Raw genomic sequence first — 55,676 nt, forward strand, 5'->3', positions numbered from 1 at the left:
GCGCGGCGAGCCAGCATGCGCAGGAAAAAGCGGCGCTGACGGCAGCGCAGGATGACATGGTTCCGGGCACGCTGGCCGCGGCGCTCGGCGCGCTGTTGCTGGCCTGCGTCGCAGTCATCGGCTGGCTGCTATGGCGGCGCGCCGACGACCGCCGCCGCCAGGAGCAGGCGTTTTTCGCGATGGCGGAAATGCAGGAGCCGTCTCCCCTCCAGCCGCTGCATCATGAAACCCCGCCGCAGCCGGCAGCCGCGGTTGCCGGGGTTGCTGCGGTTGCCGGGATTGCCGGGGTTGCTCCCGTGTTTGCAGCGCCGGCCACGCCTACAATCGAAACCAGGACCGACCCGGAACCGGTGGATTTCGCGATGCCCATGGACGACTTCGCGCCGGAGCCAACGCCTTCCGTGCCGCCGCAGTCCTACGAATGGCCCAAGGAAGTCGCCATGCAAACCGTGTCCACGAGTCCGCCGCAATCGCTCCAGTTGCCCGAGTCTTGGCTGACGATCGAAAATCAGCTGGAAGAACTCCATCAGCAGGCGCCGCAGGCGGGAGCATCGCCGCTGCCGCCGATGCCGCCGATGCTTCCGGTGACCGACGACGATGCGCAGGCCCATGCGGCCGAAGTGGCCGGCATGTTGCTGGCTGCGGAAAGCTGGATGGCCGAACACAATCCGCTGCGCGCAGCCGAAGTGCTGCGGGACTATCTCGACCGCGAGGACATGCGTTCGCCGGCGCCAGGCCTGTACCTGCTGTCGCTCTATCGCACCATGGAAAACCAGGAGCAGATACTCGCCGTCCTGGCGCAGTTGCAGCGCGCGTTCCCGGCCGAAGCCGCCGGCTGGGGCAACGCTGCCCAGCCGCGCCGCAGCATCGCGGACTTCCCGCTGGTGCACTCGGCGGTCGACTCGCTGTCGAATAGCGACGAGCTGCTGCCTTACCTCAACAGCCTGCTGCTTGCGCCCGAGCCGTTCGACTTCTCGACCTACCGCGAGATCGTGCGCGCGATCGGGCTAGCGAATGAAATGAAGCAGGAAAATGACCTGAATTCGATGAGCTTTGACTTTCAGTAGTTATCGCATCAACCAATGTAATATACGGTTTCTTTTTATGTCGACCGGAATCGAACCCATGTTCTTAAAGCGCGTTTTCAAGCGGCCAAGCAATGCTTACCTTCTGTCCTGCGCTGCGCTGCTCCTGTGCGGCGCATTGTCCGCCGGGCCGGCTGCGGCTGCGGCGAGCGACGAAATCACCGAAATTTCCCGCCTGGTCCAGGGCGGCCAGCTGGCCGATGCGATGAAACGGGTCGATGCCGGGCTCGCCCAGAAGCCGGGCGACGCGCGGCTGCGCTTCAGCAAGGGCATCATCCTGGCGCAGCAGAACAAGCCGACCGAGGCCATCGCGGTGCTGCTGAAGCTCACCGAGGATTTCCCGGATCTTCCGGAACCGTATAACAACCTTGCCGTCCTCTACGCGGCCAACGGCCAGTATGAAAGCGCGCGCATCGCGCTGGACAAGGCGATCGCCAGCAATCCCGGCTACGGCATGGCATATGAAAACCTGGGCGACGTGTATGCCGAGCTGGCCAGCCAGGCTTACGACAAGGCGGCCCGCATCGACGGCAGCGCCGGCGCGAAAGCCAAGGTCGCAGCCATCCGCAACAATGTCCAGGGCGCGGCGCCCGGCATCGTCGCCAGGCAGCCGGCGACCCAGGGCGGGAAGACCGTGCTGGCCGCGACGGACACATCGTCCGCGCCACCGGCGGCGGCCGCCAAGGCCAATGCCGACAAGCCCGCCGCCGCCAGGGAACCGGCCGATGCCGCCAGCGCTGCCGAGCAGGCAGCGGTGCTGGCCGCCGTCAATGGCTGGGCCGGCGCCTGGAGCGCGCGCGACGTGAAGGCGTATCTCGACTATTACAGCGCCGACTTCGTCGTGCCGCGCGGCATGAGCCGCGAGAAGTGGATAGCCGAGCGCACCGACCGGATTACCGGCAAGCAGCGCATCAGCGTGAAAATCGAAGCGCCAAAAGTCCGGATGGACGGCGAGCGCGCCATCGTGCAGTTCCGCCAGGAGTTTTCCTCGGACAAGCTGAAGTCCACCGACCAGAAGACGCTGACGCTGGTCAAGCGCGACGGCGCATGGCGCATCCGCGAAGAACGGGTGAGCTGACAGCGGCTTGGGTCTTGAAGGCGCGGCTGGAAAATACAGGCAATTCGCGTTGGCGGTGACGCCGGACGCATGCCAATCCCGCGTCATCGCGCAGCGGATGAAATAGATGGTTCCAATTCGTAGGGTGTAATAAGCAACGCGCATTGCACCATTGGCCAATCAGCTACCGCCGCCTGTTTGCAGCGAATGGTGTAATGCGCTTCGCTTATTACACCCTACGGCGTTTCGTGGCGCCTTGTGAACGGGGATTGATAGCAGCCGTCGCATACACGCCCCCTCACCTGCCACGCGGCCTGCGAGGGCGCCTCCCAGCCGCGATGTCCTAGATCGAAATCGCGCGTATCTGTTCCCAGTCGGTATAGCCCTGCAGGATCTTGGCGATGCCGTCCTGCCGCAGTGTCGCCATGCCTTCCAGCATTGCCTGCTCGGTGATCTCGCTGACGTTCGCCCGCGCCATGATCTTGCGCTTGATCGACGGGGTGTTGATCAGCAGTTCATGCACGCCGAGGCGGCCCTTGTAGCCGCTGCCGTTGCATTCCTCGCATCCTTCGGCACGGTGCAGCGTGATGCTGCCGTCGGCGGCGGCATGCAGCCTGCGCCATTCGGCCCGGATGGATTCCGCCTTCAGCGGCGTGTCGACGCAGTACTCATAGGCCAGCATCGCCAGTTCTTCCTCCGAGGCCTGATGCGGCCGGCGGCAGGCGGCGCACAGCCGGCGCGCGAGCCGCTGCCCGACCACGCCCAGCAGCGCGTCGCCGAAGTTGAACGGGTCGAGGCCGAGGTCGAGCAGGCGGACGACGCTTTCGGCGGCGCTGTTCGTATGCATCGTCGAAAACACCAGGTGGCCGGTCAGCGAGGCTTCGATGACCGTGCGCGCCGTTTCCTGGTCGCGCGTTTCGCCGACCATGATGACGTCAGGGTCGGCCCGCAGGAAGCTGCGCAGCACCGCGGCAAAGGTCCAGTCGATGCGCGGCTGCACCTGCACCTGGCGCAGCCCGTCCTGGGTGATCTCCACCGGGTCCTCGACGGTCCAGATCTTGCGGTCCGGCGTGTTGATGTGGGACAGGATCGAATGCAGCGTGGTGGTCTTGCCCGAGCCGGTCGGGCCGCAGACGAACACCAGCCCGTGCGGGCTGGCGGCAAATTTCTTCAGCCCGGCCATGGCATAGGACGACAGGCCCAGCGTGTCCATCGACACCGCTTTCGGCGCCGCCAGGATGCGCATGACCACGTCTTCCAGGCCCTCGGTGGTGGGCATGGTCAGCACGCGCAGCTCGATGCGCGCCGGACCGAACTGGCTGAAATCCATCTTGCCGTCCTGCGAGCGGCGCTTCTCGGAAATATCCAGCCGGCTCATGATCTTCAGGCGCGACACCAGCGCATTGCGGAAGTTGGCCGGCACGTCGGAGTAATGCGACATCACGCCGTCCTTGCGGAAGCGCACGCGGGTCGGGCGGTTGCCCTTCATCGATTCGATGTGGATGTCGGACGCGCCTTCCTCGTACGCGTCCAGGATGATCTTGTTGACCAGGCGAACCAGGGTATTGTCGGATTCGGAAACGTCGTCGGCGATGCCGAGCGGATTGGCCGGCATCGCCGGCTCCGCGCCGCCCAGCTCGAACACCAGGTCTTCCATGCTTTCGCGGGAACCCTGGCTGCCGTAAAACTTCTTGATCGACATGCCCAGGTCCTCGACCGAGGCCATCACCGGGTCGATTTTCAGCTTGATGTAAAAGCCCAGCGCCTGCAGCCCTTCCAGCGCCAGCGGGTTTTCCATCGCCACCACCATGCGCGTGTCGGTCCGGTACAGCGGCATGATCTGGTGCTTGCGGACCAGGTCCGCCGGCACCGACTTGATCAGGTTCAGATCGAAGTCGAACTTGCGCAGGCTGACCAGCGGGATGCCCAGCTTCTGGGCCAGCACGCGGCGTATGGTCTCGCGCTTGATGACGTCCATCTCGACCAGGATCTCGCCGAGATGCGTCTTGCGGTCGCGCGACTGGAGTTCCAGCGCTTCCTCCAGCTGGGCGGTCGTGATCAGGCTTTCCTGCAGCAGCGCCTCGCCCAGCCGTATATGCGGCATTTCCTTCTGATGCTGCAGCGCCTTCTCCACCTGCGCCTGCGTCAGGATCTGCTGCTTCTGCAGGTAGTCGCCCAGCTTCTGCGAGCGCAGCACCTCCTGCTTCTTCAGGCCGAGATCGACCACGTCCTGCGTGACCAGTTTTTCCTCGACCAGCATCTGGCCGAGATGCTCGCCGATCTGGTAGCTCGCGATCGAACTGGCCGGGATGAACCAGCGCAGCACGTCGTCGCCATAACTGCACAGGAACAGGAAGAGGCCGAACTTGTGCTCGACATAGCCGATGGTCTCGGACATCAGGCTGTCGCCGTCGCGGAAGGTTACGACGCAACGCTGGCGCAGGCTGACGTCGGCCGAATCGAGCTTGCCGTCGGGGTCCAGCTCCAGCCGCTTCAGTGCAATCGGGCGGGTCAGGCGCAGGCTCTTGAAGTCCGAAAAGCCGACCTGCCCCGCCAGCGGCGACTTTTGCGGCATGAATTCGACCAGGCTGTTTTCAGGGTCCAGCCGGACCAGGGTGCCGTTTTCCCGTTTGCCGTCCGTACGGGCCAGCACCGCCGACTCCGGCCCGGCGGCGCCGGCGGACAGGTAGAAATGCGGCGGTATGGGCCATTCGAAGTCGGTGATCATGGATTTTCCTGGGGAACGGTCCGGCGCGCGGCAACGCGTGGATAGGGCTAGCCGGCTAACTTTACCTGAACTTTGTTGCTTCAGTGAAGCATAGCGAGGCGCTTTGATCGATAAACGCCCTTTACGTTGGCGATCAGCGGCCAAAACGTAACAAAAATAATATCCGGTCAACATCGTACCGGCTTCCGGCCTGTTGCCTCCCCGGATCTCTGTTCGATGGCGTACAGACCTCCGGCTGGCGAACCGTTACGCTGCGAGCACGATATCAGGAGGTTTTATGAAAACAAATCGCATTGTCATCGCCGGCATTCTCGCGGCATCCACCTTCATCGCCGGCTGCGCGGCGCCCGGCTATCCGCAGGCTTCGTCGCCCTATCCTGCCCCCGCGGGCCAGCAAGGCGCCTACGCGAGCTACGGCGTGGTGGACTCGATCCAGGTGGTCAACACCGGCGCGCCCGGCGGCATCGGCGCGGGCGCGGTCGTCGGCGGCCTGGTTGGCGGCTTGCTGGGCAACCAGGTCGGCGGCGGCACGGGCCGCGGCCTTGCGACCGCGGCTGGCGTGGTGGGCGGCGCGGTCGTCGGCAACCAGGTCGAGCAGCGCAGCCACCAGGGCGGCACCGCCTACCAGATCGGCGTCAGGCTGGATAACGGCGGCTATCAGACCTACACCCAGGAATCGGTCGGCGACCTGAACATCGGCAACCGCGTCCGCATCGACAACGGCCGCGTCTACCGCTACTGACAGGCCGGAACAGCCGGCGCGCCTATTCGGCGTCCGGCTGCCTGCCCGGCTCGGCCTGGATGAAGGCGTCGAGCCTGGCGCAGTTTTCCTCTATCCGCAACAGCGTCGGCATCGCCGACAGGTCGGTATCGAGGCGGCGCGCATTGGCAAGCTGCGGGATCAGGCAGCAGTCGGCCATGGTCGGCGTATCGCCCAGGCAGAACTTGCCGGCCCGCCCGTCTGCGCTGATGCGTTTTTCGATGGCCGCCAGGCCGTTCCCGCACCAGTGACGGTACCAGTCGTTCTTCGCCTCTTCGTTCGCTCCCATTTCACGCACCAGGTAACGCAGCACCCGCAGGTTGTTGAGCGGATGGATGTCGCAGGCGATCGACAGCGCGATGCCGCGCACGTAGGCGCGGTCCAGCGGCGCTGACGGCAGCAATGGCGGCTCCGGGTACATTTCATCCAGGTATTCCATGATCGCAAGCGATTGCGTCAGGACCTGCGTCCCCTCATCGTCATTCTCGTCGACCAGCGCCGGCACCAGCCCTTCCGGGTTGATGCTGCGGTAAGCCTCCTGCAACTGCTCGCCGCCCTGCCTGAGCAGGTGGACCGGCGCCATCTCGACGTCGAGCCCCTTCAGGTTGAGCGCAATGCGCACGCGGTAAGCGGCCGAACTGCGGAAATAGGTATAGAGCTTCAGGCTCATCAGACCACCTTCACCCGCAGCTCGGTCAGGCCCTCGACCGCGCCCTCGAGCAGGTCGCCCTTCTGCACCGCTGCGACGCCCTCCGGGGTGCCGGTGAAGATCAGGTCGCCAGGCTGCAGCTCGAAGTAGCGCGACAGGTGCTCGATGGTTTCCGCGACATTCCAGATCAGCTTGCCGATGTCGCTGTTCTGGCGCGGCGCGCCATTGACGTTCAGGCGGATATTTCCCTTGTCGATAAGGCCGGTCTCGCTGACCGGATGCAGCGGCGCGATCGGCGCGGACTGGTCGAAACCCTTGCCCGTGTCCCACGGACGGCCCAGCTTCTTGGATTCGCCCTGGAGGTCGCGCCGGGTCATGTCCAGGCCGACCGCATAGCCCCAGATATGCGCGCCGGCATCGGCCGCCGCGATGTCCCGTCCACCCTTGCCGATTGCAACCACCAGCTCGATTTCATGGTGCAGGTCGCTCGTCATGCCCGGATAAGCCATCTCGCCGGTGGCCCCGGCCGGCACGACCAGCAGCGCATCGTTCGGCTTCATGAAGAAGAACGGCGCTTCACGGCCGCTGTGGCCCATTTCCTTCGCATGCTCGACATAGTTGCGGCCGACGCAATAGACGCGGCGTACAGGGAAAAATTGATCGGTGCCGGCAACCGGCACGGCGACGGGCGCCTGCGGGGTGATTACGTACTCCATTTGGTCTCCTTTAGTGGTGCTGGAATTATGCCATTGGAAAATTTTATTCGCCCTGATGTTCGCTAATCGGATTAAATTAGCCCCATGGTCTCTTTAAACTGGCCGGTCGACCCCAGATAGGGTGCACGCTGCCGACCGGCCGCGGGTAATGCCAACGGGAGTTTCCACCATGTTCAGTCGTCTGCGCCGCCTTGCCAGGATCGCTGGCCGCGAAGTCACCATCCTCTGGTTTGCCTGCCGTAATCCGGCCACGCCGCTGGCGGTGAAGCTGGGCGCCGGGCTGCTCGCGGTCTACCTGCTCAGTCCTATCGACCTGGTGCCCGACGCATTGCCGGTGCTGGGATGGCTGGATGACGCCACGCTGCTGGCGTTCGGCATCCCGGCATTGCTGAAGCTGATGCCGGCGCATGCGCTGGCCGACGCGCGCGGCGCCAGCGAACGGTTCCTGTCCCGCTGGGCGTTCTGGCGGCGGGCCTGACGCACCGGGCGCGGCAGCCCGGCCGGGCGCGCGCCGTTCCCGCCGCGCAGTGCGGCGACAGGGATGGGCGCAGCGCCGGCTGCGGCCGCGCTACTCTTCGCCCAGGTAAGCCTGGCGCACCTTGGGATCGTCCAGCATCGCCTGCGCCGGGCCGGTCATCGTGATCAGGCCCGACTCCATCACGTAGCCGCGATGCGCGGCCTGCAAGGCCAGCCGCGCATTCTGCTCGACCAGCAATATCGTCACGCCCTGCGCCGCGACCGTGCGCACCACTTCGAAGATCCGCTCCACCATGATGGGCGACAGCCCCATCGACGGCTCGTCGAGCAGCAGCAGTTGCGGATGGCTCATCAGCGCACGCGCCATGGCCAGCATCTGCTGTTCGCCGCCAGACAGCGTGCCGGCAAGCTGGGCCGACCGTTCCTTCAGGCGCGGGAAGATGCCGTACCACTTGTCGACGTCGTCCGCGATGCCTGCCTTGTCGTCACGGGTGTATGCGCCCATCAGCAGGTTTTCGTGGATGGTCATGCGGGTGAACACGCCGCGCCCTTCCGGCACCATCGCCAGCTGCTGGCGCACCAGGTCGAACGAGGTCTTGCCCCTTATCGGCTGGCCCGCGTATTCGACATGGCCCTCGACCTTGCACTCCGGCAGCGTGCCGGTAATGGCCTTGAGCGTCGTGGTCTTGCCCGCGCCGTTGGCGCCGATCAGCGTGATCAGCTCGCCCTTGCGCACTTCCAGGTCGATGCCCTTGACCGCCTGGATGCCGCCATAGGCCACCTTCAGCCCCTCGACCTTCAGCATCACGTCCGTCACAGGTAGCGCGGCCATCAGTGCGACCCTCCCAGGTAAGCCTCGATCACGGCCGGGTTCCTTTGCACCTCGGCCGGCGTGCCCTCGGCGATCGGCTTGCCGTAATCGAGCACGGTGATCCGGTCGCACAGTCCCATCACCAGCTTGACGTCATGCTCGATGAGCAGGATGGTGCTGCCGCTGGCCTTGATCTTCAGCAGCAGTTCGCGCAGGCCCAGCTTCTCGGTCGCATTCATGCCGGCCGCCGGCTCGTCCAGGGCCAGCAGCAAGGGGTCGGTCGCGAGCGCGCGGGCAATCTCGAGCCGGCGCTGGTCGCCGTACGACAGGTGGCGGGCGGTGCGCCGCGCAAACCCGGCGATGCCGACGAAGTCGAGCAGCTCCAGCGCACGGGCGCGGATCGCCGCCTCCTCCTCGCGGGCCGCGCGGTAGCGCAGCACCGCGCCGAGCACGCCCTGCCTGGTGCGCACGTGGCGGCCCACCATCACGTTTTCCAGCGCGCTCATCTCGCCGAACAGCCGGATGTTCTGGAAGGTGCGGGCAATGCCCGCCTTCGCCACTTCATGCGGCGCCGACGGCGAATACGGCTTGCCGTCGAGTTCGAAGCTGCCGCCGTCCGGCTGGTACAGCCCGGTCAGCACATTGAAGAACGTGGTCTTGCCGGCGCCGTTCGGCCCGATCAGGCCATAGATCTGGCCCCTGGCAATGCGCATGTCGACGCCGGACAGGGCTTGCAGCCCGCCGAAGCGCTTGCTGGCGCCGGTGATATTGAGCAGATTGGCCTGCATGCAGCGGTTCTCCTATGTTCCTAGACGGGCGCCACGCCGGTGGCGGGAGCAGGCTTGTCGACGTCCGCGTCCGGACGGTCCTCGTGGCGCGGAGCCGGCCACAGGCCGGCGGGACGGATCAGCATGATGACCACCATGGCCAGGCCGTACAGCAGCTGGCGCAGGATCTCGGCATCGATCAGCACCTTGCCGAACAGCGCCTGCTGCACCGGCTCCACCGTGTGGCGCAGCACTTCCGGCAATGCGGCCAGGATGACGCCGCCGACGATGACGCCGGGTATGTGGCCCATGCCGCCCAGCACCACCATCGCCAGCACGGCGATCGACTCGGTCAGCGAGAACGACTCGGGCGACACGAAACCCTGGAACGAGGCGAACAGGCCGCCCGCGACGCCGCCGAACGAGGCGCCCATCGCGAAGGCGAGCAGCTTGATGTTGCGGGTGTTGATGCCCATCGCCTTGGCGGCGATCTCGTCTTCCCGGATCGCGACCCAGGCCCGGCCCAGCCGGGAATCCTGCAGCCGGTAGGAAATGAACACGATGATCAGGCACAGCGCCAGGAACAGGAAATAATAGGCGTTCACCGAGGGCATGGACCAGCTGCCTATGCGCACCATCGCGCCGGAACCGGCCTCGCCGCCCAGCGACACGCCGAAGATACGCACCGGGTCGATCAGGTTGATGCCTTGCGGGCCGTTGGTGATGTTGACCGGACCGTTCAGGTTGTTCATGAAGATGCGGATGATTTCGCCGAAGCCCAGCGTCACGATCGCAAGGTAGTCGCCGCGCAGCTTCAGGGTCGGCGCGCCCAGCAGCGCGCCGAACACGCCGGCCAGCAGCGCGGCCAGCGGCAGGATCACCCAGAGCGACAGGTGGATGCCCTGCTGCGCAACCTCGGGGCCGAAAAAGGCGATCACCGCCTCCCCCAGCGGCTGGTACTGGTTGACCAGCGACTCCAGCACCGTGGCGAATTGCGGCGACGCCAGCAGGCCGGTCAGGTAGGCGCCCAGCGCGTAGAACGCGATGTAACCCAGGTCCAGCAGGCCGGCGAAGCCGACCACGATGTTCAGGCCCAGCGCCAGCATGATGTAGAGCAGCGCCAGGTCCATGATGCGGACCCACGAATTACCGTAGTTCGACGCGATGAAGGGAAAGGCGATGACGGCCACGGCGAGCAGTATCAGTCCGGCGCGGCCGGCCCCGGTGGCCGTTGTCAGTTTGTAAGCCATGAGGATGTCCCTTGAAGTCAGGCGCGGTCGGCAACGCGCTCGCCCATCAGGCCCGAAGGCCGCAGCGTGAGCACGATGATCAACACGATGAACGCAAAAATATCCTGGTAATTACTGCCCAGGAAGCCGCCCGTCAGGTCGCCGATGTAACCCGCGCCCAGGCTCTCGATCAGCCCCAGCAGTATGCCGCCCAGCATGGCGCCGTAGATATTGCCGATGCCGCCCAGGACCGCGGCCGAAAATGCCTTCAGCCCGGGCACGAAGCCCATCGCGAACTGGGCCGACGAATAGTTCGCGCCCCACATCACGCCCGCCACTGCCGCCAGCGTCGCGCCGATGGCGAAGGTGAATACGATCACCCGGTTGGCGTCGACGCCCATCAGGCCGGCGATGCGCGGGTTCTCCGCGGTCGCCCGCATCGCCCGGCCCATCTTGGTTTTTTCGACCAGCAGCACGAGCGCGATCATGCAGACCGCGGCCAGCACCAGCAGCATCACCTGGGTCGGCGTGATCAGCGCGCCCATCAGGTTCAGCGACTCGGACGGCATCACCTGCGGAAAGGGCAGCGGGTTGCGGCCCCAGATCATCATCGCGATGGTCTGCAGCAGGATGGAGATGCCAATCGCGGTGATCAGCGGCGCCAGGCGCGGCGCGTTGCGCAGCCTGCGGTAGGCAATGCGCTCGATCAGGACGTTGACCAGCACGCAGACGGGTATCGCGCCGACGATGGCGATCAGCAGCTTGACGATGCCAGGCAGGTCGGGCGCCACGTTGTTGACCATCTTGAGAATGGTTAGTCCGGCCATCGCCCCGATCATCAGCACTTCGCCATGGGCGAAATTGATCAGGTTCAGGACACCGTACACCATGGTATAGCCCAGTGCGATCAGCGCATACATGCTGCCGAGAACCAGGCCGTTGATGATTTGCTGCAGGAAAATTTCCATGGTCCGCCAGGATGGAAGATAAAAATCGGGCGCGCAGCGGCTTCAGGCAGCCCCTGCGCGCGGCTTCGTGGGAAACAACGTTTTCAGCTGGCGGCAGCCGTGCCGCCGCCCAGGCCTTTCGGCAGCGGGAAGGTCACATTCTCTTCCACGCCTTCGAGTACCCGGACGCTCTCTGCGCCATGCATCTTGAGCTGGTCGATCACGGCGTCCACCAGCACCTGCGGCGCCGATGCGCCGGCGGTCACGCCGATGCGCCGCACGCCATTCAGCCATGCCGGATCGATCTGCGCCGCATTGTCCACCATAAAAGCCAGCGTGCCCATCTTTTGCGCGACTTCGCGCAGGCGGTTGGAATTGGAACTGTTCGGACTGCCGACCACGATCACCAGGTCGACCTGGGGCGCCATGAACTTGACGGCTTCCTGGCGGTTGGTGGTGGCGTAGCAGATGTCGCCCTTCTTGGGTTCGGCAATCTGCGGGAAGCGCTGCTTGAGCGCGTTGATGACGTCTGCCGTGTCATCGACCGACAGCGTGGTCTGCGACACATAGGCCAGCCTGTCGGGGCGCTTGACCTCCAGCCGCTGGACGTCGTCGACGGTCTCGACCAGGTACATGCCCTCGTCGGCCTGGCCCATCGTGCCCTCGACTTCCGGATGGCCGGCGTGGCCGATCATGATGATCTCGCGGCCCTCGCGCCGCATCTTGGCCACTTCCATATGCACCTTGGTGACCAGCGGGCAAGTCGCATCGAACACCTTGAGGCCGCGCTGGGAAGCCTCCTCGACGACCGAGCGGGGCACGCCGTGGGCGGAGAACACCAGCGTGTTTCCGGCTGGGACATCGGCCAGGTCCTCGATGAAGATGGCGCCCTTGCGGCGCAGGTCCTCGACGACATAGGCGTTATGCACGATCTCGTGCCTGACATAGATGGGCGCGCCGAACTGGGCAAGCGCCCTTTCGACGATCTCGATCGCCCGGTCGACGCCGGCGCAAAAACCGCGCGGCTGGGCCAGCAGGATTTCCTGTTTCATACTTTTCCTAGATGCTTTTAACGGCTGCCGCCTCAGAGTATGCCAATGATGCGCACGTCGAACTTCAGGGTCTGCCCGGACAACGGATGATTGAAGTCGAACAGCGCATCCTCATCGTTCATCTCCAGCAGCACACCGGCAAAACGCCCTCCCTTCGGCGCGGCAAACTCCACCACGTCGCCTACCTTGTACTCCTCGCCAAGCTGTGAATTTTCCGACAGCGTGTCGCGCGACACGCGTTGCACCAGGTCCGGATTGCGTTCGCCGAACGATTGTTCCGGCGTCAATGTGTAGCTGTGTTCGGCGCCTTCGGGCAAGCCGAGCAGGCATTGTTCGAGAAACGGCGCCAGTTGACCACTGCCGATCTGCAGCGTTGCCGGATTGCCGTTGAAGGTGGTCACGATATCGTTGCCATCCAGCGACGCCAGCCGGTAGTGCAAGGTCAGGTAGGCGCCCGGCGCTACCAGCGGCTGTGGTAAATTTTCCATGGGATTCTGCGGGACAAAATAATCCGCCATTTTAAGCGACGACGCGCTGGTCCGTGCTAATAACACCCGGCCTCCTGATTTTCCGCATTACCCGACGAAAGCACGGACATGGGAATCTCCGACTGGCCAGTCACCCTGCGGCCACGCGAAAGACTGATCAGTCAGGGTGCGCAAAGCCTGTCGGACGCCGAACTGCTCGCCATCTTCCTGCGCACCGGCCTGCCGGGCTGCTCCGCCGTCGAACTTGCGCAACGGCTGCTGCTGCATTTCGGCTCACTGGGCAAGCTGTGCAGCGCCGCGATACAGGACTTCTGCGCCTTTCCCGGCCTGGGTCCGGCCAAGTTCGCGCAGTTGCAGGCGGTGCTCGAACTGGCGCGCCGGTCGACCGAGGAAGAACTGGCCAATGGCGTAGCCCTGCGCAGTTCGGCCGCTGTCCGGAATTACCTGCACCTGCGGCTTGCGAACCTGCCGTACGAAAGCTTCACGGTGCTGTTCCTGGATGCGCGCCATCACCTGATCAGTTGCGAGGAACTGTTTCGCGGCACGCTGACCCGTGCCTATGTCTATCCGCGTGAAGTGGTGCGATCAGCGCTTCGGCACAATGCGGCTGCGGTGATCCTTGCGCATAACCACCCGTCCGGCGAACCGGCGCCCAGTTCGCAGGATCATGAACTGACTCAGCTGCTGTGCAGCGCGCTGGGGCTGATGGAGGTCAAGGTGCTCGACCACATGATCGTCGCCGGCCGCCGGTTTTATTCCTTTGCCGAGCATGGCGAACTGTGACGCCTAACTCCGTTTAAATGTTAAATATCGAGAATAAAACGAGAAACAATTGTTTTGCGCAAGTCGTTGAATAATTGAGATTTTTTCGATATACTCTCGTTTTTTCCAATTTCGGAAATCTTTGAAGGAGTGAAACATGGCACGTATTTGCCAAGTCACCGGGAAAAAGCCGATGGTCGGCAACAACGTTTCCCATGCGAACAACAAGACCAAGCGTCGCTTCCTGCCTAACCTGCAGCGGCGTCGTATCTTTGTCGAGTCGGAAAATCGCTGGGTTTCCCTGCGCCTGTCCAACGCCGGCCTGCGCACCATCGACAAGATCGGCATCGACGCCGTCCTGGCCGACATGCGCGCCCGCGGCGAAAAAGTCTAACTAGCACAGTAAAGGAATAATCATGGCTACCAAGGGCCGCGACAAAATCAAGCTGGAGTCGACTGCAGGCACGGGTCACTTCTACACCACGACCAAAAACAAGCGCACGATGCCGGGAAAAATGGAGATCATGAAGTTCGATCCCAAGGCCCGCAAGCATGTCGCTTACAAAGAAACCAAGATCAAGTAATCCAGGTCTTGCAAGCAAAAGCCCCGCAACCATTGCGGGGCTTTTTTTTGGCCGCGATTCCGGGTCTTGTACCGCCTCCAAGACATGGCGTACCGGCTGAAACCGATGCTTCCGATTCGTAGGGTGTAATAAGCGCAGCGCATTACACCACCGGCCAATCAACCACCACCCTCTGTTCCCAACCAATGGTGTAATGCGCTTGCGCTTATTACACCCTACGGCGTTTCATCGCGCCTCGTGAACCGGGGATGGCCTGAACCGGCAGCCGCGGCCATAAAAAAAGGCCCGGATAACCGGGCCTTTTCGGACTGCCATGCAGGCAGCGGGATCAGCAATCAGGCATAGCTGCGCAGGCGGAAGGAAAATTCCTGCAGCGAGCGGATGCCGGACGACTCCGCGCGGCGGCACCAGTCCTGCAACTGGTTCAGCAACTGGTCGCTGGTCGAGTGCGACCGCTCCCACAGCACGCTCAGTTCGACGCGCATGTCATGCATGGTCTGCAGCGCCTTGCTATGGGCGAGCACTTCGCTCAATTGCTGGCGCTGCGGCGCGGCCAGCTTCGCCGGCTCCTTCTGCATCAGCTTGCGGGACGAGCGCAGGGTGTGCGCGCCCAGCTGGGACTTCGTACGGATGTGGCCCACCTCTTCGCGCCAGGTGTGCTTGATCGACTTGGTGTACTTGGCCATCACGTCATAGCGGTTGGACACGATCGAATGCAGCGTCGCCAGGTCGGCGATACGCTTGCCGCTGTCGAACTTCGGCGCCGGCGCGATCTTCTTCACGGTCGCCAGGCCCATCATTTCCAGGATGCGGATGTACATCCAGCCGATGTCGAACTCGTACCACTTGGACGACAGCTTGGCCGAGGTGCCGAAGGTGTGATGATTGTTGTGCAGTTCCTCACCGCCGATCAGGATGCCGAACGGGATGATGTTGGTCGCCGCGTCGTTGCAATCGTAATTGCGATAGCCCCAGTAGTGGCCGATGCCATTGATGATGCCGGCTGCGGTAATCGGAATCCACAGCATCTGCACCGCCCAGACGGACAGGCCGATCACGCCGAAAAGGGCGAGGTCGATGAACAGCATGATGACGATGCCCATCGCGCTGTGCTTGGTGTACAGGTTGCGTTCGAGCCAGTCGTCAGGCGCGCCGTGGCCGTATTTTTCGATGGTTTGCTGATTCTTGGACTCGGCGCGGTACAGTTCGGCGCCTTCCAGCAGCACTTTCTTGATGCCGCGGGTCACCGGGCTGTGCGGATCTTCCTCGGTTTCGCATTTCGCATGATGCTTGCGGTGAATGGCGGCCCATTCACGGGTGACCATACCAGTGGTCAGCCACAGCCAGAAACGGAAGAAATGGCTCGGGATCGCGTGCAGGTCCAGCGCGCGGTGCGCCTGGCAGCGGTGCAGGTAGATCGTGACCCCGGCGATCGTGATATGCGTCACGACCAGCGTGAAGATCACGATTTCCCAGCCGCTCGCGCGGGTCAGGCCATTCGACAGAAAATCTAATACTGCATTCAGAATCATTCAGGCTCCAAAGTTGACGGGCGGGACGGACATTCTTCCCCTTTGCGGGCACGATCCGAAATCAGGATTAGCCGCATTTGTTGCAATTTGCCCGAGATTTTACGCGCTTTATTGACCGATCGTCGCACCTTGTCGGTCCAAAGCGGCTTCTTTCAAGCATCTTTTTGATCTGGCACCGGATCCTGGTGCCAAAAATATAAGTCTTCTTCGCTTAAAACGCGTCTAATTTACAACTACGACTCTCCGGGCCCAACCCTGTATATCGGGCCATATCGGGCAAACCCAAGGTGCAGCGGACGAAGCCCTGCAAATTCCGTCCCTTCCTGGCTACTTTTTCCGCTCCAGCACGGCCGCGAAGAATCCATCGGTCTGGTGCCTGTGTGGAACGAGCTTCAGGTAATCGTCCATCTCCAGCGGAATGCGCTGCTCTTCCAGCACCGTTTTCATCGGCACCAGCGAGAATGCGTCATTTGCTGCCAGGAACTGCGCCACGATGGCTTCATTCTCCTCGTCGAGGATGCTGCAGGTCGCATAGACCAGCCGGCCGCCGGCTTTCACCAGGCGGGCAGCGCCGTTCAATATGGACAGCTGCTTTACATTGAGTTCGGTGATCGATTCCGGCCTGACCCGCCATTTGACGTCCGGGTTGCGACGCAGCGTACCCAGGCCGCTGCAGGGCGCATCGACCAGCACACGGTCTATCTTCCCGGCCAGGCGCTTGATCTTGGCGTCGTTCTCATGGGCGATCAGGACCGGGTGGACATTGGACAGTCCGCTGCGCGCCAGCCTGGGCTTGAGCTTGGCCAGGCGTTTTTCCGCGATGTCGAACGCATACAGCCGCCCGGTATTGCGCATGATGGCGCCCAGCGCCAGCGTCTTGCCGCCCGCGCCGGCGCAGAAGTCGACCACCATCTCGCCGCGACGCGCGCCGACGATCTGCGCAAGGATCTGGCTGCCTTCGTCCTGCACCTCGACCGCGCCGGTCTTGAACACCGGCAGGTTCTGCAGCGCCGGTTTCTTCAGGATGCGCAGGGCCAGCGGCGCATACGGCGTTGGTTCGGCCGCGATCGGCGCGGCCAGCAGTTCGGCAATCACCTGCTCGCGGTTCGACTTGATGGTGTTGACACGCAGATCCAGCGGCGCCGGGGTGTTCAGCGTCTGCGCCAGCAGCAGCGTCTCTTCCTCGCCGAAGCGCTCGGCCAGCCGGGTATACAACCAGTGCGGCAGGTTCGAGCGCAGTTCGGCCGGCAGCATGTTCCTGTCGATCTGCATCACATGCGTGAGCCACCGGGTCTCGTCCTCGGACAAGCCGCCCAGCGCATCGACGCCGACCGCGTCGGCCAGTCCCAGCAATGTCAGCCGGCGCATGCTGGCGCCGCTGCCGGATTCCGCAAAACTGGTGTAGACCAGCTTGTTGCGCAGCAGCCCGTAGACGGCCTCCGCGACCACGCCGCGCTCGCGTCCGCCCAGCCGGGTATGCTCGTGGAAATAGCGTGACAGGGTGTTGTCGGCCGGAGCGGTAAAGCGCAGGATTTCGCGCAGGACTTCCTCGGTGTGGCTGATGATTGCGGGAGGAAGCCTCATGCGGATTCTTTCATGTTCATTGTGAGTAAAACCTTGTCTTTGATGCGCACGCAGCCGTTTTCGATCGACAGCCTGCCGTCGATGAAGCTGCGCACCGCGTCAACATACAGCGGATGTTCGATTTCCAGCACGCGTTCGGCCAGGCTGGCCTCGGTATCGTCCGGCCGCACGGCTATCGCCTGCTGCGCAATGATGGGACCGTGATCCAGCGTTGCCGTCACGAAATGGACGGTGGCGCCATGGACCTTGACCCCCGCCGCCAGCGCCTGCCGGTGCGTATGCATGCCGGGAAAGCTGGGCAGCAGGGATGGATGGATATTCATCATGCGCCCGGCATAGTGTTCGACGAAACCGGGGGTGAGGATGCGCATGAAACCTGCCAGTACGAGCAGGTCAGGCGAATAACGGTCGATTTCCTGCTGCAGCAAACGATCGAAAGCCGCCCTGTCGGTATGGCCGCCGCTCGGCACGACGACTGCCGGGATCTGTTGCTGCCTTGCAAATTCGAGGCCGGGCGCATCGGCCCGGTTGCTGATGACTGCTGCGATCCGCGTTTGCCAACCCTCCCGGCGAGCGGCCCGGACGACGGCCTCCATGTTGCTGCCCCGTCCGGAAATGAGGATGACGATACTTTTCATGGCGCGCATTGTACATTACCGCCCTTGCCCGGCCGCCTCCCCGCGGACGGTCCTGCCGACTGCGCGGATTACTGGAACGAGTAGAAAACCCGGAACGGCACCTTCTTTTCGGCCCAGAAATCGGCTGCATCGCGGAATACGTCGAGCAATGTCTCGCGCGCCTCGCGGTCGAATTTCTGGGTATGCGGAAGTTGCTCCAGCACGACGAGGAAGCCGAACTGCTGGCCGGATTTATAGACCAGGCTGGTCAGGCAGTCGGACAGCGCGTCGAAATTCTTGCCAAAATGGCGTGGAAAGTGAAAAGCCTCGGCGATCGTCGCCAGCACCTGCTGCTTGGTCGACGCTTCTCCGCAATAGGCATAAAGGAAATGTTGCCCCAGTTTCGCCGCTTCGGCCTGCAGTTCGGTGACCCGGAAAGCACGGATGGACTGGACCACGTTCGGTGGCACGGTCTGGAACAAGTTCGCTTCTGCTGGCGCTTCTGGCATCAACTGCGGACCTTTCTCCTGGACTATGAGGGTATAGATGTTCACTTATCACTCTTGGATGCGTCGGAATGACGCGTAATGATCGTCTGTATAGAAGTATTCCCTGGACGCGCCTTCTTCTCCGCCAGCGACGATCCTTCTGGCTCCCCGGTTACGCGCGCCGGGCGTTTTGACAGTGAACTCACGATAATACCCGCGCTTTTGCTTTGGCAAAAGTCTTTCATAGTTACCAAAAACGGCGCCATCCTTGCTATATGGAAACGGGCCACCCTGCTTGATCAGCTGCAGTGTGTGCCTGGCTTCCCGCGGCAATTCGCTGACCAGCACCACATTGCCGTCCGGCGCGGAGCGCGCCATCCCGCTTGCCGAAAATACGAGCGCGAGCACGAAAAACAGCGCACGAAGGAAGGATTTTCCAGGAAGGCTATGTTGCATGGGGAGCGAGGGTTGGTCAGGGTACCGTAGCGTAACGCTTGTATGATTGCCAGGCAACTGCGCTTCTTCCGCTGTTCTTGATCTTTTCGCGCTGCCTGGAGCGCCACGGGGATGCCGCTATCGTCCGGCAAGCTGGCCGCGGGCATGAAGGGGAAGGTCATGCAGCCGCCGGCGACATGACGCCGCTTCATCGACAGCAGCCATCGATGGTGGCCAGCGGTGCGCCTACCGCAGTTTCAGTCGCCCCGCGCCACGCCTTCCCGGCGCGGATCGGCGCCGCCGAACCACCAGTCCTGGCCATTCCTGCGTATACGCATGATGGCCTGCAGGCCCGAGGTCTGCTCGTCCATACGCACCTGGTGGCCTTTTTCGGTCAACCGGGCGGCGACCTGTTCGGAAACACGGCCGCGTTCGAGTTCCGTCGGGCCGTTGCGGCTGCCGAAATTCGGAAGGCTGATCGCCTGCTGCAGGTCCATGTTCCAGTCCAGCACGCCCACCAGCAGCTTGGCGACATAATTGATGATGAAGCCACCGCCGGGCGACCCCGCCAGCAGCACCAGCCGGGCGCTTTCCCCCTCGAAAACCATGGTCGGCGCCATCGTGCTGCGCGGCCGCTTTCCGCCCTCGACCCGGTTGGCGATGGGACCGTCTTCATCCCTGGACGCATATGAAAAATCGGTCAGCTGGTTGTTGAGCAGGAAGCCGTGGACCATCTGGCGCGAGCCGAATGCGCTTTCCACGGTGGTCGTCATGGCGACGGCGCCGCCGAAACGGTCGACGATCGATATGTGGGAAGTCGAAGGCAGTTCCGGCGACGCGTCGCCGCCCCAGGCGACTTGCAGGCCGGCCGGCCGTCCCGCCGTCGCGCGGGCCATCGCCCGCGACCCGATCAGTGCGGCGCGCTGGGCGAGATAGGTCTTGTCGAGCAGCGCGGCCAGTCCGCCGCCCGGGATGGGCACGAAGTCGGGGTCGGCGACATAGCGGCCGCGGTCGGCGTAGGCCAGCTTGCCCGCTTCCACGAAAAGATGCACCGCCTCCGGGTCCAGCCCATCCCGGCCCGGAGGCCGCGCCGCGATATCGGTATTTTCCAGTATGCCCAGCATCTGCGCGACCGCCAGCCCGCCGGAAGACGGCGGCGGCATGCCGCAGATGCGCCAGACGCGGTAGCTGGTACAAAGCGCATCCCGCTGTTTTGGCCGGTAATCGGCAAGGTCTGCGGTGCTCAGCAGGCCGGGATTGGTCGGATGCTGCCTGACCTTGTCGACGATTTCCTGTGCGATCGGGCCGCGGTAGAACGCGTCGGCGCCGCGTTCGGCGATCTGCCGCATCGCATCGGCCAGCGCCGGGTTCTTCAGCAGGTGGCCGACCGGCCAGGCCTGGCCGGCAGCGTCGTAGAAATAAGCCGCCGCGACCGGGTCCTTCTTCAGGAACCGGTCTTCCCGCAGCAGCCTGGCGAGCCGCGGACTGACCAGGTAGCCGTTTTCCGCCAGCCGGATGGCGGGCTCGAACAGGGTGCGCCACGGCAGCCTGCCGTGCTGCGCATGGGCCCGCTCCAGCGTGCGCAGCACGCCCGGGACGCCGACCGCGCGTCCGCCGACCAGGCCATCGAAGTAAGGCACCGGCTTGCCGGTCGCATCCTGGAACAGGGTTTCGGTGGCGGACGCCGGCGCGGTCTCGCGACCGTCGAAGGTGGTCAGCCGCGCGCCGTCGAAATGCAGGATCAGCGCGCCGCCGCCGAGGCCGGACGACTGCGGCTCGACCAGCCCCAGCACCATCTGGGTCGCGATCGCCGCATCGACCGCCGAGCCGCCCTGCTTCAGCATGTCGTAGCCGGCATCCACCGCCAGCGGGTTGGCGGCCGACACCATGAAGCTCTGCGCATACCAGCCGGGCTTCTCGGTATAGCCGGACGCGGCTTCCGGCGCGAGCAGCGCGGGATTGACGTCGGGCTGCGGCCCGGTGAGGACGACGCAGCCGCCCAGCAGCGTCGTCAGCAGGAACAGGCTGGACGCCGCGGCGCGGCGCAGGGGATGCATCTTTATTTCGGCTGCATCCGGATCGCGCCGTCCAGCCGGATGGTTTCGCCGTTGAGCATCACGTTTTCGATGATGGTCTTGGCCAGGTGCGCGTATTCATTCGGCTTGCCCAGGCGCGGCGGGAACGGCACCATGCGGCCCAGCGCGTCCTGCACTTCCTGCGGCATGCCCAGCAGCATCGGCGTCTCGAAGATGCCGGGCGCGATGGTCATCACGCGTATGCCGTTGCGGGACAGGTCGCGCGCCATCGGCAGCGTGAGCCCGGCGACCGCTGCCTTGGACGATGCGTAGGCAGCCTGGCCGATCTGGCCGTCGAATGCCGCGACCGACGCGGTGTTGATGATGACGCCGCGTTCGCCGTCGGCTGTGGCGTCGAGCCTGGACATCGCATCGGCCGCGAGGCGCGACATGTTGAAGGTGCCGACCAGGTTGATGTTGACGGTGCGCTGGAATATTTCGAGCGGATGCGGGCCGTCCTTGCCCACCGTCTTGACCGCAGGCGCGACGCCGGCGCAATTGACCAGGCCGCTCAGCTTGCCCATGGCCAGCGCCGCTTCCACCACCGCGCGGCCGTCAGCCTCGGAAGTGACGTCGCAGCGAACGAACTTGCCGCCCAATTCACCTGCCAGCTTCTCGCCGGCCTCGACCTGCACGTCCGCCAGCACGACCTTGCCGCCGTTCTCGACGATCATGCGCGCGGTTGCCGCGCCAAGTCCCGACGCGCCGCCGGTGATGATGAATACGTTCTCCTGAATCTGCATCTTGTCCTCTCTGGGGATGGGAAAATTGACCGGTTCCGCGATGCCGCGCATGCCGCGCCGCTTGCGTCGACCAGCAGCGATTGTAGCGATTTTTTCAACGGCGACGGGAAAACCTGCCCGCCCTGGAACCTGCGGCGGGATTGGGCACCAAGCCACCGGGGCGCGGCTGCCGACTCGACTCTATAATGCTGCGCTTCCGGGATGGCAAGCCTGCCGTCCGGCTCGGGGCGCCAGGGCTGATGGCGCGGCAGGAAAACGCATGGCAATCGCGATACAAGTCAACCTGACGACGCTGCTGAAGGTGATCGAAGTGCTGGGCATCGTGGCCTTCGCCTGTTCCGGCTTCATCGAGGCGCGCCGCCGGGACATGGACATGGTGGGCATATTCACGGTCGGCTTCATCACCGCTTTCGGCGGCGGCACGCTGCGCGACCTGCTGCTGGACCAGCGCCCGCTGTTCTGGGTCGAGCGCCAGGAGTATGTGCTGCTGATCTTCGTGCTGGCGCTGGTCATCACGCCCTTCACCCGTCACATCAGCTCGGGCCGCGCGGAAAAGGTGATCCTGCTGGCCGACGCGCTGGGCCTGGGCCTGTTCAGCGTGCTGGGCACGTCGATCGCGGAAGACGCGAAGATGCCGCTTTTCGTCTGCGTGATGATGGGCGTCATCACCGGCATTTTCGGGGGCGTGCTGCGCGACGTGCTGTGCAATGAAATCCCGCTGGTGCTGCGGCGCGGCCAGCTGTACGCGACCTGCGCATTCTTCGGCTGCTGGGTCTCGCTGCTGCTCGACAAGGCCGACGCGCCCGAAGGCATCACGCTGGGCGCCGGCATCGGCGTGACCTGCGTGATGCGCCTGCTCGCGGTGCGCTTCAACCTGAAGCTGCCCGCCTAGCGGGCGTCCCTAGCGCGGCGCCAGGGCCGGCTTCAGTACCGGCGTCGCGTCGGCCAGCGCCGGTGCGATCGCCGTCGCCTGCGCCCGCGGCGCCTTGTGCGGGGCGGCGCTGCCCTCGACCACCAGCGTCACCGGCAGCAGCGGCACGATCAGCAGCGCGACGATGTTGATGATCTTGATCAGCGGGTTGATCGCCGGGCCGGCCGTGTCCTTGTACGGGTCGCCCACCGTGTCGCCGGTCACCGCGGCCTTGTGCGCCTCGGAGCCCTTGCCGCCGTGATTGCCCTCCTCGATGTACTTCTTCGCATTGTCCCAGGCGCCGCCGCCGGTGGTCATCGAGATCGCGACGAAGATGCCGGTGACGATCGCGCCCATCAGCACGCCGCCCAGCGCGGCCGGCCCGAGCAGCATGCCGACCAGGATGGGCACGGCCACCGGCAGCAGCGACGGCAGCACCATTTCCTTGATCGCGGCCGAGGTCAGCATGTCGACCGCGCGGTCGTATTCCGGCTTGCCGCTACCGTCCATGATGCCCTTGATGTCGCGGAACTGCCGCCGTACTTCCACCACCACCGCGCCTGCCGCCCGGCCCACCGCCTCCATCGCCATCGCGCCGAACAGGTAGGGCACCAGGCCGCCGATGAACAGGCCGACGATCACCGCCGGGTCGGACAGGTCGAATGCGACCGAGATGCCGGCGCTGTCGAGCGCATGCGTGTAGTCGGCGAACAGCACCAGCGCCGCCAGCCCGGCCGAACCGATTGCGTAGCCCTTGGTCACGGCCTTGGTGGTATTGCCGACCGCGTCCAGCGGGTCGGTGATTGCGCGCACCTCCTCCGGCATGCCGGCCATTTCCGCGATGCCGCCGGCGTTGTCGGTGACCGGGCCGTAGGCGTCGAGCGCGACGATGATGCCGGCCATCGACAGCATGGACGTGGCGGCGATCGCGATGCCGTACAGGCCGCCCAGGCTATAGGACACGATGATGGCCAGGCAGACCGCCAGCACCGGGTAGGCGGTGGACTTCATCGACACGCCCAGGCCGGCGATGATGTTGGTGCCGTGGCCGGTAGTGGATGCCTGGGCGATATGCTGCACCGGCTTGTACTCGGTGCCGGTGTAGTACTCGGTGATATAGACCATCAGGCCGGTGAGCACGATGCCGACCACCGCGGAGCCCATCATCGGGATGCGCATTTCCGGCGGCATGATCAGCCAGGTGACGATGGCGAAGCCGACCAGCGACAGCACCGCGGCGATCCACAGGCCGACATACAGCGCCGACATGATCTTCTTGCCTGGCAGATACTTGACGCGGGCACAGCCGATAATGGACGCCAGGATGGACACCGCGCCCAGCAGCAGCGGATACACGGCCGCCTCGGTTTCCATGCCGGTCATCATCAGGGTGCCGAGCAGCATGGTGGCGATCAGCGTGACGACATAGGTTTCGAACAGGTCGGCGGCCATGCCGGCGCAGTCGCCGACATTGTCGCCGACGTTATCGGCGATCACGGCCGGGTTGCGCGGGTCGTCCTCCGGTATGCCGGCCTCGACCTTGCCGACGAGGTCGGCGCCGACGTCGGCGCCCTTGGTGAAGATGCCGCCGCCGAGCCGGGCGAAGATGGAAATCAGCGATGCGCCGAACGCCAGGCCGATCAGGGGCTTGATCACGTCATGCTGCGACAGCGTGAAGCCCGCGCCGTGTGGCGCCGTCATCACCAGCACCCAGTAGAACAGGGTCACGCCCAGCAGGCCGAGTCCGACCACCAGCATGCCGGTGATGGCGCCGCCCTTGAAGGCGACATTGAGCGCCTGCTGGATGCCGACCGTGGCGGCCTGGGCGGTGCGCACGTTGGCGCGGACCGACACATTCATGCCGATGAAGCCGCAGGCTCCCGACAGCACCGCGCCGATCAGAAAGCCGATGGCCGTGGTCAGGCCCAGCCCGGGGATGAAGGCGATCAGCAGAAAAAGGATCACGCCGACGATGGCAATGGTGCGGTACTGGCGCGCCAGGTAGGCGGCGGCGCCCTGCTGGATCGCCGCCGCTATTTCCTGCATCCGGGCGTTGCCGGCATCCTGCCGCAATATCCAGCTGCGCGACATCATTCCGTAAATTACCGCGATCAGGCCGCACAGAACGGCAAATCCCAGAGCTGCTGCCATGTTGACTCCTCCTTTTTATGTCACGACAAAGTTGCAAGGACTACAGCGCCGCCATGGGCGGACACCTGTTACCGAAACTTTTGCGCTGCCCTTTTATTCTTGAGTGCCTGGGCTGGCCGAGTCTTTTCAAAACCGGTGCGGCAGACGCCGCACAAAAAAAAAGCGGACACCCGTGTCCGCTGCTGATCTTTCCGACTAATTGCTATTCAGGGCCATGATGAAATCCACTGTGTGGTCCTCCCAATTCGGCACGTTTGTTCGCTCGAAATTATTTTGGCATAAGACCGGGCACATCATGCATTTTAAATAAGCTGCCTGTATGTCGACGCCCGACGCATCCCGACCCTGAAGCACACTATAAGTCATAACCGGACCGATTCCGGTTTGCTGTGCAGGCAGTTTGTAGTGATTTTGCCACTATGCGCACGATGGCGCGTGCGGGGCTGGCAGCTGAACGCCGGAAGCGCTGGCTGGATGTTGGATCAAGATGCCGACCAGTAATTTGTTAAATGATGAACTTTCATCAGTTCAATCTTTCCAAGCGGATCAATCGTCCACCCGGAGTCGTTCATGAATGGCAAATCGAAATTCCTTGTATCAGTCCTCAGCCTCTGCTGTGGCGCGGCAAACGCCGGCTTTATCACGACCGGCGGCATCGATGGCGGAGACGATGGCCAGCTTTCCACATTGAACGGCGCCTGCACCGTCAATTTCAACGGCGGAAACGCGCTTAATTCCTGCGGTGCGACCTATACCGGCAGCGCGCCGAGCAACTTCCCGACCGGCACCAGCACGACCCATGCGTCGCCGGCGGACGACTTCACGCCCTATTTCACCGTCGGCCCTTCGGATGGCGGGCCAGTCACGATCTCGCTCGGCCAGCAGGCCAATTACTTCGGTTTCTTCACCGGCTCGCTGGACAGCTATAACCTGGTGCAGTTTTACCTGAACAACATCATGGTCGATGCGTTCACCGGCACGCAGATCAACGAAGTCGCCTTCCCGGGCGCCGCGACCAATGGCGACCGGACCCGGTCGACCTATGTGAACTACTTCCCGACCGCGAACGGGAACCAGGTCTTTTTCGACCGGATCGTCTATTCCAGCGGCGCCAATGCGTTCGAGACCGACAACCACACCTTCGGCCAGTCGACGCCCGACCAGCTCGGCAGCGTGCCCGAGCCAGGTTCGCTGGCACTGCTGGGCATCGCCGGCCTGGGCCTGATCGCCAGCAGCCGCAAGCGGCGGCGCCAGGCGTAATAGGCGTAACAGGCGTTCCGGCATCGGCTCATTGCGCCGATGCGCCGCTGATTCCCTGAAACCCGCCTCGATGTCGATGGCGGGTTTTTTTATCGACGCCGCGAATGGGCAAAAAAAAGCCCGCTCACGAAGAGCAGGCTTAAATCCATCCTTTGGGAGGGTGGAGGAGACGGAGTAACTATAGTAGTTACGGGGAAATAAAGTAAATTTCGATTAACGATATCGGATATATGGTTTGTGAATATTGTCGGTTTCCCGTGGTTCGATGAGCGCTCAACGCCGCTTTCATCCCGGAACCGCATGCATGGCGGCCCGGCGGCATCGGGGCACTGCGCGGCTGCCCTGCCGTACCGCCGCACAGCAAAACGCCCCGGCATGCGGGGCGTTTTCATTATCTGGCCGGATGCGGTGCTTCCCGTCCGGCCCGGCTGCGCAGCTTCGATGAAGCTGCCGGTCGTTGTTACAGGCCGTAGACGAATTCGCCGGCTGCCTGGGTTTCGGCGCTGCTCTTCGACGCAAGCGCTTCACGCAGGTCGACCATGAACACGGCTGCAACGATCGCGGAAAGGATGGACGTCTTTTTTTCGGTATTCGGCAATGGGGCGTAGGAATGAGCTGCGGTGGTCATGGTCTGGCTCCTGAAGGTTGGTTATCCAATGACTCAAAGATAGGGCCAGACAGCAATCAATTCCAATTCCGATGTTTGATACAAGATATCAGGCCAGTGAATAATTAATCGCGCGGCCTGATGACCCGCCCCTCCGGGACGCCAGCATCATAAAAAAAGCGGACCGGTGGTCCGCTCCGATCATGCCTGTTTTCCCTATTGCTCCAGCGCGGCGAATGCCCTGTCCCGGATTTCCTCCACCGGGCCGACGCCTTCGATGCGGCGGTATTTCGGCGCGCCCGGCTCGCCGGAGGCTGCCCACTGGTTGTAGTAGCCGACCAACACTTCGGTCTGCTCGTGGTACACCGCAAGCCGCTTGCGCACGGTGTCCTCGTGGTCGTCGTCGCGCAGGATCAGTTCCTCGCCGGTGACATCGTCCCGGCCCTCGACCTTGGGCGGGTTGAATTTCAGGTGATAGGTGCGGCCCGACGCCGGATGCACGCGGCGCCCGCTCATCCGCTCGATGATCGCGGCGTCCGGCACGTCGATTTCCAGCACGTAGTCGATCGCCACGCCGGCGTCCTTCATCGCGTCGGCCTGCGGGATCGTGCGCGGGAAGCCGTCGAACAGGTAGCCGTTCTGGCAGTCCTGCTCTTTCAGCCGGTCTTTCACCAGCCCGATGATGATGTCGTCCGACACCAGCCCGCCTGCGTCCATGACCTTCTTGGCCGCCAGGCCCATGGGTGTGCCGGCCTTGACCGCGGCACGCAGCATGTCGCCGGTGGAAATCTGCGGAATATTGAATTTTTCTTTGATAAAGGTGGCCTGCGTGCCCTTTCCGGCACCAGGCGCTCCCAGCAAGATGAGGCGCATGAAATCGATCCTAGACGAGTTTTGAAATCTGTTGCGGCGGTCGACGCGAGCCGCCATGGTAGTCTCTTTTACCATTTGAACTTTGCACGAAACTTACCACAAAACCTTGCTTATCCGGCAGTATTCGCCGCGCCTGCGCTATGACGCAGCGCAGGCGCCGTCATAGTGGCGGCGCACCCGCTCCAGGTCTTCCGGCGTGTCGACGCCGGCGGCCGGCGCTTCGCCGGCAAGGTGGACCGCGATGGCGTAGCCATTCCACAGGACCCGCAGCTGTTCCAGCGCCTCGATCTGTTCCAGCGGCGAGACCGGCAGGCCGGGATAGGCCTGCAGGAAGGACTGCGAATAGGCGTACAGGCCGATATGGCGCAGCGGCTGCAGGCCGGCGGGCAGCACGGCGGTGGACTGCGCGAAACCGTCCCGATGCCAGGGCACGGCGGCGCGGGAGAAATACAGCGCGCGGCCCCTGGCGTCGAGCACGACCTTGACCACGTTCGGGTTGAACAGGTCGGCGGCGTCGGCGATCGGGTGCGCCGCGGTTGCCATCGGCACGTCGGCGCTGATCAGCGCAGCGGTCGCGGCGACCAGCGCCGGGTCGATCAGCGGTTCGTCGCCCTGCACGTTGACCACGACCGCATCGGGCAGCAGCCCGATGGCGGCAGCCACTTCGGCGATGCGGTCGGTGCCGGACGGATGGTCGGCGCGGGTCAGGTGCGCCGCGACGCCATGTTCGCGGCACGCGGCCAGGATGTCCGCATGGTCGGTAGCGACGATGACGCGCGCGGCGCCCGACAGCGCTGCCCGCTCGGCCACCCGCACCACCATGGGCTTGCCGCCGAGGTCGGCCAGCGGCTTGCCGGGCAGCCGGGTCGACGCCAGCCGCGCCGGGATGATGACGGTAAACGACATCGGCCGCTCAGCCTGCCAGGTTGCCGGGAGCCGGCGGCACCAGCGTCGCCGCATTCAGGTCGCGGGCTTCGTCCGGCCACATGATGGGTATGCCGTCGCGGATCGGATAGGCGAGCTTGTCGGGCTGGCAGATCAGTTCCTGCGCCTTCCGGTCATAGTCCAGCGGGCGTTTGCAAATCGGGCAAACCAGGATGTCTATCAGTCGGGAATCCACGTAATTTCTCCACAATGTAATCGGCCAGGGCGGCGTCGATGACAGCCTCGACCGGCACAAACCAGAGCCTTGCATCGTTCCTGAGGGCGTCAGAGTGGCGACATTTTACTGCATCCTTCTCCGTGATCAGGATGACATCGGCGCTGCTGCCGCCGAACGGGTTGTCGTCGAACGCATAGTGGTCCGGCAGCGGCATGCGCTCGAATCGCAGGCCCTGTCCTTCCAGCATCGCGAAGTAGCGCTCCGGGTTGCCGATGCCGGCGGCGGCGGCAATTTTCAGGGCCGGCGCGCGTGCGGCAAGTGCGGACAGGCGCATGCGCCCGTGCGGCGGCGCGAGCTGCACCGCCCATTCGCCGCGCAGCTCCATGCCGAACGCATCCGCCGGCATGCCGGGCGCGGCGCCGCCGTTGACCACGGTGACATCGCGCCGCCGCGACAGCGGTTCGCGCAGCGGGCCGGCCGGCAGCAGCCAGCCATTGCCGGCGCCGCGGCCGTCGAACAGGATGATTTCCAGGTCACGCGCGAGCGCATAGTGCTGCAGGCCGTCGTCCAGCAGCAGCAGGTCGACGTCGGGATGCGCGGCCAGCAGCGCGCGGCCGGCGGCGGCGCGCGCGGGCCCGACCGCCATCGGACAGCCGGCATGGCGCGCGATCAGCAGCGGCTCGTCGCCGACCTCGTCCGGGCTGGCGTCGGCGCTGACCAGGCGCGGCCCGTCCAGGCTGGCGCCGTAGCCGCGCGAAACCACGCCCGGATGGAAGCCCGCCGCGCGCAGGCGCTGGGCCAGCCAGATGGTCAGAGGGGTCTTGCCTGTGCCGCCGACGAAGATGTTGCCGACGACCAGCACTGGCACCGGGAGCCGTTCCGCGCGCAGCAGGCCGGCGCGGTACAGCCGGCGGCGCAGCCCTGTCAGCAGGCCGAACAGCAGCGAGACCGGCAGCAGCAGCCAGGCGGCGGGACCGCGCCGGCGCCAGATGCGGTGGAAGGCCGCGTGCAGGCCGGAGGGAGACGATGCCACGGGGCAGGCCCGGAGCGCTTACTTCGCGCCGCCCGACTGCGCGGCGAAGGTCAGTTGCGGCAGTCCGGCGATGCGGGCCGCTTCCATGATGTTGATCACGGTCTGGTGGGTCGCCAGCGCATCGGCATTGATGATCAGCACCGGGTCCTGCTTGTTCTGGGCGCCGGCGGCCGACGCGGCGCGGCGCAGGTCCTCGGCCAGGCCGGCGACGTCGCGGTAGGCGACCTGCACATTGTTGATCGCATAGCGGCCCTGCGCATCGACCAGCACGTGGATCTCGGGCGGACGCTGCTGCGCCTTCTCGGCCTCGGCCGTCGGCAGCGTGACCTGCAGGGCGGTGAAGCGGCTGTAGGTCGTGGTGACCATCAGGAAGATCAGGATCACCAGCAGCACGTCGATAAACGGAATCAGGTTGATTTCCGGCTCTTCGCGGGCCATGCCTCGGCGGAAGTTCATCGTGTGTCCTCGTGCGGCTTAATTGCGTGCGTCATGCACGATGTCGACGAACTTGACCGCCTGCTGCTCCATGTCGACGATGAAGCTGTCGACCAGCGCGCGGAAATGGCGGTAGAACACGACGGCAGGCATCGCGATCGCCAGGCCGAAGCCGGTGTTGTAGAGCGCCACCGAGATGCCGTGCGCCAGCTGCGCCGGGTTGGTCCCGGCCGCATCCTGCGCGCCGAAAATCTCGATCATGCCGACCACCGTGCCGAACAGGCCCATCAGCGGCGCCAGGCTGGCGATGGTGCCCAGCGTGGTCAGGAAGCGCTCCAGTTCATGCGCGGCCCCGCGGCCGGCTTCCTCGATCGACTCCTTCATCACCTCGCGCGGCGCATTGACGTTGCGCAGGCCGGCGGCGAGCACCCGGCCCAGCGGGGAATTGGCGGAAAGGTTGTCGATGACGTCACGGTTGATCTTGCCGCTCTGGTAGACCTTGATGACTTCCTGCAGCAGCGTCGGGGGCAGTATCCTGTTGCGCCGCAGGTACAATGTTCTCTCGACGATCAGGGTCAGCGCCAGCAACGAGGCGATAAGCAGAAACCAGATCGGCCAGCCGGCAGCTTGAATAATGGCGAACAAAAAACACTCCTTGTTGTATGGGGCAAATTACTGGATGCGGGAATGTAACCTGTTGGCCGGGCATGGGCAAGTTTCCCGGAAGACTGATGTCAATACGATCATAAGTCCGGCCACCAGCCAAAAAGTTTTGCACAGGCTCTGTGGATAACATTGTGAACAACCGTAGGATTGAACAGCAAAGTACTTGATTTATAAGACATTTCCCTGTGTGCTCAGGAAACACTCACACCTATAATTCCTTTAAAATCAACTACTTGCATAATACTTTGGAGCTTTTGCATGATTTATGACCGGGCGATGAATTATTTCCTTCACTGTGGAAAGCTGGGCGCATGAGTCAGGTTTTCGGAAGCGAGCCGGTTGCCGCGACGCCGCCGGTATTGACCGTATCCGCGCTGAACCAGGCGGTGGCGCGCATGCTGGAACGCAATTTTCCGCTGGCCTGGATCTCCGGCGAGATTTCCAACTTCACCAAGGCCGTGTCCGGCCACTGGTACTTCACGCTGAAGGACAGCGCTGCGCAGGTCAGGTCGGTGATGTTCCGCGGCCGCGCCCAATATGCCGACTTCATGCCGCGCGAGGGCGACAAGGTCGAGGTGCGGGCGCTGGTCACGCTGTATGCGCCCCGCGGCGAATACCAGCTGAGCGTGGAAGCGATACGCCGCGCCGGCGTCGGCAACCTGTATGAAGCGTTCCTGCAGCTGAAGGCCAGGCTGACCGAGGAAGGCTTGTTCGATGCATCCCGCAAGCGGCCGCTGCCGCTGTTCGCCCGCACCGTGGGCATCGTCACCAGCCTGCAGGCGGCTGCGCTGCGCGACGTGCTGACCACGCTGCGCCGGCGCTCGCCGCACCTGGCCGTGATCCTGTATCCGACGCCGGTGCAGGGCGAAGGCTCGGCGCAGAAGATTGCGCAGGCCATCGCCACCGCGTCGCTGCGGGCGGAATGCGACGTGCTGCTGGTGTGCCGCGGCGGCGGCAGCATCGAGGACCTGTGGTCGTTCAATCATGAAGCGGTGGCGCGGGCCATAGCCGGCTGCACGATGCCGGTCATTTCCGGCGTCGGGCATGAAACCGACTTCACCATCGCCGATTTCGCCGCCGACCTGCGGGCGCCGACGCCGACGGCCGCCGCCGAGATGGCGTCGGCGCCGCGCGCGCACTGGCTCGATACGCTGGAAAGCATGGCCGACGACCTGACGCGGGCGATGCGGCGGCGGCTATCCGAGTCCGCGCAAAACCTGGACTGGCTGTCGCGCCGCCTGGTCAGCCCGAGCGCCTATGCCGCGCACCAGCGGCTGAAGCTGCAGGCAATGCAGCTGCGGCTGGCGCATGCGACCCGCACGCCGCTCGGCCTGGCGCGTTACGCGGTCAACCAGCTCGACACGCGGCTGCGGGCGCAGCTGCCCGATATCGCCGCCGAGCGCCGCCGGCTGGCCGAGCAGGGCCGGCGGCTGCAGACGCAGGCGGTGGCCCAGCAGCGCCAGCGCCGGCAGGCGCTGATGGCGCTGGCGTCGCAGCTGGAACTGCTCAATCCGCAGCGCACGCTGGAGCGCGGCTACGCGATCATCACCGACGGCGCCGGCGCGGTGGTGCGCTCGCCGAGCCAGCTGCGGCCGAAGCAGGTGCTGTCGCTGCGGCTGGCCGACGGCGGCGCCGACGTCACGCTGGCCAGCGTGCAGCCGACGCTGGACGGCACGACTTGACCGGACAGGATGCGGCGATCGCCCATCCGTTTTACAATGCTTATTTGGCAAATTCACGTTCAACCCAAAAACCACAAGGACACAACATGGAACATACTCTGCCACCCCTGCCCTACCCGATGGACGCGCTGCAGCCGCACATGTCCAAGGAAACCCTGGAATACCACTACGGCAAGCATCACCAGGCCTATGTGACCAACCTCAACAACCTGATCAAGGGCACCGAGTTTGAAAACATGTCCCTGGAAGACATCATCAAGAAGTCTTCCGGCGGCGTCTTCAACAACTCGGCCCAGGTCTGGAACCACACCTTCTTCTGGAATTGCCTGTCCCCGCAGGGCGGCAATGCGCCGACCGGCAAGGTCGCCGACGCGATCAATGCCAAGTGGGGCTCGTTCGACAAGTTCAAGGAAGAATTCACCAAGTCCGCGGTCGGCAACTTCGGTTCCGGCTGGACCTGGCTGGTGTCCAAGGGCGACGGCTCGGTCGACATCGTCAACACGTCCAATGCCGCAACGCCGCTGACCACCGCGGACAAGCCTGTGCTGACCTGCGACGTCTGGGAGCATGCGTACTACATCGACTACCGCAATGCCCGTCCCAAGTTCCTGGAAAACTACTGGAACCTGGTCAACTGGGAATTCGCGAACAAGAACCTGGCGTAAGTGGTAACCAGCTGAACTTCAGCTGAACTTCAGCCGGACCTGAAATGAAAATCCCCGCGGCGCTGGCGCCGCGGGGATTTTTTTATGCTCCGGCGAAAAACCTACGGTTTCCGGCCCGCCGTGAATTCCTCCCTGGTCCAGGCGCCGGCCTGTTCGCTCAGGCTGATGCCAAGGCCAAGGCCGGCGTGGCCGTCCGCCGTCTCGATCTCGGCGAAAAGGATGGCGATCTCCGTCATCGGCTTTTGGCGGCCGGTCAGCACCTTGGCGTCGCTGATCGGCGTCTTCAGCGGCAGGTAGACCGACGAGATGCGGACCGAGGCGATCCGGTCCGCGGATGCCGGGACAGCAGCGGCAGCGGGATGGGCAGGCATGTTCACGATCATTCCTCGGGCTTAGAGGTGGATCCGGTTCAGTCGACCGTGATTTTTCCCACTTCGATCACCTTCTTCCAGCGCGCCAGTTCCTGCGCCTGGAATTTCGCGAATTCCTCGGGCGTGTTGCCGACCACTTCGAAGCCCTGCTCGGTCAGCCGGGCCTTGATTTCGGGGTCGTTCAACGCGCCGACGATGGCGCCGTGCAGCTTGGATTTCACGTCGGCCGGCAGGCCCTTGGGCGCGCCTATGCCCTGCCAGGAATAGACGTCGACTTCCTTCACGCCCGCTTCATCGAGCGTCGGCAGGTCGGGCAGCAGCGTGGAGCGCTTGGCGCCGGTAATGGCGAGCGCCTTCAGCTTGCCAGCCTTGATATAGGGGACCACGAGGTTGAGGTTCTGGAAAGATGCGTCGGCATGGCCGCCCATCAGGTCGGTCAGCACCGGCGCGCCGCCCTTGTACGGCACGTGCAGGCCGGTCGTGCCGGTCTTTTGCCAGAACAGCGCGGTGGTCAGGTGGTCCGAGCTGCCGGCGCCGGACGTGCCGAAGCTGGTCTTGTCCGGGTTCTTCTTCAGGTAGGCGATCAGTTCGGCGACCGACTTGACCGGCAGGTTGGGATTGACCACCAGCACATTCGGCGCCTGCACCGCGACGGTCAGGAAGTCGAAATCCTTGGACGGGTCGTACGGCAGCTTCTTCTGCAGGTGCGGATTGACCACCCAGACGCCGATGGACGCCACGATCAGCGTATAGCCGTCCGGCGGCGCGTTTTTCACAAAGGCCGAGCCGATGGCGCCGGTGGCGCCGGCCTTGTTTTCCACCACGAACGGCTGGCCCAGCAGCTGGCCGACCTTCGGCCCGATCGCCCGCGCGATCATGTCGGTGGAGCCGCCTGCCGGGAAGGTCACCACCGCGGTGACCGGCTTTTCGGGATAGCCCGCGGCCTGGGCCGATGCGCACAGCGCGCTGCCGAGCAACAGGGCGGAAAGGATACGTCTTGCGTTCATGCTGTCTCCAGGAGTGGAAGTGGATAACGCCGTTTCAGGGCTTGTTTTGAGAAATATCTAAAGAATGAAAGCGCTGCTGGTCAGGACTCAGGTCTCAGGTGACCGGGGCCGGGTTGAACAGCGTCAGCGCGTTGTGCAGCTTCCAGTGTTCGGCCCAGGTTTTCCTGCCGCTGGCGACGTCCAGCATCAGGCGGAACAATTCCCAGCCGACGTCGGCGATGCTGGCTTCGCCGGTGGCGATGGCGCCGGCGTTGACGTCCATCAGGTCATGCCAGCGCCGCGCCAGGTCGTCCCGCGTCGCCACCTTGATCACCGGCACCGCGGCCAGGCCGTAGGGCGTGCCGCGGCCGGTCGTGAAGATGTGCAGGTTCATGCCGGCGGCCAGCTGCAGCGTGCCGCAGATGAAGTCGCTGGCCGGCGTGGCGGCATAGATCAGCCCCTTCTGCCTCACCTTGTCGCCCGGCGACACCACGCCCGAAATGACGCTGCTGCCCGACTTGACGATGGAGCCCATCGCCTTCTCGGTGATATTCGCCAGCCCGCCCTTCTTGTTGCCGGGCGTGGTGTTGGCGCTGCGGTCGACGCCGCCCTTTTTCAGGTAATCGTCGTACCAGGCCATCTCGCGGATCATCGCCTGCGCCACTTCCTCGTTGGCGGCGCGCGCGGTGAGCTGGTCGATGCCGTCGCGCACCTCGGTGGTCTCGGAAAACATCACGGTCGCGCCGGCGCGCACCAGCAGGTCGGCCGCATAGCCGACCGCCGGGTTGGCGGTCACGCCGGAAAAGGCGTCGCTGCCGCCGCACTGGACGCCGACGACCAGGTCGGCCGCGCTGCAGGTCTCGCGCTGGCGCAGGTTCAGCGCGGCCAGCCGCAGCCTGGCCATGTCCATGATGGACGCGATCATCGATTCGAAGCCGACATGCCTGTCGTCCTGCAGCGTCACGATGTACGGGCCGTTCTGGATCGGGATCGATCCTTCCGGCAGCAGCCGCGCGGGCTGCAGCTTTTCGCAGCCCAGGCTGACCACCATGGCCTGGCCGCCGAAGTTCGGGTTCAGGCTGATGTTGCGCAGCGTGCGTATCGGGATGTCCGCGTTGGGCGCATCGATCGCCACGCCGCAGCCATAGGTGTGCTCGAGGCCGATCACGTCGTCGACATTCGGGTAGTCGGGCAGCAGCTCGGCCCGGATGCGCTGGACCGCGTGCTCGACCACGCCGGCCACGCACTGCACGGTGGTGGTGATGGCCAGGATGTTGCGCGTGGCGACGCTGCCGTCGGCATTGCGGTAGCCCTCGAAGGTATAGCCTTCCAGCGGCTCGGCCGGCGGCGCCCTGCGGGTCGCCAGCGGCAGGTTCGCCAGGTCGCGCGCCGGCGGCATGCGCACCAGCGACTCGTCGATCCAGCTACCCCTGGGAATGTCGCGCGCCGCGTGGCCGATCACGACGTCGTAGCGGCGGATCGCATCGCCCTCGGCGAGGTCGGCCAGCGCGATCTTGTGGCCCTGCGGCACCCGGTCCCGCAGCACGAATTCCCCGGGAAACTCGGCCCCGGCCGGCAGGCCGCCCTCGTTGACGACAATGGCGACGTTGTCGTTGTCATGCATGCGGATATACAGCGGCTTGCCTGCTGCGCGGATCGGTGCGGTGGCCTCGCCCATACTGGTCTCCTCGTTCATGTGCGGAATCCGCGTGTGCGGCCTTCGCGTCTTGCCGGTTTGGTGCAATCCGGTCGCCGGGATTGCCCGGACGCCAGGCGGCCCGTGTCCTTCGGTCTCCCGCCTCGCTGCCCGGCCTGTTTGCCGGTCATGCAGCCGTCTCCCGGCATCCGGTTATCAGTCATCAGACAACGTACGATGGAGTATAATCACGACATTCTCAAATAGCAACCAGCGCGCCGTACTGAATTTCGTCGCCAGGAGCCACCGCCCATGAACATACTTTCCGCGCCATCCGCGCCACCGAGGAAGCACCGAAACCTGGCCCAGGGCGTGGTGGCCTTTATTTCCGATGCGATCCGGGACGGCAGCATCAGCCCCGGCGACAAGCTGCCTACCGAGTCGGAGATCATGCGCATCCAGGGCGTGAGCCGCACCGTGGTGCGTGAAGCCATTTCACACATGCAGGCGGCCGGCATGGTGGAGACCCGGCACGGCATCGGCACCTTCGTGCTCGAGCCCGCGGCCCGCCCTGCGCTGGGGCTCGACCCGGCCACCGTGGTCACGATGCGGGACGTGCTGGCCATACTGGAGCTGCGCATCAGCCTGGAAACCGAGGCGGCCGGCCTGGCGGCGGCCCGCCGCACCGAAAGCCAGCTGCAGCAATTGCGCGCCGCGCTCGACGGCTTCCAGAATGCCGCCCGGAACGGCGAGGAAACCGTCGCATGGGACATGCAGTTCCACCTGACGATCGCGCAGGCGTCGGCCAACCGCTACTTCCACGACATCCTGAGCCATCTCGGCACCAACATCATTCCCCGCTCCCGGATCAACTCGGCGCGCCTGGCGCAGGACGATCCGGCGAACTACATGGAACGGGTGGGCCGCGAGCACGAGGACATCTTCAATGCGATCTCGCGCCAGGATGCCGACTCGGCCCGCGCCGCGATGCGCACCCATCTCGGCAACAGCCGCGAGCGGCTGCGCCGGGCGCAGGAACTGATCGAGGCCGGCCAGGCCTAGCGGAATGAAGCGGCACGGCGGGACGGGCCAGTCGTACGACCCGGCCCGGACACTGGCTGGACCCTAGTCCGCCAGCCCCATCCCGTCCGACTTTTCGGGCGGCGTCGCGCCGATCTCGAAGTTGGCCATCATTTCCAGCGCCTTCACCAGCGCCGAATGGTCCCAGGCCTTGCCGCCATGCGCGGCGCAGCTGTTGAAAAGCTCCTGCGCGGTCGCGGTGTTGGGCAGCGAGACGCCGATCTGGCGGGCGCTGCTCAGCGCCAGGTTCAGGTCCTTCTGGTGCAGTTCGATGCGGAAGCCCGGATCGAACGTGCGCTTGATCATCCGCTCGCCGTGGACTTCGAGGATGCGCGACGCGGCGAAGCCGCCCATCAGCGCCTGCCTGACCTTGGCCGGGTCGGCGCCCATCCGCGACGCAAACAGCAGCGCCTCGCCGACCGCCTCGATGTTGAGCGCGACGATGATCTGGTTGGCGACCTTGGTGGTCTGGCCGTCGCCGTTGCCGCCGACCAGCGTGATGTTCTTGCCCATCAGCTCGAACAGCGGCTTGACCTTCTCGAAGGCCGCCTCGGTCCCGCCCACCATGATGGTCAGGCTGGCCGCCTTGGCGCCGACCTCGCCGCCGGACACCGGCGCATCGAGGTATTCGCAGCCCAGCTGGTTGATGCGCCCGGCGAACTGCTTGGTCTCCAGCGGCGAGATCGAGCTCATGTCGACCACGATCTTGCCGGCCGCCAGCCCCTCGGCCACGCCGCCCTCGCCGAACAGCACCGACGCCACCTGCGGCGTGTCGGGAACCATGGTGATGATGACGTCCGCCTTCTGCGCGACTTCCGCGAACGACGCGCAGCTGGTCGCGCCGGCCAGGTCCGCCGGCAGCGGCCTGGAGCTGTGCACGAACAGCGCGTGCCCGCCCTTGAGCAGGTTGGCCGCCATCGGCGCGCCCATGATGCCCAGTCCTATGAATCCCACGTTGCTCATCTGATGCTCCTTGATGCTGGTTAGCGGCCGGCCTGGCGGGCCGACTCGTATCGGGCGGCGAGGCTTTCCGCGCCGCGTCCCAGTATGCCGACGTCGCTGCCGACCGCGGTGAACATGCAGCCGAGTTCGATATAGCGGCGCGCCAGCGCCTCGTCGCCGGTCAGGATGCCCGCGGCGACGCCGCACGCGCGTATGCGCAGGATCGCGTCCTCGATCGCGGCCAGCACGTCGGGATGCTTGGGGTTGCCCACATGGCCCATCGACGCCGACAGGTCGCCGGGGCCGATGAAGATGCCGTCCACGCCTTCCACCGCCGCGATCGCCTCGATATTGCTCAGCGCGAGCGGGGTTTCGATCTGCACCAGCACGCACAGTTCCTCCTCGCAGCGCAGCGGGTAATCCTTCACCCGGCCGTAGTCCGACGCCCGCGCCGCGGCAGCGTAGCCGCGTATGCCGCGCGGCGCATAACGGGTCGAGGCCACCGCGCTGCGGGCTTCCTCCGCGTTCTGCACGAAGGGAATCAGCAGCGTCTGCGCGCCGATGTCGAGATAGCGCTTGATGGTCACCGGGTCGTTCCAGGGCGGGCGCACGATCGGATGCGCACGGCCGTTGGCCATGGCCTGGAGCTGCGACAGCACCATCGGCAGTTCATTGGGCGAATGCTCGGTGTCGAGCACCAGCCAGTCGAAGCCGGAATTGGCCAGCAGTTCCACGCTGACATGGTTGGCCAGGCCGGTCCAGAGGCCGAGCTGCAGGCGGTCGGCCTTGATGGCGCGCTTGAATTTATTGACAGGTATTTCCATGATGCCCCTTTTCAGGTTGGACAGCGCATACGAAAAGGCCGCGCCGGGTGCGATGCCGCCCCGGCAGGACCTGAAGGTTGATGCTTGAAACTAACGCACAAAGCTGGGCTTCTTGTTGTCGAACTTCCAGCCCGGGAAGAAAAACTGCATCGCCACCGCGTCGTCGCGCGCGCCCAGCCCCATGCCGAGGTAGAGCCGGTGGGCGGCGTCGATGGCGTCCATGTCAAGCTCAACGCCGAGGCCGGGCGCGGTCGGCACGGCAATCGCGCCGCCGACGATCTGCAGCGGCGCTTTCGTCAGCCGCTGGCCGTCCTGCCAGATCCAGTGGGTGTCGATGGCGGTGATGCGCCCCGGCGCCGCGGCGGCGACCTGCGTGAACATGGCCAGCGAAATATCGAAATGGTTGTTCGAGTGCGAACCCCAGGTCAGGCCCCAGTCGTTGCACATCTGCGCGACCCGCACCGATCCCGCCATGGTCCAGAAATGCGGGTCGGCCAGCGGGATGTCGACCGATTGCAGCTGGATCGCATGGCCCATCTCGCGCCAGTCGGTGGCGACCATGTTGGTCGCGGTCGGCAGCCCGGTGGCGCGGCGGAACTCGGCCATCACCTCGCGGCCGGAATAACCGTTCTCGGCGCCGCACGGGTCCTCGGCGTAGGCCAGCACGTCATGCTGGTCGCGGCACAGCCGCACCGCGTCCTTCAGCAGCCACGCGCCGTTCGGGTCCAGCGTGATGCGGGCGTCGGGGAAACGCCCGGCCAGCGCGGTGACCGCGGCGATTTCCTCCTCGCCGGCCAGCACGCCGCCCTTGAGCTTGAAGTCGCGGAAGCCGTAGCGAGCATAGGCCGCCTCGGCCAGGCGCACCACGGACTCGGCCGTCATCGCCTTTTCGTGGCGCAGGCGGAACCAGTCATCCTCCGCGCCGGGGTCGGCAGCGTACGGCAGGTCGGTCGCCCCGCGGTCGCCGATATAGAACAGGTAGCCCAGCACGTCGACGCTGGCGCGCTGCTGGCCTTCGCCAAGCAGCGCGCAGACCGGCACGCCGAGGAACTGGCCGAGCAGGTCGAGCAGCGCCGCTTCCAGCGCGGTGACCGCGTGGACGGCGATGCGCAGGTCGAAGGTCTGCTGGCCGCGCCCGCCCGCATCGCGGTCGCCGAAGGTTTCCCGGACCTTCTTCAGCACCGCCAGGTGATTGCCGACGGACTGGCCGACGACGAGCTGGGCGGCGTCTTCCAGCGTCTTGCGTATCGCCTCGCCGCCGGGCACCTCGCCTGCCCCGGTATTGCCGGCGCTGTCGGTCAGGATCACGATATTGCGCGTGAAGTACGGCCCGTGCGCGCCGCTCAGGTTGAGCAGCATGCTGTCGCGGCCGGCGACGGGGATCACGCGCATCGCGGTGACGACGGGTGCGGCGGACGGCGAAGACAGGGTTGGACTAGCGGGCATGACGGCCTTTCGGTATCCACGAAGAGATGACTGGAACAGGAATGGACGCCGGCCTGCCTCACAGGCCGCGTTCGATCCCCTGATTGACTGCTTGATGTCGGTCATCGTACAACATGAAAGCGCGATTGACCAGCCGTTTTTGCATGCCCTGCCCGGTTTCACCGCGGCAGGTGCCGGCCGCAGTCATTGCGACGTCTGCCGGCCCAAAAAAAAGGGCCGCCCCGACGGGCAGCCCCTTTCATCCGACGCCCGGAACGCTTACTTCGGAATCGAACCCTCGACGCCCTTGACGTAGAAGTTCATGCCCTTGAGCATGCCGATTTCGGCTTCCTTGCCGGCCGCGACCACTTCCTTGCCCGACTGGTCGACGATAGGACCGGTGAACACGATGGCCTTGCCTTCGGCAAGCTGCGCCTTCTTCTCTTCCATCGCCTTCTTCGCCTCTTCAGGCACCGACGCATTCACGTTGGCCAGGTCGATCGACTTTTCCTTCACGCCCCACCAGGTCTCGCCATTCTTCCAGGTGCCGTCCAGCGCCGATTGCACGGCCTGCTTGTAGTACGGCGCCCAGTTGATGACCGCCGAGCCGACGTGCGCTTTCGGACCGTAGGCGGACATGTCGGAATCCCATCCGAACGCGTTGACGCCCTTCTCTTCGGCAGCCTGCAGCGTCGCCGGCGAGTCGGTGTTCTGGATCAGCACGTCGACGCCCTGGCCGATCATGGTCATCGCCGCGTCGCGTTCCTTCGCGGGATCGAACCATGACGAGACCCAGACCGCGCGGGTGGTCACGGCCGGGTTGACCGACTGCGCGCCCAGCGTGAACGCGTTGATGTTGCGGATCACCTCGGGAATCGGGAAGGAAGCCACCACGCCCAGCTTGTTGGTCTTGGTGGTCTTGCCGGCCAGCACGCCGGCCAGGTAGGCGCCTTCGAAGGTCTTGGTCTCATAGACCGCCATGTTGGGCGCGGTCTTGTAGCCGGTCGCATGCTCGAACTTCACGTCCGGAAAGTCTTTCGCGACTTTCAGCATCGGCTCCATGTAGCCGAAGGTGGTGCCGAAGATCAGCTTGTTGCCCTGGCTGGCGAGGTCGCGGAAGACACGTTCTGCGTCCGAGCTTTCAGGCACCTTTTCGACGAAGGTGGTCTGCACCTTGTCGCCGAATGCCGCTTCGACCGCCTTGCGGCCCTGGTCGTGCGCAAACGTCCAGCCGCCGTCGCCGACCGGGCCGACGTAGACGAAGGCCACCTTCAGCGGACCGCTGGCAGGCGCGGCCGCGGCGGGGGCTGCCGCTGGCGTGGCTGCCGGCGTGACGGCCGTCTTGGTTTCGGTCTTGTCGCCGCAGGCGGTCAGCATCATGGACGACGCGACGACCAGCAAGCCGGCTTTGAGCGTGCTGCGTTTTTTCAGGTCAGGCATAAATTCCTCAAGGTGTAGATCGGTGGTCAAATAAATTCAAAACACTTTCCGGTAGCAAATTTTACGCCAGATGCTACCGGGAAATCACGCGGAATTCGGGTTGAAGTTCTTCCCCAGCGACGCCGGGATGTTCAGCCTGATCCAGTCCGGGTTGCGCGAGATCAGCGCCAGCACCACGATGGTGGCGACATAGGGCAGCATCGCCATGATCTGCGACGGCACCGCCACGCCCAGCCCCTGCAGGTTCAGCTGCAGGATGGTGACGCCGCCGAACAGCAGCGCGCCGGCCACCACGCGCCACGGCTTCCAGCAGGCGAAGGTGGTCAGCGCCAGCGCGATCCAGCCCTTGCCGGCGGTCATGCCCTCCTGCCACAGCGGCGTGTAGACCAGCGCCAGGTAGGCGCCGGCCAGGCCGCAGCAGGCGCCGCCGAACAGGATGGCGGCCAGCCGTATCATCCGCACGTTATACCCCAGCGCATGGGCCGACTCCGGCGACTCGCCGGCAGCCCTGAGCACCAATCCAGTGCGGCTGTGGTTCAGGAACCATGCAAGCGTCGCACAAAGAACGAGCGCGATATAGACCATAGGATGATGGTTGAACAGCACCGGCCCGACGAAGGGGATCTTGGACAGCACCGGGATCGCCATGCTGGTCGACTTCAGGCTGATGCCGGTGTACGGGATGCCGACGAAGGCCGACAGGCCGGCGCCGAAGATCGACAGCGCCAGGCCGGTCGCATACTGGTTGGTGTTGAGCCACAGCACCATGACCGCGAAGAAGGCGGCGGCGGCCATGCCGCCCAGCGCGCCGGCGATGAAGCCCAGCGTCGCGCTGCCGGTGCCCACCGTGACGGCGAAACCGGAAATGGCGGCCAGCAGCATCATGCCTTCGGCGCCGAGGTTCAGCACGCCGGCCTTTTCATTGACCAGCAGGCCGAACGCGGCCAGCATCAGCGGCGTGCCGGCATTGATGGTGGCGGCCAGCGCGGGGGCCAGCAACAGCAGAAAGGTATCCATCCTATTTACTCCAGCGTATGCGGTAGGCGATCAGCACGTCTGCGCCCAGCAGGAAGAACAGCAGCATGCCCTGGAACACGCCGGTAATCGCGTTCGGCAGGCCCAGCCGCGACTGCGCCAGCTCGCCGCCGATGTAGAACAGCGCCATGATGAAGCTGGAGAACAGGATGCCGATCGGGTGCAGCCGGCCGACATAGGCGACGATGATGGCGGCGAAGCCGTAGCCGGGCGACATCGACAGCACCAACTGCCCGACCGGGCCGATGGTCTCGATGACGCCGGCCAGGCCGGCGGCGGCGCCGCTGATCAGCAGCGTGGTCCACAGCGCCTTGCGCTGCGAGAAGCCGGCGTAGCGCGCCGCCAGCGGCGCCATGCCGCCGACCTGCAGCCGGAAGCCGGCGAAGCTGCGCGACAGGAACACCCAGCCCAGCAGCGCGGCGAGCACGGCGAACACGAAACCCAGGTTCAGCCGCGTGGTCGGCACCAGCGTGGGCAGCAGGAAGCCGCTGGAAAACATCTTGGACTGCGGGAAGTTGAAGCCCATCGGGTCGCGCCAGGGACCTGTGATCAGGTAGCCCAGCAAGAGCTGCGCGACATAGACCAGCATCAGCGACACCAGGATTTCATTGGTGTTGAAGCGGTCCTTGAGCAGCGCGGTGATGCTGGCCCAGGCCATGCCGGCCAGCATGCCGGCCACGATCACCAGCGCGATCGCGCCGGCGCCGCCATTGTTGCCATGGTCCAGCGCCAGCGCCATGCCGCCGCCGCCGATCGCGCCGGCCACCAGCATGCCTTCGGCGCCGATCGACATGATCGACGAGCGGTAGCAGATCGCGTAGCCGATCGCGCACAGGATCAGCGGCGTGCACTTGACGCCGATCTCGGTCCAGCCGCGCACGTTGCGGATGGGTTCCCAGAAAAACACCGACAGCCCGGCCAGCGGGTTCTTGCCCAGCAGCGCGAACAGCAGCGCGCCGCACAGCGTGGTCAGCAGCACCGCCAGCACCGGCGACAGGTAGGACATCAGCTGCGACGGCGCGGCGCGCGGTTCAAGCTTCAGCATGCTGCGCCTCCCCTGCTGCGCCGGCATGGTCGATGCCGCTCATCCACAAGCCGATCTGCTCGCGGCTCACGCTGCGCGCCGGCACAGGCGCGCGTAGCCGGCCCTTGGCGATCACCATGATCCGGTCCGATATTTCAAACAGTTCATCCAGTTCTTCCGAAATCACCAGCACCGCGCATCCTGCGTCGCGCAGGGCGACCAGTTCACCGCGGATCTGGGCGGCCGCGCCGACGTCCACGCCCCAGGTCGGCTGGGCAATCACCAGCACCTTGGGCTGGCGCAGCATTTCACGGCCAACGATAAATTTCTGCAGGTTGCCGCCCGACAGGCTGCGGGCCGCCGCCTGCGGACCGCCGGCCTTGACGCCGAAGCGGCTGATGATGGACGCCGCCATCGCATTGATCGCGCCGAAGCGCACCATGCCCATGCCCACCGTGGCCGGTCCCTGGTGCGACAGCAGCACATTGTTGGCCAGCGACATCTCCGGCACCGCGCCGCGCCCCAGCCTTTCCTCCGGCACGAAGCCCAGGCCGAGGTCGCGCCGGCGGGCCGCATTGAAGCGCCCGACCGGCCGGCCGTCGAGCCTGATCGCATCGTGCGCGGCGCGCGGGTCCTCGCCGGACAGGGCCGCCAGCAGTTCCTGCTGGCCGTTGCCGGACACGCCGGCCACGCCCAGCACTTCGCCGGCATGCAGCTCGAAGCCGATGTCATGCAGCTCCGTGGCGAACGGATGGCTTTTCGCCAGCGACAGGCCCTCGACCACCAGCCGCGCCGGGCCCGGCGTGTGGCTGCGGGTCTCGATATGCGGCAGGTCCGCGCCGATCATCATCCGCGACAGGCTGGCCGCGGTTTCCTGGCGCGGGTCGCAGACGCCGGTGACGCGGCCACCGCGCATGACGGTGCAGGTGTGGCACAGCGCCCGGATCTCGTCGAGCTTGTGGCTGATATAGAGGATGCTGCAGCCTTCCGAGGCCAGCTGGCGCAGCGTGCCGAAGAGCTTTTCCACCGCCTGCGGCGTCAGCACCGAGGTCGGCTCGTCGAGGATCAGCAGCTGCGGCTTGGTCAGCAGCGCCCGCACGATCTCGACCCGCTGCCGTTCGCCGACCGACAGCGTATGCACGTGCCGCTGCGGCTCCAGCGCCAGGCCGTACTGGCCGGCGGTCTCGGTGATGCGCGCGGCCAGCGTGTCGAGCCGGGTGTCCGGCGGCAGGCCCAGCGCGATGTTCTCGGTGACGGTCAGCGTGTCGAACAGCGAAAAGTGCTGGAACACCATCGCGATGCCCAGCTGGCGGGCGGCGGCCGGGTTGGCGATGCGCACTTCGCTGCCGTTCCACAGCACCTGCCCGGCGTCGGGCTTGACCGCGCCATAGATGATCTTCATCAGGGTGGACTTGCCGGCGCCGTTCTCGCCCAGCACGGCATGGATTTCGCCCGGCTGCACGGTCAGGCTGACGCCGTCGTTGGCCACCACGGAGGGATATTTCTTGGTAATGCCGGTGAGCGTTAGACGCGCATTCATCATTTGCTTCTGTCGTGGTGTTGCTGAAAATTACAGTAAATTTGCCTCGCTGCCTAGAAGCAAGATGCGCACCAGGCGCACGAAATGACCGGGACATTCATGGTGGGCGGCAGATTGTAGCGCGGCTATCGGCTGCTGCGATACTATGGCGCTCCCTTTCAATGCCACCGATGACGCGGCACGCTGGAGCGCGACAATTGACCACCCCCGATTTCTGGCCCGACTGCGGCTTCCACCTGGCCGGGCGCGACGCCGAGGGCCGCTTGCTGGCCAGCGCCGACTTTCTGCGCGCCTGGTGGCAGCGCCCCGAAGTCGCGCCGGTGCCCGAGTCGCTGCCGGCCGAGCGCGCGCTGCATGCGGCGCTGCTGGATGACCCGCTGCGGCCGGTGACCGAGGCCGAACTGGCGGCGCTGCAGGACCCGGACGCGGTCGACAACTACCGCGTCGTGCTCGACTGGCGCACCCGCCTGCTGGCCGCGCCGACGCTGGAAGCAGCCTACCTGGCGCTGTTCCGCAGCACGGTGACCCTGCCCCCGCTCTTCATCAACCAGCTGGTGCAGACCATCCTGCGCGGCATGCTGGACGGCGCCGGCGACCCGCTGCGCGCCCGCGCCGCCGAGCTGTTCTTCCGGCCGCAGAAAGTGTCCCTGCACAATGGCGGCATCCTGCTGGCCGACGCCGCGACCGTCGCGCTGCATGAGACCGGCGGCAATTTCGGCGACCTCGGCCGCCTGATGGCGCAGGCCAGGATCCGGCCGCGCCAGCTCGACCTCGACGTGCTCGACCGCGGCAACGCGCAGCGTTACTGGCCGCGCAGCGAACGTTTCGACACCGTGCTGGACTTCCGCTTCGGCGGCGACGGGCTGGACGCGTTCTGCCGGCTGGTGGAACAGTGGCTGCACCATTTCTACCGGCTGCAGGCGACGCTCACCCCGGTGCGGGCCATCGAGGACGCGGACTGGGCATGGCACATCGGGCTGGATGCGCAGGCGACGGCCATGCTCAACGACCTGTACCAGGGCCGCCCGCTGGATGCGGCCCGGCAGCACAGGATACTGTCGCTGTTCCGCATGGATTTCGCCGACAGCACCCTGCTGCAGGCGCACCTGGCCGGGCGGCCCGTCTACCTGGCGGCCGCGATGGACGAAGACCAGGTTCTGCGCATCAAGCCGCAGAACCTGCTGCTGAATTTGCCGCTGGCGGAAAACTAGGACCGGCGCGTCATGATTGCGGAACCGGCCTCAATCGCCGCCCGTATTCGATTCGTCCGCGCCATCCGTCCCCGCTGCGCCCAGCGGCCCGGCCGCAACCAAGAAATGCATTGCCTCCCGCCGGCGATTATCGGCAGCCGCCTGCGCTGCGAAAGCGGCAATCCGATAGCCGACTTCGGGTGGGATCGGCACTTGCGCTTCCGGTAACTGCGACAGTTCGGATAGCGCCAGGCCAGCGCCTTCGATCAGCGCATTGGCCTGTACCTTTTCACTGATCTGGCTGGCAATGACTGCATTCGCTTCGCTGTGCCTGTAATACCAATCCCAATCCATAACGTGCCGGATGAAATCGATGGATTTTTTCGTCTGGCAAGGCGCAGGAGGAGTGAATAGCAGGCTATTCACGACGAGTGCAACGCGGCCAGGCGGAAAAAGACGCGATTTCATGGCGCGTTTATGGGTTGGGATTGGTATAAGCCCCCAGCCCCAGTTCGAACTCCCTGAGGGTCGTATTGACCGCCACCGCAGCAGCCAGTCGCCTTGCCCCGGCCTCCGGCATCGAAGCGACGAAGAGCAGCAGGGTTGTCAGCGACCGGTTGACAAGCAGCGCGCCGGCCAGCGCGTAAGGCAGGTGCACGCATTCCTCGTCATCCTTCCCGAAAAGCTTGAGCGATCTCAGACAGGTATTGATGGCCAGCGCGTCGGCGAGATAGCTTAGGCCCACGTCGGAAAGCTGGGAGAATCGGACCGAAAGCCGGAGCAGCGTCCGGTTCCTGCCGAGCGCGCTTGCCAGCGTCGCCGCACCCTGATCGTCGAACCGGTTGCCGTCCAGGACCAGGACCGCTAGCGCCGGATGAGTGTCGAGAGCGCCGGCGATTGCCTCGACGCCGGAATTGTTGATGCTAGTGTGGCAAAGCGCCAGCGACTGCAGGCTGGTATTGCCGTGCAATGCCGCCCCGAGCGCCTGCGCGCCCTTGTCGTCCAGCGGGTTGTTGCCGAGGTCGAGGTGGGCGATGGTGTCTGCAGACAGCGCGCCGGCAAGCAGCGCCGCGCCATTTCCGTCGATGTGGTTGCCGGACAGGTCGAGCCGGACTGGAAACGGGACGTTCCTTGCCCAATCAGCGACCATTGCCAATTGCGCCGCACCGAGGCCGCAGCGATTCAAATTGAGTCTTCCGGCGCCGGACTGAAGCACGAGCCACGACAGCGCATCTGGAAGTCTGTTGTTCAACAAAAACAGGGCGAGCGCCTGGAACCCGGCATCCCCGTGCGGGCACTGGCCATCGTTCATGAAGGCCAGCACCGCTTCTCGCGTTGTCTTCAGCGATGCGACATGATGTTCGTGCCACGCCTCCGCCTCGTCGTCATCGGCGCCGGGGCCGCGGTAAGTGCGCAGGAATTCAAGTCGCATGTCGAGCTCGGCAATGCGCGCATTCTTTTCCTCTGCGCGAAGGGCCGGGATCTCGAAGTCAGGATGGTTTGCCGGAGGAATACGCAGATTGCGCAATCGCTGGAGATCCAGCGCCTGCCCGGCGCAGGCTGGCGGCTGCTGCGCAGGCGTGGAACTCGACGCACTGCCGCCCGGTGCAGGCGTACCAGGCCGGGATGAAACCCTATTTATGTCAGTCATGATTGTGTCCGGTGGACGATGGAGTCGTATGGTGTGGGGATTTTTAGTGCTGACAACTCCCCTTTTGTTCGCCAAAAGAACCAGCCGTTAAAGAAGGACGCATGACAGGCATTGGTGACTCCGGCAATCGCGCGGCAACATCCGCGTCGGGGCACAGCCGGTCGATGGCCCAGCAGCAACGGATTATGGCGCTGCCAGGACGGATGCCGGCGTGCAGGAAATCCAGCCATACCGGCCCGCAAATTGCTTACGCTTCCTGTTCACCGCACTCTCTCTCTATTTCTGGATAAGTCAGGCCGTATATCGCACATTCATCCAGGGATATATCCGTGCTCCAAGCCAGTGCTACCCTGTCCACATAAAAATTACTTCCGGCGACCATGTCACAACCCATCCGATTCCACTACCGCGGCGCGGTCCATTCCGTCACCGACGCCTCCCCTACCCGCACCGTGCTGCAGCACCTGCGTGAAGACCTGCACTGCACGGGCACCAAGGAAGGCTGCGCCGAGGGCGACTGCGGCGCCTGCACCGTCGTCATCGGCGAACTGCAGGACGACACGCTGTCGCTGAAGGCCGTGAATTCCTGCATCCAGTTCCTGCCCACGCTCGACGGCCGCGCGCTGTTCACGGTGGAAGACCTGAAGCAGCCGGACGATGCGTTGCACCCGGTGCAGCAGGCAATGGTCGAATGCCACGGCTCGCAATGCGGTTTCTGCACGCCCGGCTTCGTGATGTCGCTGTGGGGCCTGTACCTGAAGCGCGAGGACAGCGGCCAGCAGGGCGCGCCGTGCCGCAAGGAGATCGACGACACGCTGTCGGGCAACCTGTGCCGCTGCACCGGCTACCGTCCCATCATCGAGGCCGCGCAGCGGATGACCGAGCTGCCGCCGGTGACGATGGCGCGTGAACCGGTGACGGATGCGTTGCGTACGTTGCGCCGGGATGCGCCGCTTCATTATGAATTCGACGGCCGCCGCTTCGACGCGCCGAGCACGCTGGCGCAGCTGGCCGAACTGCGCGCGGAATTTCCCGACGCAACGTTGCTGGCCGGCTCCACCGACGTCGGCCTGTGGGTCACCAAGCAGCTGCGCGAGCTGAAGCACATCATCTACCTCGGCCAGGTCGCCGATCTGCAGCAGGTGGCGGAAAAGGATGGCATGCTGGAGATCGGCGCCGGCGTCACGCTGGAAACCGCCTATGCGGCGATCTGCGGCCATTACCCGCAACTGAATGAAATGCGCCAGCGCTTCGCCTCGCTGCCGATCCGCAATGCCGGCACGCTGGGCGGCAATGTTGCCAACGGCTCGCCGATCGGCGACTCGATGCCATGGCTGATCGCGCTCGGCGCCGAAGTCGTGCTGCAGTCCATCACCGGCCAGCGCACGCTGCCGCTGGACCAGTTCTATCTCGGTTACCAGAAGAAGGACCTGCAGCCGGGTGAAGTGGTGGCCGCGGTACGCGTTCCGCTGCCCCGCCCGGAAGTGCAGTTCCGTACCTACAAGCTTTCCAAGCGCTTCGACCAGGATATCTCCGCGGTCTGTGCAGCCTTTGCGCTGACGCTGGACGGCGAACGCGTGGCAGACGTGCGCATCGCCTTCGGCGGCATGGCGGCGACGCCGGCGCGTGCGCTGTCGGCCGAAGGGACGCTGCGCGGCCAGGTCTGGGATGAAGCCACGTTGGAGGCGGCCATTACCGCGATGGAACAGGATTACGCGCCGCTGTCGGACATGCGGGCCTCGGCCAGCTACCGGATGCGCACCGCGAAAAACCTGCTGCGCCGCTTCTGGCTCGAAACGCGGACCCAGGCGCCGCTGGCCAATGCCGACGTCAATGCCTACGCCGCCCTGCAAACGGAGACACAAGCATGAATATTCAGACCGAATCCTTTCTCGCCGACCCGGACAAAAGCGTGGACCTGAACGCATCGCCAGACTGGGCCGCGGTCGGCAAGCCGAGCCCGCATGAGTCGGCCGTGCTGCATGTCAGCGGCGAGGCCAACTACACCGACGACCTGCCCGAACTGCAGGGCACGCTGCACGCGGCGCTGGGTTTGTCGCAGAAGGCGCATGCCAACGTGCGCGCCATGGACCTCGACCGCGTGCGCAGCGCGCCGGGCGTGGTCGCGGTGCTGACCGCAAAGGACATTCCCGGCCTCAACGACTGCGGCCCCATCATTCACGACGACCCGATCCTCGCCGACGGCCTGGTCCAGTACGTCGGCCAGCCGCTGTTCATGGTGGTGGCCGACAGCCATGACAATGCCCGCCGCGCGGTGCGCGCCGCGCAGGTCGACTACGAAGAACTGCCGGCCATCCTGACGCCGGAAGCCGCGCGCGACGCCCAGTCCTTCGTGCTGCCGCCGATGCAGCTCAGGCGCGGCGACGCGCAGGCTGCGCTGGCCGCGGCGCCGCATGTGCTGCGTGGCACGCTGAACGTCGGCGGCCAGGAACAGTTCTACCTCGAAGGCCAGGTCGCGTACGCGATCCCGCAGGAAGACCGCGGCATGCTGGTGCAGTGCTCGACCCAGCATCCGTCCGAGATGCTGCATGTCGTCGCGCATGCGCTGGGCTGGTCGTCGCACCAGGTGCGGGTCGAATGCCGGCGCATGGGCGGCGGCTTCGGCGGCAAGGAGTCGCAGTCGGCGCTGTGGGCGGCGGCGGCGGCCATCGCCGCGGCGCGGCTGAAGCGCCCGGTCAAGCTGCGCGCCGACCGCGACGACGACATGATCGTCACCGGCAAGCGCCACTGCTTCTTCTACGAATACGAACTCGGCTACGACGACGACGGCCGCATCCTCGGCGCGAAGATCGAGATGGTCAGCCGCGCCGGCTATTCGGCCGACCTGTCCGGCCCGGTCGCGACCCGCGCGGTCTGCCATTTCGACAATGCCTATTACCTGTCCGACGTCGATATCCGCGCGCTGTGCGGCAAGACCAACACCCAGTCCAATACCGCCTTCCGCGGCTTCGGCGGCCCGCAGGGCGCGATCGCCATCGAGTACCTGATCGACGACATCGCCCGCGAACTCGGGCGCGACCCGCTCGACATCCGCAAGGCCAACTTCTATGGCCGCAACGACGCCGAGGGCCGCAACGTCACACCCTACGGCCAGAAGGTCGAGGACAACGTGATCCACGAACTGGTGGCCGAGCTGGAGAGCAGCAGCGCCTACCGCGAACGGCGCCAGGCGACCCGCGCGTTCAACGCCGCCAGCCCGGTGCTGAAGAAAGGCATCGCCATCACGCCGGTCAAGTTCGGCATTGCCTTCAACGTCAGCCACCTGAACCAGGCCGGCGCGCTGGTCCATGTCTATGTCGACGGCTCGGTGCTGGTCAACCACGGCGGCACCGAGATGGGCCAGGGCTTGAACACCAAGGTGATGCAGGTGGTCGCGCATGAACTCGGGGTTTCGCTCGACCGCGTGCGCGCCACCGCCACCGACACCAGCAAGATCGCCAACACCTCGGCCACGGCGGCGTCGACCGGCGCCGACCTCAACGGCAAGGCCGCGCAGAACGCGGCGCGCCAGGTGCGCGAGCGGCTGGCGCTGTATGCCAGCACCCGCTACGGCGGCGCGCCGGAAGACGTGCGCTTCGCCGGCGACCGCGTGCATGTGAACGGCGAGGTCCATCCCTTCGTCGAGATCGTCGCGCAGGCCTACCTGGCGCGGGTGCAGCTGTGGTCGGACGGCTTCTATGCGACGCCCGACCTGCACTGGGACAGCAAGACCATGACCGGCCACCCGTTCTCCTACTATGCGTATGGCGCGGCCGTGGCCGAGGTGCTGGTCGACACGCTGACCGGCGAATGGAAGCTGCTGCAGGCCGACGGCCTGTACGACGCCGGCAATTCGCTGAACCCGGCGATCGACATCGGCCAGGTCGAGGGCGCGTTCATCCAGGGCATGGGCTGGCTGACCACCGAGGAACTCTGGTGGAACAGCGCCGGCAAGCTGATGACGCATGCGCCGTCGACCTACAAGATCCCGGCCGTGTCCGACTGCCCGGAAGCGTTCTCGATGAAGCTGTTCAAGAACAGCAATGTCACCGACAGCATCCACCGCTCCAAGGCCACCGGCGAGCCGCCGCTGCTGCTGCCGTTCTCGGTGTTCTTCGCGATCCGCGACGCCGTCGCCAGCGTGGCGGACTACCGGGTCAACCCGGCGCTGCGCGCGCCGGCCACCGGCGAAGCCATCCTCGATGCGGTCGATGCGGTGCGCGCCGCGTTCGGGGGCTAAAGCCATGCACGCCTGGCTCAACGCCCTGCTGGAACAGCGCTCGCCCGCGATCCTGGTGACGGTTGCGCGCGCCGAAGGCTCGGTGCCGCGCGAGGCCGGCGCAAAGATGCTGGTGACGGCGGACCGCCTTGCCGACACCATCGGCGGCGGCCATCTCGAATTCGTCGCCACCGCGGTCGCCCGCGAGATGCTGGCGCAGCCGGCGCAGGAACTGCTCGCCCAGCGGAGGCTGCAAAGGCTGCCGCTCGGGCCGACGCTGGGCCAGTGCTGCGGCGGCGTCGCCTTCCTCGCATTCGAACGCGTCGAGGCCGACGGCCACGCGCACTTTGCCGCGATCAGGGACAGCCTGGCGCGCAATGAAGACGTCCTGCGCCAGCTGCCGCTGGACAGCGCTGCGCCGCCGTCGCTGGCAGGCGGCGCGGACGCTACGCATGACGAGCACGATGAGCACGATGAGCGCGACACCCGCCTGTGGCAGGACGCGCACGGCGCGCGCTGGCTGGCCGACGCCTGCCGCCCGCCCGCAGCCCGGCTCTACCTGTTCGGCGCCGGCCATGTCGGCGCCGCCATCGTCCATGCAATGTCGGCGCTGCCCTGCCATATCACCTGGATAGACGAGCGCGAGGACATGTTCCCGGCGTCCCTGCCGGCCAATGTCAGGGTCGAGGCCACCGACACGCCGGAAGCGGTGGTGGCGGCCGCGCCCGACGACGCAAGCTACCTGGTCATGACGCACAGCCATCCGCTGGACCAGGCCCTGTCCGAAGCCATCCTGCGGCGCGAACGGGTCGGCTGGTTCGGCCTGATCGGCTCGGCCACCAAGCGGGTGCAGTTCGAACGCAGGCTGCGGCAGCGCGGCATCCCCGACTCGCGGCTGGCCGACATGGTCTGCCCGATCGGCATACAACACATCGCCGGCAAGGAGCCGGCGGTCATCGCAATCGCGGTCGCGGCGCAGCTGTTGCAGGTCTGGCAGGCCATGCAGGCAAGCCGGCAGACAGGCGGCCAGACCAACGGCGCCACGGCCACGCACAGAAAGAAGCAACAGGCATGAACAGTTCAGTCCAGGCATACCGCGGCGGCGTGCTGCATTTCAATGACGATCCCGCCTTCGCAGGCGACGCCTATCACTGGCACGAGGATGGCCTGCTGGTCGTCGACGACGGCCGCGTCATCGCCGCCGGCGACCATGCGCAGCTGGCGGCCAGCCTGCCCGAAGGCGCAACGGTGCACGACCTGCGCGGCAAGCTGATCATGCCGGGCTTCATCGACACCCATATCCACTACCCGCAGAGCGACATGATCGCGTCGCCAGCGCCAGGCCTGCTGCCGTGGCTGGAAACCTATACCTTCCCGACCGAGCGCAAGTTCCAGGACCCGGAGCATGCCGGCGATGTCGCCCGCTTCTTTCTCGACGAGCTGGCGCGCAACGGCACCACCACGGCCATGGTCTACTGCACCGTGCACCCGGAGTCGGTCGACGCCTTCTTCACCGAAAGCAGCGCGCGCAACGTGCGCATGGTGGCCGGCAAGGTCATGATGGACCGCAATTGCCCGGCCTACCTGGCCGACACCGCCGAGAGCGGCGCGCGCGACAGCGAGGCGCTGATACAGCGCTGGCACAACAAGGGCCGGCAGGCCTACGCGCTGACGCCGCGCTTCGCGCCGACCTCGACCGAGGCGCAGCTGGCCCTGACCGGCGAGCTGGCGCGGGCCTACCCGGACACCTATATCCAGAGCCATGTGGCCGAGAACACCGACGAGATCGCCTGGGTCAAGACGCTGTACCCGGAGGCGCGCAGCTACCTCGACGTCTACGACCGCTACGGCCTGCTGCGCAAGCGAGCCATGTATGGCCACTGCATCTACCTCGACGACGCCGACCGCGCCCGCATGGTCGGGACGGGCGCCGCCGCTGCGCTGTGCCCGACCTCCAACCTGTTCCTCGGCAGCGGCCTGTTCGACTTCGCCGCCGCCGACGGGGCCCGCATGTCGCTGTCGCTGGCGACCGACGTCGGCGGCGGCACCTCGTTCTCGATGCTGCGCGTGATGAACGAGATCTACAAGGTTGCCCGCATGGGCGGCACCTACCTGCCGGCGCTGCGCATGTTTTACCTCGCCACGCTGGGCGGCGCCCGCAGCATGGGCCTCGAAGGCACGGTCGGCAGCTTCATGCCGGGCAATGAAGCGGACTTTGTTGTATTGGACCCACAGTGCACGCCATTGCTCGCGCGGCGTACGAACCATTTCGAGGCGCTCGAAGAGCTGCTTTTCGCCCTCGCACTTTTGGGCGACGACCGCACAGTTTTTGCGACCTATTCGGCGGGCAAATTGCTGCATTCCCGCTCTGAATCAAGGGCCTGACTAGCGTCCGGCGTTCTTGCGTTTCAGCATGCTGCGAATGAACTGATTCACCAGGGAAAATATCCTGGCTTTGTGTGCGTTGCACCACAAGGCAGCGCACCGTGCCTGTTGTCGGTGCAAAAATGAGACAGAAAAAATGTGACGATTATCGGCCACTATGAAAAAATACCAATCATCAACATGTGGCATCACATTTGCTTAAACAGCATCTGTTCGATTCCATGTCGAGCGACCTTCAAGTCACATTTTTTAACTGCTGTAAGACACCCGGAGAAGTCATGCAATCCAAATCCACCCTCGTCAAGCTGCTGATGTCCACGGCAATCGCAGCGGCATTCGCCAGCCCCGCGTTCGCGCAGACCAGCGTCAATGTCGAAGGCATTTACGACGTGTACGTCGGTTCGATGAAGAACAGCGGCGACACCGGCCGCGCCACCAAGCTGGACAGCGGCGGCATGTCGACTTCCTACCTCGGCTTCAAGGGCGCGGAAGATCTGGGCGGCGGCATGAAGGCCACCTTCACCCTGGGCGCATTTTTCCGCGGCGATGCCGGCCAGTCGGGCCGCTTCAACGGCGACACCTTCTTTGCACGCGACGCCAACGTCGGCCTGACCGGCAACTTCGGCGCCGTGACCCTGGGCCGCAGCATCTCTCCCGTCACCCTGCCGGTGTTCCTGTTCAACCCGGTCGGCGACTCGTTCAGCTTCTCGCCGCTGGTCCTGCACAATGCGGTCAGCACCAACGCCTGGACCAACACCTTCGCCGGCGACACCGGCTGGAGCAATGCGATCCGCTACACCACGCCTTCCTTCGGCGGCCTGACCGGCAACGTCTACTACCAGCTCGGCGAGCAGGTCGGCGGCGGCGGCAAGAACAACATCGGCGGCAATGTGCTGTACTTCAACGGCCCGCTGTCCCTGACCGTTGCCTACCATGATGTCGAAGTCAACAACCCGAC

The 55,676-nt window shown here is 65.1% G+C and carries 53 protein-coding genes and 1 pseudogene (2 of these 54 only partly in view); 18 read left to right on the plus strand and 36 right to left on the minus strand.

The annotated features are described in order from the left end of the window. On the plus strand, window positions 1-1,067 hold the 3' portion of the coding sequence (locus tag QOL82_RS09255) for a type IV pilus assembly protein FimV (protein ID WP_283441966.1). Its footprint begins 838 nt before the window's first position; 1,067 of the gene's 1,905 nt are visible here — the last part of the coding sequence; its start codon lies off the left edge, out of view; the stop codon is at window positions 1,065-1,067. Between the two features lie 58 nt (window positions 1,068-1,125). Beyond that, complete coding sequence (locus QOL82_RS09260) at window positions 1,126-2,163, plus strand: L,D-transpeptidase Cds6 family protein (RefSeq protein WP_283441967.1); 1,038 nt, start codon at window positions 1,126-1,128, stop codon at window positions 2,161-2,163. 322 nt (window positions 2,164-2,485) lie between these two features. Here QOL82_RS09260 and QOL82_RS09265 read toward each other — a convergent pair whose 3' ends face one another. Next, a complete protein-coding gene (locus QOL82_RS09265; protein ID WP_283441968.1) occupies window positions 2,486-4,870 on the minus strand; it encodes a GspE/PulE family protein in 2,385 nt (794 codons plus the stop codon). 277 nt (window positions 4,871-5,147) lie between these two features. On the opposite strand from QOL82_RS09265, the gene QOL82_RS09270 reads away from it, so the two are divergent. Beyond that, window positions 5,148-5,612 (plus strand): glycine zipper 2TM domain-containing protein, encoded by a 465-nt coding sequence (locus QOL82_RS09270; RefSeq protein WP_283441969.1) that lies wholly within the window; start codon window positions 5,148-5,150, stop codon window positions 5,610-5,612. A 22-nt stretch (window positions 5,613-5,634) separates the two neighbouring features. Here the strand turns inward: QOL82_RS09270 and maiA are convergent, their stop codons facing one another. Beyond that, the gene (maiA, locus tag QOL82_RS09275) at window positions 5,635-6,294 is read right to left on the minus strand and encodes a maleylacetoacetate isomerase (protein WP_283442107.1); all 660 of its coding nucleotides are present in this window, start codon (window positions 6,292-6,294) and stop codon (window positions 5,635-5,637) included. A gap of 5 nt (window positions 6,295-6,299) precedes the next feature. After that, window positions 6,300-6,995, minus strand: coding sequence for a fumarylacetoacetate hydrolase family protein (locus QOL82_RS09280; protein WP_283441970.1), 696 nt, complete (start codon window positions 6,993-6,995; stop codon window positions 6,300-6,302). 169 nt (window positions 6,996-7,164) lie between these two features. Between QOL82_RS09280 and QOL82_RS09285 the strand changes: the two genes are divergently transcribed. Further along, complete coding sequence (locus tag QOL82_RS09285; protein ID WP_283441971.1) at window positions 7,165-7,473, plus strand: YkvA family protein; 309 nt, start codon at window positions 7,165-7,167, stop codon at window positions 7,471-7,473. Between the two features lie 90 nt (window positions 7,474-7,563). Here QOL82_RS09285 and QOL82_RS09290 read toward each other — a convergent pair whose 3' ends face one another. From QOL82_RS09290 to QOL82_RS09315, 6 genes are all read right to left on the minus strand, one after another. Then, the gene (locus QOL82_RS09290) at window positions 7,564-8,304 is read right to left on the minus strand and encodes an ABC transporter ATP-binding protein (protein ID WP_430438457.1); all 741 of its coding nucleotides are present in this window, start codon (window positions 8,302-8,304) and stop codon (window positions 7,564-7,566) included. Then, window positions 8,304-9,071: an ABC transporter ATP-binding protein gene (locus QOL82_RS09295; protein ID WP_283441972.1), complete on the minus strand. Its 768-nt coding sequence runs from the start codon at window positions 9,069-9,071 to the stop codon at window positions 8,304-8,306. The genes QOL82_RS09290 and QOL82_RS09295 overlap by 1 nt, the downstream gene beginning before the upstream one ends. A gap of 20 nt (window positions 9,072-9,091) precedes the next feature. Continuing rightward, complete coding sequence (locus tag QOL82_RS09300; protein ID WP_283441973.1) at window positions 9,092-10,300, minus strand: ABC transporter permease subunit; 1,209 nt, start codon at window positions 10,298-10,300, stop codon at window positions 9,092-9,094. A 17-nt stretch (window positions 10,301-10,317) separates the two neighbouring features. Then, on the minus strand, window positions 10,318-11,247 hold the full coding sequence (locus tag QOL82_RS09305) for a branched-chain amino acid ABC transporter permease (RefSeq protein ID WP_283441974.1): 930 nt from the start codon (window positions 11,245-11,247) through the stop codon (window positions 10,318-10,320). Window positions 11,248-11,330: 83 nt separating this feature from the next. Continuing rightward, window positions 11,331-12,278, minus strand: coding sequence for a 4-hydroxy-3-methylbut-2-enyl diphosphate reductase (gene ispH, locus QOL82_RS09310; RefSeq protein ID WP_283441975.1), 948 nt, complete (start codon window positions 12,276-12,278; stop codon window positions 11,331-11,333). 32 nt (window positions 12,279-12,310) lie between these two features. Then, entirely contained in the window at window positions 12,311-12,766 is a 456-nt protein-coding gene (locus tag QOL82_RS09315) for an FKBP-type peptidyl-prolyl cis-trans isomerase (RefSeq protein WP_283441976.1), read from the minus strand. 108 nt (window positions 12,767-12,874) lie between these two features. On the opposite strand from QOL82_RS09315, the gene radC reads away from it, so the two are divergent. From radC to rpmG, 3 genes are all read left to right on the plus strand, one after another. After that, on the plus strand, window positions 12,875-13,549 hold the full coding sequence (gene radC / locus QOL82_RS09320) for a RadC family protein (protein ID WP_283441977.1): 675 nt from the start codon (window positions 12,875-12,877) through the stop codon (window positions 13,547-13,549). 136 nt (window positions 13,550-13,685) lie between these two features. Further along, window positions 13,686-13,922, plus strand: a complete 237-nt coding sequence (gene rpmB / locus QOL82_RS09325) for a 50S ribosomal protein L28 (protein ID WP_283441978.1) — start codon at window positions 13,686-13,688, stop codon at window positions 13,920-13,922. Window positions 13,923-13,944: 22 nt separating this feature from the next. Further along, the gene (gene rpmG, locus QOL82_RS09330) at window positions 13,945-14,112 is read left to right on the plus strand and encodes a 50S ribosomal protein L33 (RefSeq protein WP_283441979.1); all 168 of its coding nucleotides are present in this window, start codon (window positions 13,945-13,947) and stop codon (window positions 14,110-14,112) included. Between the two features lie 335 nt (window positions 14,113-14,447). Here rpmG and QOL82_RS09335 read toward each other — a convergent pair whose 3' ends face one another. The 7 genes from QOL82_RS09335 to QOL82_RS09365 form a co-directional block, all read right to left on the minus strand. Further along, entirely contained in the window at window positions 14,448-15,644 is a 1,197-nt protein-coding gene (locus QOL82_RS09335; RefSeq protein ID WP_283441980.1) for a DesA family fatty acid desaturase, read from the minus strand. 327 nt (window positions 15,645-15,971) lie between these two features. Beyond that, window positions 15,972-17,228 (minus strand): RsmB/NOP family class I SAM-dependent RNA methyltransferase, encoded by a 1,257-nt coding sequence (locus QOL82_RS09340; RefSeq protein ID WP_283441981.1) that lies wholly within the window; start codon window positions 17,226-17,228, stop codon window positions 15,972-15,974. Then, window positions 17,225-17,866 carry a phosphoribosylglycinamide formyltransferase gene (purN, locus tag QOL82_RS09345; RefSeq protein ID WP_283442109.1) on the minus strand — a complete coding sequence of 214 codons (642 nt, stop codon included), beginning with the start codon at window positions 17,864-17,866 and terminating at the stop codon, window positions 17,225-17,227. The genes QOL82_RS09340 and purN overlap by 4 nt, the downstream gene beginning before the upstream one ends. A 68-nt stretch (window positions 17,867-17,934) precedes the next feature. Then, window positions 17,935-18,354, minus strand: a complete 420-nt coding sequence (locus tag QOL82_RS09350) for a barstar family protein (protein WP_346772291.1) — start codon at window positions 18,352-18,354, stop codon at window positions 17,935-17,937. A gap of 48 nt (window positions 18,355-18,402) precedes the next feature. After that, entirely contained in the window at window positions 18,403-18,789 is a 387-nt protein-coding gene (locus tag QOL82_RS09355; protein WP_283441983.1) for a guanyl-specific ribonuclease, read from the minus strand. A gap of 236 nt (window positions 18,790-19,025) precedes the next feature. Continuing rightward, entirely contained in the window at window positions 19,026-20,825 is a 1,800-nt protein-coding gene (ggt, locus tag QOL82_RS09360; RefSeq protein ID WP_283441984.1) for a gamma-glutamyltransferase, read from the minus strand. Window positions 20,826-20,827: 2 nt separating this feature from the next. Then, window positions 20,828-21,586: a 3-hydroxyacyl-CoA dehydrogenase gene (locus QOL82_RS09365; RefSeq protein ID WP_283441985.1), complete on the minus strand. Its 759-nt coding sequence runs from the start codon at window positions 21,584-21,586 to the stop codon at window positions 20,828-20,830. Between the two features lie 259 nt (window positions 21,587-21,845). On the opposite strand from QOL82_RS09365, the gene QOL82_RS09370 reads away from it, so the two are divergent. Next, complete coding sequence (locus QOL82_RS09370; protein ID WP_283441986.1) at window positions 21,846-22,478, plus strand: trimeric intracellular cation channel family protein; 633 nt, start codon at window positions 21,846-21,848, stop codon at window positions 22,476-22,478. Window positions 22,479-22,487: 9 nt separating this feature from the next. Here the strand turns inward: QOL82_RS09370 and QOL82_RS09375 are convergent, their stop codons facing one another. Beyond that, on the minus strand, window positions 22,488-24,647 hold the full coding sequence (locus tag QOL82_RS09375; RefSeq protein WP_283441987.1) for a sodium-translocating pyrophosphatase: 2,160 nt from the start codon (window positions 24,645-24,647) through the stop codon (window positions 22,488-22,490). A gap of 570 nt (window positions 24,648-25,217) precedes the next feature. Here QOL82_RS09375 and QOL82_RS09380 point away from each other — a divergent pair. Continuing rightward, window positions 25,218-25,907, plus strand: a complete 690-nt coding sequence (locus QOL82_RS09380; RefSeq protein WP_283441988.1) for an Npun_F0296 family exosortase-dependent surface protein — start codon at window positions 25,218-25,220, stop codon at window positions 25,905-25,907. Between the two features lie 460 nt (window positions 25,908-26,367). Here QOL82_RS09380 and QOL82_RS09385 read toward each other — a convergent pair whose 3' ends face one another. The 7 genes from QOL82_RS09385 to QOL82_RS09415 all read right to left on the minus strand — a co-directional run bounded on the left by QOL82_RS09385 (window position 26,368) and on the right by QOL82_RS09415 (window position 30,602). After that, window positions 26,368-26,535, minus strand: a complete 168-nt coding sequence (locus tag QOL82_RS09385; protein ID WP_283441989.1) for a hypothetical protein — start codon at window positions 26,533-26,535, stop codon at window positions 26,368-26,370. 195 nt (window positions 26,536-26,730) lie between these two features. Further along, window positions 26,731-27,387, minus strand: a complete 657-nt coding sequence (gene adk / locus QOL82_RS09390; protein ID WP_283441990.1) for an adenylate kinase — start codon at window positions 27,385-27,387, stop codon at window positions 26,731-26,733. A gap of 138 nt (window positions 27,388-27,525) precedes the next feature. Further along, window positions 27,526-28,293 (minus strand): 3-deoxy-manno-octulosonate cytidylyltransferase, encoded by a 768-nt coding sequence (gene kdsB, locus QOL82_RS09395; protein WP_283441991.1) that lies wholly within the window; start codon window positions 28,291-28,293, stop codon window positions 27,526-27,528. 7 nt (window positions 28,294-28,300) lie between these two features. After that, on the minus strand, window positions 28,301-28,507 hold the full coding sequence (locus QOL82_RS09400) for a Trm112 family protein (protein ID WP_283441992.1): 207 nt from the start codon (window positions 28,505-28,507) through the stop codon (window positions 28,301-28,303). Next, the gene (gene lpxK, locus QOL82_RS09405; protein WP_283441993.1) at window positions 28,446-29,522 is read right to left on the minus strand and encodes a tetraacyldisaccharide 4'-kinase; all 1,077 of its coding nucleotides are present in this window, start codon (window positions 29,520-29,522) and stop codon (window positions 28,446-28,448) included. The genes QOL82_RS09400 and lpxK overlap by 62 nt, the downstream gene beginning before the upstream one ends. Window positions 29,523-29,540: 18 nt before the next feature. Continuing rightward, window positions 29,541-29,978 (minus strand): ExbD/TolR family protein, encoded by a 438-nt coding sequence (locus QOL82_RS09410; protein WP_283441994.1) that lies wholly within the window; start codon window positions 29,976-29,978, stop codon window positions 29,541-29,543. Window positions 29,979-29,996: 18 nt separating this feature from the next. After that, complete coding sequence (locus QOL82_RS09415; RefSeq protein ID WP_283441995.1) at window positions 29,997-30,602, minus strand: MotA/TolQ/ExbB proton channel family protein; 606 nt, start codon at window positions 30,600-30,602, stop codon at window positions 29,997-29,999. A 332-nt stretch (window positions 30,603-30,934) separates the two neighbouring features. On the opposite strand from QOL82_RS09415, the gene xseA reads away from it, so the two are divergent. Together xseA and sodB are read left to right on the plus strand one after the other, a co-directional pair. Next, a complete protein-coding gene (gene xseA, locus QOL82_RS09420) occupies window positions 30,935-32,305 on the plus strand; it encodes an exodeoxyribonuclease VII large subunit (protein WP_283441996.1) in 1,371 nt (456 codons plus the stop codon). An 86-nt stretch (window positions 32,306-32,391) separates the two neighbouring features. Beyond that, entirely contained in the window at window positions 32,392-32,970 is a 579-nt protein-coding gene (sodB, locus tag QOL82_RS09425) for a superoxide dismutase [Fe] (protein ID WP_283441997.1), read from the plus strand. A 143-nt stretch (window positions 32,971-33,113) separates the two neighbouring features. On the opposite strand, the pseudogene QOL82_RS09430 reads toward sodB, so the two are convergent. The 3 genes and pseudogenes from QOL82_RS09430 to garD form a co-directional block, all read right to left on the minus strand. After that, window positions 33,114-33,341: pseudogene (locus QOL82_RS09430) on the minus strand (L-talarate/galactarate dehydratase); the annotation flags it as partial. Window positions 33,342-33,379: 38 nt separating this feature from the next. Further along, window positions 33,380-34,348 carry a Bug family tripartite tricarboxylate transporter substrate binding protein gene (locus QOL82_RS09435; protein ID WP_283441998.1) on the minus strand — a complete coding sequence of 323 codons (969 nt, stop codon included), beginning with the start codon at window positions 34,346-34,348 and terminating at the stop codon, window positions 33,380-33,382. A gap of 94 nt (window positions 34,349-34,442) precedes the next feature. Next, entirely contained in the window at window positions 34,443-36,023 is a 1,581-nt protein-coding gene (garD, locus tag QOL82_RS09440) for a galactarate dehydratase (protein WP_283441999.1), read from the minus strand. A gap of 252 nt (window positions 36,024-36,275) precedes the next feature. On the opposite strand from garD, the gene QOL82_RS09445 reads away from it, so the two are divergent. Further along, window positions 36,276-37,025 carry a FadR/GntR family transcriptional regulator gene (locus tag QOL82_RS09445; protein ID WP_283442000.1) on the plus strand — a complete coding sequence of 250 codons (750 nt, stop codon included), beginning with the start codon at window positions 36,276-36,278 and terminating at the stop codon, window positions 37,023-37,025. 63 nt (window positions 37,026-37,088) lie between these two features. Here QOL82_RS09445 and glxR read toward each other — a convergent pair whose 3' ends face one another. From glxR to QOL82_RS09480, 7 genes are all read right to left on the minus strand, one after another. Beyond that, entirely contained in the window at window positions 37,089-38,006 is a 918-nt protein-coding gene (gene glxR, locus QOL82_RS09450) for a 2-hydroxy-3-oxopropionate reductase (RefSeq protein WP_283442001.1), read from the minus strand. Between the two features lie 20 nt (window positions 38,007-38,026). After that, window positions 38,027-38,809, minus strand: a complete 783-nt coding sequence (locus tag QOL82_RS09455; protein WP_283442002.1) for an aldolase/citrate lyase family protein — start codon at window positions 38,807-38,809, stop codon at window positions 38,027-38,029. Window positions 38,810-38,899: 90 nt separating this feature from the next. Continuing rightward, window positions 38,900-40,255: a glucarate dehydratase gene (gene gudD, locus QOL82_RS09460; protein WP_283442003.1), complete on the minus strand. Its 1,356-nt coding sequence runs from the start codon at window positions 40,253-40,255 to the stop codon at window positions 38,900-38,902. A 258-nt stretch (window positions 40,256-40,513) separates the two neighbouring features. Beyond that, window positions 40,514-41,674 (minus strand): BMP family ABC transporter substrate-binding protein, encoded by a 1,161-nt coding sequence (locus QOL82_RS09465; protein WP_283442004.1) that lies wholly within the window; start codon window positions 41,672-41,674, stop codon window positions 40,514-40,516. An 84-nt stretch (window positions 41,675-41,758) separates the two neighbouring features. After that, window positions 41,759-42,691: an ABC transporter permease gene (locus tag QOL82_RS09470; protein WP_430438459.1), complete on the minus strand. Its 933-nt coding sequence runs from the start codon at window positions 42,689-42,691 to the stop codon at window positions 41,759-41,761. Between the two features lies 1 nt (window position 42,692). Then, window positions 42,693-43,754, minus strand: a complete 1,062-nt coding sequence (locus QOL82_RS09475) for an ABC transporter permease (RefSeq protein ID WP_283442005.1) — start codon at window positions 43,752-43,754, stop codon at window positions 42,693-42,695. Next, window positions 43,741-45,273, minus strand: a complete 1,533-nt coding sequence (locus tag QOL82_RS09480; RefSeq protein WP_283442006.1) for an ABC transporter ATP-binding protein — start codon at window positions 45,271-45,273, stop codon at window positions 43,741-43,743. The genes QOL82_RS09475 and QOL82_RS09480 overlap by 14 nt, the downstream gene beginning before the upstream one ends. A 197-nt stretch (window positions 45,274-45,470) precedes the next feature. Between QOL82_RS09480 and QOL82_RS09485 the strand changes: the two genes are divergently transcribed. After that, a complete protein-coding gene (locus QOL82_RS09485) occupies window positions 45,471-46,484 on the plus strand; it encodes a DUF6352 family protein (RefSeq protein WP_283442007.1) in 1,014 nt (337 codons plus the stop codon). A gap of 30 nt (window positions 46,485-46,514) precedes the next feature. On the opposite strand, the gene QOL82_RS09490 is transcribed toward QOL82_RS09485, so the two are convergent. Together QOL82_RS09490 and QOL82_RS09495 are read right to left on the minus strand one after the other, a co-directional pair. Further along, window positions 46,515-46,931 carry a hypothetical protein gene (locus QOL82_RS09490; protein ID WP_283442008.1) on the minus strand — a complete coding sequence of 139 codons (417 nt, stop codon included), beginning with the start codon at window positions 46,929-46,931 and terminating at the stop codon, window positions 46,515-46,517. A 7-nt stretch (window positions 46,932-46,938) separates the two neighbouring features. After that, a complete protein-coding gene (locus QOL82_RS09495; protein WP_283442009.1) occupies window positions 46,939-48,114 on the minus strand; it encodes a leucine-rich repeat domain-containing protein in 1,176 nt (391 codons plus the stop codon). 380 nt (window positions 48,115-48,494) lie between these two features. Between QOL82_RS09495 and xdhA the strand changes: the two genes are divergently transcribed. The 5 genes from xdhA to QOL82_RS09520 form a co-directional block, all read left to right on the plus strand. Next, the gene (gene xdhA, locus QOL82_RS09500) at window positions 48,495-49,985 is read left to right on the plus strand and encodes a xanthine dehydrogenase small subunit (RefSeq protein WP_283442010.1); all 1,491 of its coding nucleotides are present in this window, start codon (window positions 48,495-48,497) and stop codon (window positions 49,983-49,985) included. After that, window positions 49,982-52,354 carry a xanthine dehydrogenase molybdopterin binding subunit gene (gene xdhB / locus QOL82_RS09505; protein WP_283442011.1) on the plus strand — a complete coding sequence of 791 codons (2,373 nt, stop codon included), beginning with the start codon at window positions 49,982-49,984 and terminating at the stop codon, window positions 52,352-52,354. The genes xdhA and xdhB overlap by 4 nt, the downstream gene beginning before the upstream one ends. A gap of 4 nt (window positions 52,355-52,358) precedes the next feature. After that, the gene (xdhC, locus tag QOL82_RS09510; protein WP_283442012.1) at window positions 52,359-53,408 is read left to right on the plus strand and encodes a xanthine dehydrogenase accessory protein XdhC; all 1,050 of its coding nucleotides are present in this window, start codon (window positions 52,359-52,361) and stop codon (window positions 53,406-53,408) included. Then, entirely contained in the window at window positions 53,405-54,718 is a 1,314-nt protein-coding gene (guaD, locus tag QOL82_RS09515) for a guanine deaminase (RefSeq protein WP_283442013.1), read from the plus strand. The genes xdhC and guaD overlap by 4 nt, the downstream gene beginning before the upstream one ends. Window positions 54,719-54,996: 278 nt before the next feature. After that, on the plus strand, window positions 54,997-55,676 hold the 5' portion of the coding sequence (locus QOL82_RS09520; RefSeq protein WP_283442014.1) for a porin. It continues 412 nt past the right edge of the window; the window shows 680 of its 1,092 coding nt (coding positions 1-680); its start codon is at window positions 54,997-54,999; its stop codon lies off the right edge, out of view.

Origin of the sequence: Noviherbaspirillum suwonense (assembly GCF_900182955.1) — a bacterium.
GTDB classification, from domain to species: domain Bacteria; phylum Pseudomonadota; class Gammaproteobacteria; order Burkholderiales; family Burkholderiaceae_D; genus Noviherbaspirillum_A; species Noviherbaspirillum_A suwonense.

Bases quoted from the DNA above. Each gene is read 5' to 3' on its own strand.
- QOL82_RS09260 (WP_283441967.1), top strand. From the start codon at position 1,126: ATGTTCTTAAAGCGCGTTTTCAAGCGGCCAAGCAATGCTTACCTTCTG.
- QOL82_RS09265 (WP_283441968.1), bottom strand. From the start codon at position 4,870: ATGATCACCGACTTCGAATGGCCCATACCGCCGCATTTCTACCTGTCC.
- QOL82_RS09270 (WP_283441969.1), top strand. From the start codon at position 5,148: ATGAAAACAAATCGCATTGTCATCGCCGGCATTCTCGCGGCATCCACC.
- QOL82_RS09280 (WP_283441970.1), bottom strand. From the start codon at position 6,995: ATGGAGTACGTAATCACCCCGCAGGCGCCCGTCGCCGTGCCGGTTGCC.
- QOL82_RS09285 (WP_283441971.1), top strand. From the start codon at position 7,165: ATGTTCAGTCGTCTGCGCCGCCTTGCCAGGATCGCTGGCCGCGAAGTC.
- QOL82_RS09290 (WP_430438457.1), bottom strand. From the start codon at position 8,304: ATGGCCGCGCTACCTGTGACGGACGTGATGCTGAAGGTCGAGGGGCTG.
- QOL82_RS09295 (WP_283441972.1), bottom strand. From the start codon at position 9,071: ATGCAGGCCAATCTGCTCAATATCACCGGCGCCAGCAAGCGCTTCGGC.
- QOL82_RS09300 (WP_283441973.1), bottom strand. From the start codon at position 10,300: ATGGCTTACAAACTGACAACGGCCACCGGGGCCGGCCGCGCCGGACTG.
- QOL82_RS09305 (WP_283441974.1), bottom strand. From the start codon at position 11,247: ATGGAAATTTTCCTGCAGCAAATCATCAACGGCCTGGTTCTCGGCAGC.
- ispH (WP_283441975.1), bottom strand. From the start codon at position 12,278: ATGAAACAGGAAATCCTGCTGGCCCAGCCGCGCGGTTTTTGCGCCGGC.
- QOL82_RS09315 (WP_283441976.1), bottom strand. From the start codon at position 12,766: ATGGAAAATTTACCACAGCCGCTGGTAGCGCCGGGCGCCTACCTGACC.
- radC (WP_283441977.1), top strand. From the start codon at position 12,875: ATGGGAATCTCCGACTGGCCAGTCACCCTGCGGCCACGCGAAAGACTG.
- rpmB (WP_283441978.1), top strand. From the start codon at position 13,686: ATGGCACGTATTTGCCAAGTCACCGGGAAAAAGCCGATGGTCGGCAAC.
- rpmG (WP_283441979.1), top strand. From the start codon at position 13,945: ATGGCTACCAAGGGCCGCGACAAAATCAAGCTGGAGTCGACTGCAGGC.
- QOL82_RS09335 (WP_283441980.1), bottom strand. From the start codon at position 15,644: ATGATTCTGAATGCAGTATTAGATTTTCTGTCGAATGGCCTGACCCGC.
- QOL82_RS09340 (WP_283441981.1), bottom strand. From the start codon at position 17,228: ATGAGGCTTCCTCCCGCAATCATCAGCCACACCGAGGAAGTCCTGCGC.
- purN (WP_283442109.1), bottom strand. From the start codon at position 17,866: ATGAAAAGTATCGTCATCCTCATTTCCGGACGGGGCAGCAACATGGAG.
- QOL82_RS09350 (WP_346772291.1), bottom strand. From the start codon at position 18,354: ATGCCAGAAGCGCCAGCAGAAGCGAACTTGTTCCAGACCGTGCCACCG.
- QOL82_RS09355 (WP_283441983.1), bottom strand. From the start codon at position 18,789: ATGCAACATAGCCTTCCTGGAAAATCCTTCCTTCGTGCGCTGTTTTTC.
- ggt (WP_283441984.1), bottom strand. From the start codon at position 20,825: ATGCATCCCCTGCGCCGCGCCGCGGCGTCCAGCCTGTTCCTGCTGACG.
- QOL82_RS09365 (WP_283441985.1), bottom strand. From the start codon at position 21,586: ATGCAGATTCAGGAGAACGTATTCATCATCACCGGCGGCGCGTCGGGA.
- QOL82_RS09370 (WP_283441986.1), top strand. From the start codon at position 21,846: ATGGCAATCGCGATACAAGTCAACCTGACGACGCTGCTGAAGGTGATC.
- QOL82_RS09375 (WP_283441987.1), bottom strand. From the start codon at position 24,647: ATGGCAGCAGCTCTGGGATTTGCCGTTCTGTGCGGCCTGATCGCGGTA.
- QOL82_RS09380 (WP_283441988.1), top strand. From the start codon at position 25,218: ATGAATGGCAAATCGAAATTCCTTGTATCAGTCCTCAGCCTCTGCTGT.
- QOL82_RS09385 (WP_283441989.1), bottom strand. From the start codon at position 26,535: ATGACCACCGCAGCTCATTCCTACGCCCCATTGCCGAATACCGAAAAA.
- adk (WP_283441990.1), bottom strand. From the start codon at position 27,387: ATGCGCCTCATCTTGCTGGGAGCGCCTGGTGCCGGAAAGGGCACGCAG.
- kdsB (WP_283441991.1), bottom strand. From the start codon at position 28,293: ATGTCGTTTACCGTCATCATCCCGGCGCGGCTGGCGTCGACCCGGCTG.
- QOL82_RS09410 (WP_283441994.1), bottom strand. From the start codon at position 29,978: ATGAACTTCCGCCGAGGCATGGCCCGCGAAGAGCCGGAAATCAACCTG.
- xseA (WP_283441996.1), top strand. From the start codon at position 30,935: ATGAGTCAGGTTTTCGGAAGCGAGCCGGTTGCCGCGACGCCGCCGGTA.
- sodB (WP_283441997.1), top strand. From the start codon at position 32,392: ATGGAACATACTCTGCCACCCCTGCCCTACCCGATGGACGCGCTGCAG.
- QOL82_RS09435 (WP_283441998.1), bottom strand. From the start codon at position 34,348: ATGAACGCAAGACGTATCCTTTCCGCCCTGTTGCTCGGCAGCGCGCTG.
- garD (WP_283441999.1), bottom strand. From the start codon at position 36,023: ATGAACGAGGAGACCAGTATGGGCGAGGCCACCGCACCGATCCGCGCA.
- QOL82_RS09445 (WP_283442000.1), top strand. From the start codon at position 36,276: ATGAACATACTTTCCGCGCCATCCGCGCCACCGAGGAAGCACCGAAAC.
- glxR (WP_283442001.1), bottom strand. From the start codon at position 38,006: ATGAGCAACGTGGGATTCATAGGACTGGGCATCATGGGCGCGCCGATG.
- QOL82_RS09455 (WP_283442002.1), bottom strand. From the start codon at position 38,809: ATGGAAATACCTGTCAATAAATTCAAGCGCGCCATCAAGGCCGACCGC.
- gudD (WP_283442003.1), bottom strand. From the start codon at position 40,255: ATGCCCGCTAGTCCAACCCTGTCTTCGCCGTCCGCCGCACCCGTCGTC.
- QOL82_RS09465 (WP_283442004.1), bottom strand. From the start codon at position 41,674: ATGCCTGACCTGAAAAAACGCAGCACGCTCAAAGCCGGCTTGCTGGTC.
- QOL82_RS09470 (WP_430438459.1), bottom strand. From the start codon at position 42,691: ATGGATACCTTTCTGCTGTTGCTGGCCCCCGCGCTGGCCGCCACCATC.
- QOL82_RS09475 (WP_283442005.1), bottom strand. From the start codon at position 43,754: ATGCTGAAGCTTGAACCGCGCGCCGCGCCGTCGCAGCTGATGTCCTAC.
- QOL82_RS09480 (WP_283442006.1), bottom strand. From the start codon at position 45,273: ATGAATGCGCGTCTAACGCTCACCGGCATTACCAAGAAATATCCCTCC.
- QOL82_RS09490 (WP_283442008.1), bottom strand. From the start codon at position 46,931: ATGAAATCGCGTCTTTTTCCGCCTGGCCGCGTTGCACTCGTCGTGAAT.
- QOL82_RS09495 (WP_283442009.1), bottom strand. From the start codon at position 48,114: ATGACTGACATAAATAGGGTTTCATCCCGGCCTGGTACGCCTGCACCG.
- xdhA (WP_283442010.1), top strand. From the start codon at position 48,495: ATGTCACAACCCATCCGATTCCACTACCGCGGCGCGGTCCATTCCGTC.
- xdhB (WP_283442011.1), top strand. From the start codon at position 49,982: ATGAATATTCAGACCGAATCCTTTCTCGCCGACCCGGACAAAAGCGTG.
- xdhC (WP_283442012.1), top strand. From the start codon at position 52,359: ATGCACGCCTGGCTCAACGCCCTGCTGGAACAGCGCTCGCCCGCGATC.
- guaD (WP_283442013.1), top strand. From the start codon at position 53,405: ATGAACAGTTCAGTCCAGGCATACCGCGGCGGCGTGCTGCATTTCAAT.